This is a genomic window from Allomuricauda sp. CAU 1633 (genome assembly GCF_017313225.1).
Taxonomy (GTDB): domain Bacteria; phylum Bacteroidota; class Bacteroidia; order Flavobacteriales; family Flavobacteriaceae; genus Flagellimonas.
Window position 1 is genome coordinate 1 of record NZ_JAFLNE010000011.1, and the last position, 57671, is coordinate 57671.

At 42.3% G+C, this 57671-nt stretch carries 57 protein-coding genes (1 of these 57 running past the window's edge); 34 read left to right on the forward strand and 23 right to left on the reverse strand.

What is annotated here, in order from left to right; translation table 11 throughout:
• The 7 genes from J0X14_RS18045 to J0X14_RS18075 form a co-directional block, all read left to right on the forward strand.
• A partial coding sequence (locus J0X14_RS18045; RefSeq protein ID WP_207099228.1) for a beta strand repeat-containing protein occupies positions 1–6528 on the forward strand: 6528 nt, incomplete at its 5' end.
• Between the two features lie 83 nt (positions 6529–6611).
• A complete protein-coding gene (locus J0X14_RS18050; RefSeq protein ID WP_207099305.1) occupies positions 6612–8573 on the forward strand; it encodes a gliding motility-associated C-terminal domain-containing protein in 1962 nt (653 codons plus the stop codon).
• A gap of 4 nt (positions 8574–8577) precedes the next feature.
• Entirely contained in the window at positions 8578–9534 is a 957-nt protein-coding gene (locus tag J0X14_RS18055) for a type IX secretion system membrane protein PorP/SprF (protein WP_207099229.1), read from the forward strand.
• Positions 9535–9591: 57 nt separating this feature from the next.
• Positions 9592–10125 (forward strand): isopentenyl-diphosphate Delta-isomerase, encoded by a 534-nt coding sequence (gene idi / locus J0X14_RS18060; RefSeq protein WP_207099230.1) that lies wholly within the window; start codon positions 9592–9594, stop codon positions 10123–10125.
• A complete protein-coding gene (locus J0X14_RS18065; protein WP_207099231.1) occupies positions 10122–10529 on the forward strand; it encodes a 6-pyruvoyl trahydropterin synthase family protein in 408 nt (135 codons plus the stop codon). Before idi ends, J0X14_RS18065 begins: the two co-directional genes overlap by 4 nt.
• A complete protein-coding gene (locus J0X14_RS18070) occupies positions 10530–11498 on the forward strand; it encodes a type I phosphomannose isomerase catalytic subunit (RefSeq protein ID WP_207099232.1) in 969 nt (322 codons plus the stop codon).
• Between the two features lie 26 nt (positions 11499–11524).
• Complete coding sequence (locus tag J0X14_RS18075) at positions 11525–11797, forward strand: hypothetical protein (RefSeq protein WP_207099233.1); 273 nt, start codon at positions 11525–11527, stop codon at positions 11795–11797.
• Here the strand turns inward: J0X14_RS18075 and J0X14_RS18080 are convergent, their stop codons facing one another.
• From J0X14_RS18080 to J0X14_RS18090, 3 genes are read right to left on the reverse strand one after another with little or no spacing between them, the layout of a single operon-like run.
• The gene (locus tag J0X14_RS18080) at positions 11798–12499 is read right to left on the reverse strand and encodes a DUF4369 domain-containing protein (protein ID WP_207099234.1); all 702 of its coding nucleotides are present in this window, start codon (positions 12497–12499) and stop codon (positions 11798–11800) included.
• 41 nt (positions 12500–12540) lie between these two features.
• Positions 12541–13803, reverse strand: a complete 1263-nt coding sequence (locus tag J0X14_RS18085) for a DUF819 domain-containing protein (protein WP_207099235.1) — start codon at positions 13801–13803, stop codon at positions 12541–12543.
• Positions 13804–13861: 58 nt separating this feature from the next.
• Positions 13862–16060: a DUF5916 domain-containing protein gene (locus J0X14_RS18090; protein ID WP_207099236.1), complete on the reverse strand. Its 2199-nt coding sequence runs from the start codon at positions 16058–16060 to the stop codon at positions 13862–13864.
• A 166-nt stretch (positions 16061–16226) separates the two neighbouring features.
• Between J0X14_RS18090 and J0X14_RS18095 the strand changes: the two genes are divergently transcribed.
• Positions 16227–16994, forward strand: coding sequence for a S1/P1 nuclease (locus J0X14_RS18095; RefSeq protein WP_207099237.1), 768 nt, complete (start codon positions 16227–16229; stop codon positions 16992–16994).
• An 8-nt stretch (positions 16995–17002) separates the two neighbouring features.
• On the opposite strand, the gene J0X14_RS18100 is transcribed toward J0X14_RS18095, so the two are convergent.
• Positions 17003–17872, reverse strand: a complete 870-nt coding sequence (locus J0X14_RS18100; RefSeq protein ID WP_207099238.1) for an AraC family transcriptional regulator — start codon at positions 17870–17872, stop codon at positions 17003–17005.
• A 211-nt stretch (positions 17873–18083) separates the two neighbouring features.
• Between J0X14_RS18100 and J0X14_RS18105 the strand changes: the two genes are divergently transcribed.
• Positions 18084–18437, forward strand: a complete 354-nt coding sequence (locus tag J0X14_RS18105) for a hypothetical protein (protein WP_207099239.1) — start codon at positions 18084–18086, stop codon at positions 18435–18437.
• 50 nt (positions 18438–18487) lie between these two features.
• Here the strand turns inward: J0X14_RS18105 and J0X14_RS18110 are convergent, their stop codons facing one another.
• Positions 18488–19120 carry an MOSC domain-containing protein gene (locus J0X14_RS18110; protein WP_207099240.1) on the reverse strand — a complete coding sequence of 211 codons (633 nt, stop codon included), beginning with the start codon at positions 19118–19120 and terminating at the stop codon, positions 18488–18490.
• A 68-nt stretch (positions 19121–19188) separates the two neighbouring features.
• Positions 19189–19536, reverse strand: a complete 348-nt coding sequence (locus J0X14_RS18115; protein ID WP_207099241.1) for a DUF6249 domain-containing protein — start codon at positions 19534–19536, stop codon at positions 19189–19191.
• A 136-nt stretch (positions 19537–19672) separates the two neighbouring features.
• On the opposite strand from J0X14_RS18115, the gene J0X14_RS18120 reads away from it, so the two are divergent.
• Together J0X14_RS18120 and J0X14_RS18125 are read left to right on the forward strand one after the other, a co-directional pair.
• The gene (locus J0X14_RS18120) at positions 19673–20251 is read left to right on the forward strand and encodes an RNA polymerase sigma factor (protein ID WP_207099242.1); all 579 of its coding nucleotides are present in this window, start codon (positions 19673–19675) and stop codon (positions 20249–20251) included.
• Positions 20244–20645 carry a hypothetical protein gene (locus J0X14_RS18125; protein ID WP_207099243.1) on the forward strand — a complete coding sequence of 134 codons (402 nt, stop codon included), beginning with the start codon at positions 20244–20246 and terminating at the stop codon, positions 20643–20645. Before J0X14_RS18120 ends, J0X14_RS18125 begins: the two co-directional genes overlap by 8 nt.
• Here the strand turns inward: J0X14_RS18125 and J0X14_RS18130 are convergent.
• Complete coding sequence (locus tag J0X14_RS18130; RefSeq protein ID WP_207099244.1) at positions 20638–21000, reverse strand: MauE/DoxX family redox-associated membrane protein; 363 nt, start codon at positions 20998–21000, stop codon at positions 20638–20640. The two genes, J0X14_RS18125 and J0X14_RS18130, sit on opposite strands and share 8 nt — an antisense overlap.
• Positions 21001–21064: 64 nt before the next feature.
• Positions 21065–22951, reverse strand: coding sequence for a molecular chaperone HtpG (htpG, locus tag J0X14_RS18135; protein WP_207099245.1), 1887 nt, complete (start codon positions 22949–22951; stop codon positions 21065–21067).
• 403 nt (positions 22952–23354) lie between these two features.
• Here htpG and J0X14_RS18140 point away from each other — a divergent pair, with 403 nt between their 5' ends.
• The gene (locus J0X14_RS18140) at positions 23355–24368 is read left to right on the forward strand and encodes a 3-oxoacyl-ACP synthase III family protein (RefSeq protein ID WP_207099246.1); all 1014 of its coding nucleotides are present in this window, start codon (positions 23355–23357) and stop codon (positions 24366–24368) included.
• A gap of 112 nt (positions 24369–24480) precedes the next feature.
• Here J0X14_RS18140 and J0X14_RS18145 read toward each other — a convergent pair whose 3' ends face one another.
• Positions 24481–26931, reverse strand: coding sequence for an outer membrane beta-barrel family protein (locus tag J0X14_RS18145; RefSeq protein ID WP_207099247.1), 2451 nt, complete (start codon positions 26929–26931; stop codon positions 24481–24483).
• Between the two features lie 317 nt (positions 26932–27248).
• On the opposite strand from J0X14_RS18145, the gene J0X14_RS18150 reads away from it, so the two are divergent.
• Complete coding sequence (locus J0X14_RS18150) at positions 27249–27614, forward strand: CoA-binding protein (protein WP_207099248.1); 366 nt, start codon at positions 27249–27251, stop codon at positions 27612–27614.
• Here J0X14_RS18150 and J0X14_RS18155 read toward each other — a convergent pair.
• Positions 27592–29073 carry a sodium:solute symporter gene (locus J0X14_RS18155; RefSeq protein ID WP_207099249.1) on the reverse strand — a complete coding sequence of 494 codons (1482 nt, stop codon included), beginning with the start codon at positions 29071–29073 and terminating at the stop codon, positions 27592–27594. The genes J0X14_RS18150 and J0X14_RS18155 overlap by 23 nt on opposite strands.
• 76 nt (positions 29074–29149) lie before the next feature.
• Here J0X14_RS18155 and recR point away from each other — a divergent pair, with 76 nt between their 5' ends.
• The 10 genes from recR to ftsY all read left to right on the forward strand — a co-directional run bounded on the left by recR (position 29150) and on the right by ftsY (position 36105).
• Positions 29150–29770, forward strand: coding sequence for a recombination mediator RecR (gene recR, locus J0X14_RS18160; protein WP_207099250.1), 621 nt, complete (start codon positions 29150–29152; stop codon positions 29768–29770).
• A gap of 94 nt (positions 29771–29864) precedes the next feature.
• The gene (locus tag J0X14_RS18165; protein WP_207099251.1) at positions 29865–31226 is read left to right on the forward strand and encodes a dihydrolipoamide acetyltransferase family protein; all 1362 of its coding nucleotides are present in this window, start codon (positions 29865–29867) and stop codon (positions 31224–31226) included.
• Between the two features lie 74 nt (positions 31227–31300).
• Entirely contained in the window at positions 31301–32077 is a 777-nt protein-coding gene (locus J0X14_RS18170) for a 3'-5' exonuclease (RefSeq protein WP_207099252.1), read from the forward strand.
• A gap of 15 nt (positions 32078–32092) precedes the next feature.
• Entirely contained in the window at positions 32093–32704 is a 612-nt protein-coding gene (locus J0X14_RS18175; protein ID WP_207099253.1) for a fumarylacetoacetate hydrolase family protein, read from the forward strand.
• Positions 32704–33042, forward strand: a complete 339-nt coding sequence (locus J0X14_RS18180) for an Hpt domain-containing protein (RefSeq protein WP_207099254.1) — start codon at positions 32704–32706, stop codon at positions 33040–33042. The genes J0X14_RS18175 and J0X14_RS18180 overlap by 1 nt, the downstream gene beginning before the upstream one ends.
• Positions 33043–34290: a competence/damage-inducible protein A gene (locus J0X14_RS18185; RefSeq protein WP_207099255.1), complete on the forward strand. Its 1248-nt coding sequence runs from the start codon at positions 33043–33045 to the stop codon at positions 34288–34290. It abuts the gene before it with no gap.
• Positions 34291–34364: 74 nt separating this feature from the next.
• A complete protein-coding gene (gene rpmB / locus J0X14_RS18190; RefSeq protein WP_036383210.1) occupies positions 34365–34592 on the forward strand; it encodes a 50S ribosomal protein L28 in 228 nt (75 codons plus the stop codon).
• A gap of 27 nt (positions 34593–34619) precedes the next feature.
• On the forward strand, positions 34620–34802 hold the full coding sequence (rpmG, locus tag J0X14_RS18195) for a 50S ribosomal protein L33 (protein ID WP_207099256.1): 183 nt from the start codon (positions 34620–34622) through the stop codon (positions 34800–34802).
• A gap of 31 nt (positions 34803–34833) precedes the next feature.
• The gene (locus J0X14_RS18200; protein ID WP_072879696.1) at positions 34834–34986 is read left to right on the forward strand and encodes a DUF4295 domain-containing protein; all 153 of its coding nucleotides are present in this window, start codon (positions 34834–34836) and stop codon (positions 34984–34986) included.
• Positions 34987–35145: 159 nt separating this feature from the next.
• Positions 35146–36105, forward strand: coding sequence for a signal recognition particle-docking protein FtsY (gene ftsY / locus J0X14_RS18205; protein WP_207099257.1), 960 nt, complete (start codon positions 35146–35148; stop codon positions 36103–36105).
• A gap of 84 nt (positions 36106–36189) precedes the next feature.
• On the opposite strand, the gene J0X14_RS18210 is transcribed toward ftsY, so the two are convergent.
• The 4 genes from J0X14_RS18210 to J0X14_RS18225 form a co-directional block, all read right to left on the reverse strand.
• The gene (locus tag J0X14_RS18210) at positions 36190–36612 is read right to left on the reverse strand and encodes a DUF6196 family protein (protein ID WP_207099258.1); all 423 of its coding nucleotides are present in this window, start codon (positions 36610–36612) and stop codon (positions 36190–36192) included.
• The gene (locus J0X14_RS18215; RefSeq protein ID WP_207099259.1) at positions 36612–36923 is read right to left on the reverse strand and encodes a hypothetical protein; all 312 of its coding nucleotides are present in this window, start codon (positions 36921–36923) and stop codon (positions 36612–36614) included. Before J0X14_RS18215 ends, J0X14_RS18210 begins: the two co-directional genes overlap by 1 nt.
• A 101-nt stretch (positions 36924–37024) precedes the next feature.
• A complete protein-coding gene (locus J0X14_RS18220; protein ID WP_207099260.1) occupies positions 37025–37690 on the reverse strand; it encodes a hypothetical protein in 666 nt (221 codons plus the stop codon).
• A 165-nt stretch (positions 37691–37855) separates the two neighbouring features.
• A complete protein-coding gene (locus J0X14_RS18225; protein WP_207099261.1) occupies positions 37856–38356 on the reverse strand; it encodes a hypothetical protein in 501 nt (166 codons plus the stop codon).
• A gap of 81 nt (positions 38357–38437) precedes the next feature.
• Between J0X14_RS18225 and J0X14_RS18230 the strand changes: the two genes are divergently transcribed.
• The 5 genes from J0X14_RS18230 (at position 38438) to J0X14_RS18250 (ending at position 43808) form a co-directional block, all read left to right on the forward strand.
• Positions 38438–39283: a hypothetical protein gene (locus J0X14_RS18230; RefSeq protein WP_242528096.1), complete on the forward strand. Its 846-nt coding sequence runs from the start codon at positions 38438–38440 to the stop codon at positions 39281–39283.
• Positions 39284–40144, forward strand: a complete 861-nt coding sequence (locus J0X14_RS18235; protein WP_207099262.1) for a DUF2911 domain-containing protein — start codon at positions 39284–39286, stop codon at positions 40142–40144.
• A gap of 146 nt (positions 40145–40290) precedes the next feature.
• Positions 40291–41598: a 30S ribosomal protein S12 methylthiotransferase RimO gene (gene rimO, locus J0X14_RS18240; protein ID WP_207099263.1), complete on the forward strand. Its 1308-nt coding sequence runs from the start codon at positions 40291–40293 to the stop codon at positions 41596–41598.
• Positions 41599–41697: 99 nt separating this feature from the next.
• On the forward strand, positions 41698–42186 hold the full coding sequence (locus tag J0X14_RS18245; RefSeq protein ID WP_207099264.1) for a DoxX family membrane protein: 489 nt from the start codon (positions 41698–41700) through the stop codon (positions 42184–42186).
• Complete coding sequence (locus J0X14_RS18250; protein WP_207099265.1) at positions 42183–43808, forward strand: Gfo/Idh/MocA family protein; 1626 nt, start codon at positions 42183–42185, stop codon at positions 43806–43808. The genes J0X14_RS18245 and J0X14_RS18250 overlap by 4 nt, the downstream gene beginning before the upstream one ends.
• A gap of 61 nt (positions 43809–43869) precedes the next feature.
• Here J0X14_RS18250 and J0X14_RS18255 read toward each other — a convergent pair whose 3' ends face one another.
• From J0X14_RS18255 to J0X14_RS18275, 5 genes are read right to left on the reverse strand one after another with little or no spacing between them, the layout of a single operon-like run.
• Positions 43870–44775, reverse strand: a complete 906-nt coding sequence (locus J0X14_RS18255; protein WP_207099266.1) for a hypothetical protein — start codon at positions 44773–44775, stop codon at positions 43870–43872.
• Positions 44776–44790: 15 nt separating this feature from the next.
• Positions 44791–45300: an SRPBCC domain-containing protein gene (locus J0X14_RS18260; RefSeq protein WP_207099267.1), complete on the reverse strand. Its 510-nt coding sequence runs from the start codon at positions 45298–45300 to the stop codon at positions 44791–44793.
• Positions 45297–46403: a serine hydrolase gene (locus J0X14_RS18265; protein WP_242528097.1), complete on the reverse strand. Its 1107-nt coding sequence runs from the start codon at positions 46401–46403 to the stop codon at positions 45297–45299. The genes J0X14_RS18260 and J0X14_RS18265 overlap by 4 nt, the downstream gene beginning before the upstream one ends.
• Positions 46404–46448: 45 nt before the next feature.
• Positions 46449–46706 (reverse strand): hypothetical protein, encoded by a 258-nt coding sequence (locus J0X14_RS18270; protein ID WP_207099269.1) that lies wholly within the window; start codon positions 46704–46706, stop codon positions 46449–46451.
• A 4-nt stretch (positions 46707–46710) separates the two neighbouring features.
• On the reverse strand, positions 46711–47163 hold the full coding sequence (locus J0X14_RS18275; protein ID WP_207099270.1) for an SRPBCC family protein: 453 nt from the start codon (positions 47161–47163) through the stop codon (positions 46711–46713).
• A gap of 116 nt (positions 47164–47279) precedes the next feature.
• Here J0X14_RS18275 and J0X14_RS18280 point away from each other — a divergent pair, with 116 nt between their 5' ends.
• The 6 genes from J0X14_RS18280 (at position 47280) to J0X14_RS18305 (ending at position 54082) form a co-directional block, all read left to right on the forward strand.
• Entirely contained in the window at positions 47280–48161 is an 882-nt protein-coding gene (locus tag J0X14_RS18280; protein ID WP_242528098.1) for a peptidyl-prolyl cis-trans isomerase, read from the forward strand.
• The gene (locus J0X14_RS18285) at positions 48145–49548 is read left to right on the forward strand and encodes a peptidylprolyl isomerase (protein ID WP_242528099.1); all 1404 of its coding nucleotides are present in this window, start codon (positions 48145–48147) and stop codon (positions 49546–49548) included. The genes J0X14_RS18280 and J0X14_RS18285 overlap by 17 nt, the downstream gene beginning before the upstream one ends.
• Before the next feature lie 4 nt (positions 49549–49552).
• Positions 49553–50506 carry an AAA family ATPase gene (locus J0X14_RS18290; RefSeq protein WP_207099272.1) on the forward strand — a complete coding sequence of 318 codons (954 nt, stop codon included), beginning with the start codon at positions 49553–49555 and terminating at the stop codon, positions 50504–50506.
• A 101-nt stretch (positions 50507–50607) separates the two neighbouring features.
• Positions 50608–52875 carry an aconitate hydratase gene (locus J0X14_RS18295; RefSeq protein ID WP_207099273.1) on the forward strand — a complete coding sequence of 756 codons (2268 nt, stop codon included), beginning with the start codon at positions 50608–50610 and terminating at the stop codon, positions 52873–52875.
• An 80-nt stretch (positions 52876–52955) separates the two neighbouring features.
• Positions 52956–53516, forward strand: coding sequence for a TlpA family protein disulfide reductase (locus J0X14_RS18300; protein ID WP_207099274.1), 561 nt, complete (start codon positions 52956–52958; stop codon positions 53514–53516).
• 5 nt (positions 53517–53521) lie between these two features.
• Positions 53522–54082 carry a TlpA family protein disulfide reductase gene (locus J0X14_RS18305; protein ID WP_207099275.1) on the forward strand — a complete coding sequence of 187 codons (561 nt, stop codon included), beginning with the start codon at positions 53522–53524 and terminating at the stop codon, positions 54080–54082.
• Here J0X14_RS18305 and J0X14_RS18310 read toward each other — a convergent pair whose 3' ends face one another.
• The 4 genes in view from J0X14_RS18310 to J0X14_RS18325 are tightly spaced (at most 13 nt apart) and all read right to left on the reverse strand, a layout consistent with a single transcriptional unit that may run on beyond the window.
• Complete coding sequence (locus tag J0X14_RS18310) at positions 54083–54532, reverse strand: sterol desaturase family protein (protein ID WP_207099276.1); 450 nt, start codon at positions 54530–54532, stop codon at positions 54083–54085.
• The gene (locus tag J0X14_RS18315; protein ID WP_207099277.1) at positions 54529–55371 is read right to left on the reverse strand and encodes a phytoene/squalene synthase family protein; all 843 of its coding nucleotides are present in this window, start codon (positions 55369–55371) and stop codon (positions 54529–54531) included. Before J0X14_RS18315 ends, J0X14_RS18310 begins: the two co-directional genes overlap by 4 nt.
• The gene (locus tag J0X14_RS18320; RefSeq protein ID WP_207099278.1) at positions 55368–56828 is read right to left on the reverse strand and encodes a phytoene desaturase family protein; all 1461 of its coding nucleotides are present in this window, start codon (positions 56826–56828) and stop codon (positions 55368–55370) included. The genes J0X14_RS18315 and J0X14_RS18320 overlap by 4 nt, the downstream gene beginning before the upstream one ends.
• 13 nt (positions 56829–56841) lie before the next feature.
• A protein-coding gene (locus tag J0X14_RS18325) for a MerR family transcriptional regulator (RefSeq protein WP_207099279.1) crosses the window boundary here: on the reverse strand, positions 56842–57671 show its 3' portion. Its footprint extends 70 nt past the window's final position; 830 of the gene's 900 nt are visible here — the last part of the coding sequence; the start codon falls outside the window, past its right edge; it ends in the stop codon at positions 56842–56844.

Consider the following 57671-nt stretch of genomic DNA (forward strand, 5'->3'; position numbering starts at 1 on the left):
GCCACCAATACAAGTGATATTACCACCAACGCAACCAATATCGCCACAAATACAACTGATATAGCAACCAATGCAACAAACATCGCAACGAATGCTGCTGATATAGCTACAAACACAGCTGACATTGCAACGAATACTGCTGATATCGCAACCAATGCCACGGACATTGCGAACCACATCGCGGCCGATGGTGACACGGATGCGGGGAACGAGTTCAACACCTCTTTGGGCCTTAATGGTACGGTTCTGGAGCTTGTTGACGGCGGCGGACTTTTGAGCGACGACCTAGATGCGGTCTTCGCCACGGATGCGGAGCTGGCCGCTGCCAGTGACGACGACATCACGGGTGCCACCCTTGATGCACCGAGCAACGTGTTGACTATAAGCGAGGGCACCACGGATGTCACAGTTGACCTCAGTGACCTTGACGACAGCGCCGGTGTGGCCGCCAACGCTGCCAACATCACAACGAACACAAGTGACATCGCAACAAATACAGCAGATATCGCAACGAACGCGACCAATATCGCGACCAATACAGCTAATATTGCTACGAACACGTCAGATATTGCCACCAATGCTTCGGACATTGCAACAAATGCAACCGATATTGCAACGAATACTGCTGATATCGCCACCAATGCCACTGACATCGCGAACCACATCGCGGCCGATGGTGACACGGACGCTGGGAACGAGTACAATACGGGAAGTGGTATCACCGGGGGGAGTCTTGAGATCACTGATGGTGGCGGCACGGAGTCCGTCAACCTGATCAGTGGTGACGCCAACAACAACTTAACCGCTGGTTCCGATGGGGCACTGTACCTCAACGTGGCATCGGTATCGATAGCCGAGACCAACACCTCTTTGTCTTTTAATGGAGCAACGAGTGAGCTGACCTATACCAATGAGTTGGGGAATAATCCCGTTGTTGACATATCCAGCCTTGACGACAGTTCGGGTGTGGCCGCCAACGCTGCCAACATCGCAACCAATACAACTGATATAGCTACGAACACGTCAGATATTGCCACGAATGCAAGTGACATCGCAACAAATACAGCAGATATCGCAACGAACGCGACCAATATCGCGACCAATACAGCTAATATTGCTACGAACACGTCAGATATTGCCACCAACACGTCTGACATCGCAACCAACACGACCAATATAGCGACAAATACATCAGATATTGCGACCAATGCAACAAACATCGCCACAAATACGAGCGACATTGCAACAAACGCTGCAAATATCACCACGAACGTGACCAATATTGCAACCAACACAGCTGACATTGCCACAAATGCTTCGGACATTGCTACAAATAGCAGTAACATCGCAACAAACACAGCTGACATAGCCACCAATGCCACTGATATTGCAAACCACATAGCTGCGGATGGTGACACGGATGCTGGGAACGAGTTCAATACCTCTTTGGGCCTCAACGGCACGGTACTGGAGCTTGTTGACGGTGGTGGGCTGTTGAGCGACGACCTTGACGCCGTCTTTGCCACGGATGCGGAGCTGGCCGCTGCCAGTGACGACGACATCACGGGAGCCTCCCTGGATGCACCGAGCAACGTATTGACAATCAGCGAAGGCACCACGGATGTTACCGTTGACCTCAGCGATCTGGACGATAGCGCAGGTGTGACCGCCAACGCTGCCAATATCGCCACAAATACATCTGATATAGCCACCAATACAAGTGATATTACCACCAACGCAACCAATATCGCCACAAATACAACTGATATAGCAACCAATGCAACAAACATCGCAACGAATGCTGCTGATATAGCTACAAACACAGCTGACATTGCAACGAATACTGCTGATATAGCAACCAATGCCACGGACATTGCGAACCACATCGCGGCCGATGGTGACACGGATGCGGGGAACGAGTTCAACACCTCTTTGGGCCTTAATGGTACGGTTCTGGAGCTTGTTGACGGCGGCGGACTTTTGAGCGACGACCTAGATGAGGTCTTCGCCACGGATGCCGAGCTTGCCGCTGCAAGTGACGACGACATCACGGGGGCCTCTTTGGATGCGCCGAGCAACGTCTTGACGATAAGCGAGGGCACCACTGATGTCACGGTTGACCTGAGCGACCTGGACGACAGTGCGGGCGTGGCGGCCAACGCTGCCAACATCGCAACGAACACATCCGACATCGCCACAAATACTGCTGATATCGCTACCAATGCTACTGACATTGCAACGAATGCTTCGGATATTGCAACCAATACAGCTGACATCGCTACCAACACATCCGATATCGCAACAAACGCGACCAATATTGCCACCAATGCCACGGACATCGCGAACCACATAGCTGCGGATAGTGACACGGATGCCGGGAACGAGTTCAATACCTCTTTGGGCCTCAACGGTACGATACTGGAGCTTGTTGACGGTGGCGGACTTTTGAGCGATGACCTAGATGCGGTCTTTGCCACGGATGCAGAGCTGGCCGCTGCCAGTGACGACGACATCACGGGTGCCTCTCTGGATGCACCTAGCAACGTCTTGACGATAAGCGAGGGCACCACGGATGTGACCGTTGACCTTAGCGACCTGGATGACAGCGCCGGTGTGGCCGCCAACGCTGCCAACATCGCTACAAATACGTCTGATATAGCGACAAATGCTTCGGACATTGCTACAAATAGCAGTAACATTGCAACCAACGCTACCAATATAGCCACCAATACAGCAGACATTGCCACCAATGCCACTGATATCGCAAACCACATAGCTGCCGATGGTGACACGGATGCTGGGAACGAGTTCAACACCTCTTTGGGCCTCAACGGCACGGTACTGGAGCTTGTTGACGGTGGTGGGCTGTTGAGCGACGACCTTGACGCCGTCTTTGCCACGGATGCCGAGCTGGCCGCGGCCAGTGACGACGACATCACGGGAGCCTCTCTGGATGCACCGAGCAACGTTTTGACGATCAGCGAGGGCACCACCGATGTGACGGTTGACCTGAGCGATCTGGACGACAGTGCGGGAGTTGCGGCCAACGCTGCCAATATTGCAACGAATACAAGTGACATTACTTCGAATACATCAGATATTGCGACCAATGCAACAAACATCGCCACAAATACGAGCGACGTCGCAACAAATACAGCAGATATCGCCACAAATACTACTGATATCGCCACCAATGCCACTGACATCGCGAACCACATCGCCGCGGATGGTGACACGGATGCTGGGAACGAGTTCAATACCTCTTTGGGCCTCAACGGTACGGTACTGGAGCTTGTTGACGGTGGCGGACTCTTGAGCGACGACCTTGATGCGGTCTTCGCCACGGATGCGGAGCTGGCCGCTGCCAGTGACGACGATATCACGGGTGCCACCCTTGATGCACCGAGCAACGTGTTGACGATAAGCGAGGGGACCACGGATGTTACGGTTGACCTGAGCGATTTGGACGACAGTGCGGGTGTGGCCGCAAACGCTGCCAACATCGCCACAAATACAAGTGACATTGCAACGAACACAGGTGACATCGCAACGAATGCTGCTGATATCGCCACCAACACGTCAGATATAGCCACGAACGCTACAAATATTGCTACAAACACAAGTGACATTGCCACCAATGCCACGGACATTGCGAACCATATCGCGGCCGATGGCGACACGGACGCGGGGAACGAGTACAACACTGGAAGTGGTATCACCGGGGGGAGTCTTGAGATCACTGATGGTGGCGGCACGGAGTCCGTCAACCTGATCAGTGGTGATGCCAACAACAACTTAACCGCAGGTTCCGATGGGGCACTGTACCTGAACGTGGCATCGGTATCTATAGCCGAGACCAACACTTCTCTGTCCTTTAACGGTGCGACCAGCGAGCTGACCTACACCAATGAGTTGGGGAATAACCCGGTTGTGGATATTTCCAGCCTTGACGACAGTTCGGGTGTGGCCGCCAACGCTGCCAACATCGCCACAAATACGTCTGATATAGCGACAAATGCTTCGGACATTGCAACGAATGCTTCGGATATTGCAACCAATACAGCTGGCATTTCAACTAATGCAACGAACATCACCACCAACACATCCGATATCGCAACTAACGCGACCAATATTGCGACCAATGCCACTGACATCGCCAACCACATAGCTGCGGATGGTGACACGGATGCCGGCAACGAGTTCAACACCTCTTTGGGCCTCAACGGTACGGTACTGGAGCTTGTTGACGGGGGCGGACTTTTGAGCGATGACCTAGATGCGGTCTTCGCCACGGATGCCGAGCTGGCCGCGGCCAGTGATGACGACATCACGGGAGCCTCTCTGGATGCACCGAGCAACGTGTTGACGATAAGTGAGGGCACCACGGATGTCACGGTTGACCTTAGCGACCTTGACGACAGCGCAGGTGTGGCCGCCAACGCTGCCAATATTGCAACCAATGCTTCGGACATTGCCACGAACGCGACCAATATTGCAACAAACACAACCAATATTGCCACCAACACGTCTGACATCGCAACAAACACAAGCGATATCGCCACAAATGCAACAAACATCGCTACCAACGCTACCAATATTGCGACAAATACATCTGATATAGCCACCAATGCCACGGACATCGCCAACCACATAGCTGCGGATGGTGACACGGACGCTGGGAACGAGTTCAACACCTCTTTGGGCCTCAACGGTACGGTACTGGAGCTTGTTGACGGTGGCGGACTTTTGAGCGACGACCTTGATGCGGTCTTCGCCACGGATGCCGAGCTGGCCGCGGCCAGTGACGACGACATCACGGGAGCCTCTCTGGATGCACCGAGCAACGTTTTGACGATCAGCGAGGGCACCACCGATGTGACGGTTGACCTGAGCGACCTTGACGACAGCGCGGGTGTGGCCGCCAATGCTGCCAACATCGCCACGAACACAACTGATATAGCGACCAACGCAACGAATATTGCTACAAATGCAAGTGATATCGCCACAAACACAAGTGATATTGCAACTAATACAACAAACATTGCAACAAATACAGCAGATATCGCAACGAACGCGACCAATATTGCGACCAATGCCACTGATATCGCGAACCACATCGCAGCGGATGGTGACACGGATGCCGGCAACGAGTTCAACACCTCTTTGGGCCTCAATGGCACGGTACTGGAACTTGTCGACGGGGGCGGACTTTTGAGCGATGATCTTGACGCCGTCTTTGCCACGGATGCCGAGCTGGCCGCTGCGAGTGACGACGACATCACGGGCGCGACCCTCGATGCACCGAGCAACGTCTTGACGATAAGCGAGGGCACCACGGATGTTACCGTTGACCTTAGCGACCTTGACGACAGCGCAGGTGTGGCCGCCAATGCTGCCAACATCGCCACGAACACATCCGACATCGCAACCAACGCGACCAATATCGCCACCAATGCCACTGATATCGCGAACCACATCGCAGCGGATGGTGACACGGATGCCGGCAACGAGTTCAACACCTCTTTGGGCCTCAACGGTACGGTACTGGAGCTTGTTGACGGTGGCGGACTCTTGAGCGACGACCTTGATGCGGTCTTCGCCACGGATGCGGAACTGGCCGCAGCCAGTGACGACGACATCACGGGGGCCTCTTTGGATGCACCGAGCAACGTGTTGACGATAAGCGAGGGCACCACGGATGTCACCGTGGACCTGAGCGATCTTGACGACAGTGCGGGAGTGGCGGCCAACGCAGCCTACATCGCTACCAACGCTACCAATATTGCGACAAATACATCTGATATAGCGACCAATGCTTCTGACATTGCAACGAACACAAGTGATATCGCCACAAATGCAACAAACATCGCTACCAATACATCTGATATAGCAACGAATGCTTCGAACATCGCCACAAATACGGCTGATATAGCTACAAACACATCCGACATTGCCACCAATGCCACAAGCATCGCGAACCATATCGCGGCCGATGGTGACACGGACGCCGGAAATGAGTACAACACTAACTTTACGGTTACCGGTGGTAATCTTAGGATAACTGATGGGGGAGGGAACCTTGATGTGCCCTTAACTTCAATAGATACAGATGATCAAACTGCATCAGAAGTAAATTCAGACAGCCCTGTGGATGTTGACGGTGATGGAAATACAGAGTCAACGGTGGAAGATGTAATTCAAGATATTGCACCAATTACTTCCAAAGCGGCAAGAATATTTTATCCACCGTCCATAGCCATTGATGCTTCAACCAATGGTACGGGAAGAACTGTGGATTTGTATGCTCAATATGTTGCTCAATATGGAACCCCAACGGTTGCCAGTACAGGCGCGCCAGCAGCGATTCCAACCTACGCGGCCACTGACCTATATTACTATGTGACCTATGCAGACCCATCGGTTTTTGATAATATGAGTATTGATGCCAATGGTGAACTAACCTATGATATTGTTGGACAGCCTGCAGATTACAATGCTTTGATCAATGTGGTATTTGTCGTAAAATAGGAATGATATAAAGACTGAACGATTTGAAATCAAAAAACCAACATAAGTCTTTATTCATTGGATTGTTCGTCCTGTTTTTGGGGATGAACTTTGCGAATGCCCAGTTTCTGCTTCAAGCACCAAATACAGGGGATGAAACCAACTATCAATGGTTTGAAGCTTCAGATGTAGGAACTGTTCTAGGAACAAACTCCTTTTATGAAGCCACTCAACCTGGGGCATACTTCGCCACCTATGACGGTACACTCTGCGGATCAAATGCTACGGGCTATTTCATTTTAACCAACTGCAATGCTCCTGATAATGAAGTTATACTTGATATTTCGGCAAGTGTGCCATCTGGTACAACCGTGAGTTGGAATCCTGCATTATCTGGAGACCAAACCCGACCAATGGTCACTAGTACTCAAACGGTAATGCGTTACACGGCCACGATCACCAAAGCCGGAAATGCCAAAGCACTTCCACGATTTACGGTGGTGTGCATGAGCCAAGCTGCTAATTTGGTAGATGATTTAATTGTGGTGAATGAAGACGAATCCGTTGGAGTTCCCATTTTTGACAATGATTCAGATTTGCCAACTACGGGAACACTTACCACAACGAATCCATCCAACGGTTCGGTTAACATCAATAACAATGGTACGGCCAATGACCCATCGGATGATATGGTTACCTATACACCGAATCCAGATTACAATGGAAGTGATTCTTTTGATTATACCATCTGTAATTCGTTAGGGGATTGTAGTACGGCTACGGTAACTGTGAATGTGCTTCCCATTGTGGACACTAGTGATGATTCAGTTTCAACAGATGTTAACATGGATATTGTGGTTCTGTGGAGAGGTAATGATAATGATATCCCTACTTCAGGTTCCATTTCGGCTACAGATCCATCCAATGGAACCATCGTGCTAAATGATAATAGTACCCCAAATGATCCGTCTGATGATGATATCACCTATTTACCCAATCCAGACTTTATCGGAACGGATACGTTTGAGTATACGGTTTGCGACACCAATGGAAATTGTGATACTGCTACGATAACAATACTTGTCAATTCGCTCGGCATTGATTTGGATAGTGATGGGGACGGTATTGTGGACAGCTTTGAAGACCTTAATGCCGATAATGATAATGATCCATCCACCAATCCAACAGATACGGACGGGGATGGTTTCCCAGACTATTTGGATATTGATAGTGATGATGATGGTATTCCGGACAATATTGAAGCACAACCTGCACTGGGTTATATAGCCCCAAGTCTGGTAGATGCCAACGGTAACGGTTTGGATGATGCCTATGAAATGGATGGTAATATTGGTTTGATTCCAATGGATTCTGACAATGATGGTATTCCAGATTATGTTGATACTGATAGCGATGACGACAATGTGCCCGATGCCATTGAGGGTCATGATCTTGATCACGATGGAATTGCTGATGTAATCTTGATAGGTTCAGACAAGGACAATGACGGATTGGACGATGGCTACGAAGCGGATACTGTAATCGATATCGATGTCAATGATAAAATTGATAACCCAAGCTTAGACTTACCCGATACAGATTCTGATGGTATTCCAGATTTTAGGGATTCTGATGATGACGATGACGGTATTGAAACCATTGATGAAGATCTGGACCAAGATGGAAATTATGCCAATGATGATTCCAACGAAAATGGAATCCCCAACTATCTAGACCCAGATCTTGGAGAAACTACAGCGGAGACAGTCGATGTGATTAACGTAATCACACCCAATGGAGATGGAATCCATGATGTATTGACTATCAACGGACTTGAAAATTATCCGAACAACACGGTCAAAATTTATAACCGATGGGGTGTTATGGTCTATCAGACCAGAGCCTATGATACTGTTGGGAATGTCTTCGATGGCACTTCCCAAGGAAGGGTCACCGTAGATCAGGACAATAAACTTCCTGTAGGCACCTATTTCTATATCATAGACTACCAAGATGATACTGGGAATATGAAACAACTTTCAGGGTATATATACATAAACCGATAAGAAAATGGTCGCTTTGGAAAAAAAGGCTTTTAGAAATACAATTAAGGGGCTACTTACCGTGTTGCTGCTAGGGGTAATGGGAGCAGTTTATGCACAACAAGATGCACAGTACACGCAATACATGTACAACACGGTAAGTGTAAACCCTGCCTATGCCGGTTCTAGGGGACATTTGAGCATAGCCGCCCTGTATCGTAACCAATGGTTGGGATTGGATGGCGCACCCGAGACGCAGACCCTTAATATTCACACCCCAATGGGATACCGAGGGGTTGGTTTGGGGCTTTCTGTAGTAAATGATAAAATAGGCCCAACTTCAGAGACGTATTTTGATGTGGACTTTTCCTATACCATCTATACCTCTTTGGAGGGCAGGTTGAGTTTTGGTCTGAAGGCCAGTGCCCACATGCTCGATATTCGATATTCAGAACTGGATGAGTTTGAAATTGACCCGCAATTGCAATCACAGCAGGATATCCAAAATAAGTTTTCGCCCAACATAGGTGCCGGGGTGTATTATCATACCGACAGATTTTATGCTGGACTTTCTGCACCAAGAATACTGGAAACCACCCATTTTGATGAGTCTTCCGTGTCTACGGCCAAAGAACAGATAAATTTATACGCCATTACAGGCTATGTTTGGGATTTGAATCCTTTCTTAAAATTCAAGCCCACCCTTTTGACCAAGGTAGTGCAAGGAGCTCCATTGCAGGTTGACCTTTCCGCCAACTTCATGCTGAATGAACGGTTTATCGGGGGAGTGGCCTACCGATGGGATGCTGCTTTCAGTGGCTTGTTCGGCTTTATGGTCTCCGACCAATTTATGATCGGTCTCGCCTATGACCGTGAATTCACCGAATTGGGGGCCGCTACTTTCAATGATGGTTCTTTTGAGGTCATTCTTCGATATGATTTCATCAGAAACGTGGGCAATCTTAAATCGCCACGGTTCTTTTAAGGACAATTTAAAAGTCTTACTTCCGATAAATTCCGCCAAAGGTCATATTTTTACCGCATGGTAGAGGAACATGTGATATTGGTGAATGAGGCTGATGAGCCCATTGGATTAATGCCCAAAATGGAAGCCCATGAAAAAGCATTGCTACATCGGGCTTTTTCTGTTTTTATAATGAATGATAAGGGAGAGACCATGCTACAACAGCGTGCTAAGGATAAATACCATTCCCCTTTGTTGTGGACCAACACCTGTTGTAGCCATCAGAGAGAGGGGGAATCAAATATTGAAGCGGGTAAACGTCGGCTTATGGAAGAAATGGGCTTTAGCACAGAACTTACCGAGCTGTTTTCATTCATTTACAAAGCTCCTTTTGATAATGGCCTTACCGAGCATGAGTATGACCATGTAATGATTGGCACCTTCAATAAAATACCTAATATTAATCCTGATGAAGTAGCAGATTGGAAATGGATGCTGCCGAAAGACATTAAAACCGATATTTCCAATAATCCTGACCAATACACGGCTTGGTTCAAAATTATTTTTGAACGTTTTTACGATCATCTTATGAAAAACATTCCGGCACAATGAAGGTAAAAGTGAGTAGAAAGGCCACCTTTAACGCTGCACATAGATTACATCGGCCTGATTGGGATGAAGAGAAGAACAATGCTGTTTTTGGAAAATGCAACAATCCAAGGTACCACGGTCATAATTACGATCTTATTGTAAGCGTAACTGGTGAAATTGACCAGGAAACAGGTTTTGTGATGGATTTAAAGGTACTCAAGGATTTGGTTATGGAGCAGGTGGTGGAGGCATTGGATCACAAAAACCTCAATGCAGATGTACCCGAGTTTAAAAATCTGAATCCCACCGCAGAAAATATAGCTGTGGTCATCTGGAACAAACTACGACCTCATATAGACAGTGCCAAGGACTTGGAAGTTGTCCTATATGAAACCCCCCGAAATTTTGTAACTTACTCAGGATAAATGGACCTATACCCTTTAAAATTCAAACCAATCCTTAAAGAACGTCTTTGGGGAGGAACAAAACTTAAGGACGTACTCAACAAGCCCATAGAAAGTGATATCACAGGGGAAAGTTGGGAGCTTTCGGGCGTACAAGGCGATATTTCCGAGGTATCCAATGGAGCTTTGGCAGGGACATCCCTAAAAGAATTGCTTGTAATGCAAGGGGAGGAGTTGTTGGGAAAAAGTGTAGTGGAACGTTTTGGTACCGAATTCCCCATCCTTATTAAGTTTATAGATGCCAAGCAAGACCTTTCCATCCAATTACATCCCAATGATGATTTGGCACGGGAAAGACACAATTCCTTTGGAAAAACGGAGATGTGGTATATTATGGACGCCGACCCTGGAGCCAAACTCATTGTAGGCTTCAACAAGGATGTTGAAAAATCTGAATATATCCAAAGCCTTGAGGAAGGTAGTTTATTGGATTTAATGAATTACGAGAAAGTTACCGAAGGGGATACGTTCTTTATCAATACTGGAAAAATCCATGCCATTGGTGCCGGGGTTATGTTGGCCGAGATTCAACAAACATCGGATATTACCTACCGAGTCTACGATTTTGACCGCAAGGACAAGAATGGCAATCTTAGGGAATTACATACCGGTTTGGCCGTTGATGCCATCGACTATGAGCTGAAAGACGATTTTAAGGTGGATTATCTTCATGATAAGGATGCTGTGAATACCATGGTCGACTGTCCCTATTTTAAAACCAGTTTTTTGGATTTGGATAAAACCATGAAACAAGATGTATCCAATCGCGATTCCTTTACCATTTATATGTGTGTTGGCGGAGAGGGAACAATCACTAACGATTGGGGCAGTGCATCCATAAAAAGGGGTGAAACCGTTTTGGTTCCTGCTTGCAGCGGTGCTATTGAGATCAATACACATGGAACCAAACTTTTAGAAGTTACCATTTAGTAGTACATTTAAATAAAATACTAACCATGCCAAGTATTCGTGATTTAAAAAAAGATGTCAATTTTGTGCTGGGAGACATCATAGAAGCGGTGTATATCTGGGAAGCCGGTTCGGGCAACAAAGAGTCAGAAGAAGGAACCGTGATCATTGACAAGGCCATTGCCGTGTTCGATGAATTAATGGGTAAAATCCACCAGAAAGAGGTAAAAGACTCCAAGGCCCATTTCAAGGATATACGATCCCAATTGGAAGTAAAGGCTACAGAACTTGTGGAAGAACTGAACAATCTTGCCAGCTAGTTAATTCTGTTCCTTTAAAAATGCTGAAAGGGCTTTTCCATATTTGGATGAAGCCACTTCAGGAGAAAGTCCATTGTAAACAGAATCCAAATATTTGGGATTTGCCTCTCTGGCCTCTGTGACCATAATATATGGTGTGGCATAAGAATCGCCATTATTCAACCCAAAATTGAGGATGTATCGGTATCTATTGACCAAGTTTTGATCCGCCAATCTTTGAAGGGAATCCAAAGCTTCTTGATTTTCTTGGTATTCCGGTTGTGCAGCTGCCTGCATCAAGCTCAAATCTTTTAAGTTGAATTTGGATAGCATTTCGGAAAATTCGGATAATTTTTCATGTGATACTGACCCTGATATTTCAGGATTTTTATCAAAAGTGTTCCAGGACGTATTGATGACTATCTCACCAGCTTCCCCAAAGAACATGATTCTATCATTCACTTCGTTTTTGTCTTCTTTTTCCAAATAGAGGTAAAACACATCGGGATCTTCAACTTCTTCTGAAAAAGCAAAGTTCCCATCGCCCTCAATTTTAAGGGAATCCAATACCACTAGGGATGAATCGTTGAATTGTTGTAGAAAAAGGGTGCCTTTTTTTAACCCTTTGATGTTTCCGGAGACAGTCATGGTGTTTTCCGTGTTCTTTTCACAAGAGGCAACGATCAATGCTAATAGTGCTACAGTAAGGATTCTCTTCATCATTAAAATTTTGCTCGGCAAATATGCATAAACTTCTGAACTTTTTAAACTTTGGAGGCCACTTCCATCAACAAAGCACAAATATAAGCCCCTGCCGTACCCACAACATAACCAAAAACAGCCAGAAGAATGCCCACTGAAGTCAAGGAAGGATGAAATTCAGCTGCTACAACCGGTGCTGAGGCAGCACCTCCCACATTGGCCTGACTTCCAACCGCCAGAAAAAAGTAGGGTGCCTTGATGAGTTTGGCCACTAGAATCAAAAGTCCCGCGTGAATGGTAATCCAAACAAATCCTACAATTATCAAACCAGGGTTTTCAGCTATTCTACTTAAATCCATTTTCATCCCAACCGTAGCAACCAAAACATATACCAACATCCCTCCGATTTTGCTGGCACCAGCTCCTTCATAGTTTTTGGCTTTGGTAAATGACAACCCAATACCAATAATGGTCGCAAAGACTACCATCCATAAAAATGGAGAGCCTAGGGAAGAGAATATTTTTTCTTTGTCCCTGACAATTTCAAAATTGTTTACCAAAAATTCAGTGAAATATTGTCCTAGAAAGTGTGCTAAACCAACCCCTACAAAGGCGTAAAACAGTAGCATCATCAAATCTGATAAGGAAGTTACTCTTGCGATTTTTTGTGTATATGTCGATACCTTTTGTTTGAGTTGCTCGATGGAAGACGTATCTGCTTTAAGCCATGTGTCGATTCTTTTTGTCTTCCCAACACCAAATAATAAAAAGCCAAGCCAAAGATTAGCCATAATGATATCTACCAAAACCATTCCGGAGTATTTGGATTCATTGAATTCAAATATTTCAAGCATTGCGATTTGGTTGGCACTTCCCCCAATCCAACTTCCGGCGATGGTAGCCAAGCCTCGCCAAACAGCATCGATGCCAACTCCACCTACTGTGTCAGGGGAAAAAATGGAGACAATTAAAATGGCCAAAGGCCCCCCGATGATAATGCCCACAGTGCCAGTAAAAAACATAATCAAGGCTTTAGACCCCAAGTTTATTATGGCTTTTAAGTCAATGCTCAAAGTCATCAAAATTAAAGCGGCAGGAAGCAAAAAATTACTTGCAGTTTCATCCACGTTACTCTGTTCAGCTGATATTATCCCAAAAGATGCTAAGATTCCAGGTAATAAATAGCACATGAGCACTGTGGGTACCACGCCATAAAATTTAGTCCAAAAGCCGGTTTTGATGGATGAGGTATAAAAAACAAACCCCAAACAGAGGCAAAGCAATCCAAAGATGACCGTGTCATCGGTAAAAGGTAGTTGGTCCATGATATCTAAATAGTGATATCCCCAAATATAGGAAAATCAAAAAGTGTGGAAGCTAAGCCTAAATGTTCAACCAATAGGTGAGCTTTAAGTTGATGGACCTACTCCTGGGCATAATGGTGTTGACATAGTAATTGTCGTTGTACACCAAAAAGAGGTCGGAGAGTGGTGCAAAGCGCCACTGCAATCGAGAATTGAACCCGATATTGTCCAGTTGGTTGCTGTATTGCACCAAGGTGGACCAAAAAACAGACTTGTTGAAGGTGATATTTATGCGAGGGCTCACCAACCACAGATCTTCACTTTCGTAAGGGTCTGGTAGTTTAATACTGTTGTAATTAAATCCCAAAGATAGGAACACCGTAGGTTGGAGTCGAAGGCTCATATCCCCCTCAACGGCAAACTGGGTACCATTATAAAATTCTCCATAACCTGGTTCTAGAGAATAGGAAAACACCTTTCTTCGATCACTTTGAAACTCAACTTCAAAACTAGTGTAATAATATCCTTGATCGGCAGGAAGTTCGGTTCCACCATCGGTATTGGTGGGGTCAAAGGATTCCGTTAAATAGGTGAAGCGGTTGAACATACGGGCAGAAAGCTCTTCTTGGGTTTTGAATTGGGCCTGCCAGCCTGTGAAAATCATATAGTCCGTGTTCTGGTAATCCAAAGTGGGTCTCCAAAGCACATTGGGATTAAAACGAAACCCATGAAAGTTCATATTTCCTTTTTTGGGCCAGAAATTTACCTCAACAAAAGGCCTGGTGACAATAAAATCATCTCGTCGAATATAACCAAGATCGGACCGGAAGTCGTCTCCCACAAAGTTGCTACTAAGCCCAAAATTCAGATATCGGGAGTTGTATTGCAAATCTACCCCACCTGCGGCATCACGACTCCCAATGGCATGGGCAAAGGATTTATGGTAGAAAAACTTACCGGTCCATGTGTTATCTGCGGATGCCAAATTATAGTCCAGTCCCACCACGCGATTGTAACGGTCTTCTTCAGCCAAAAAATCATAATCGTCAAAGGTTTGGCGGTTTACAAAAATGAAGCTGAGGTTGGATCGGGAGAACATCTTTTTTTGAAGGGCAAAAACAGTGTTGTTGTTACTGGGAATTTCGTTGGCCTCATCTTCTTCTGTTTGAATATTGAGAAAGCCCAATCGCCAATCTTCATTGACTTTTCCGCTAAGACGAACACCTCCAATAATTCCATTTTCAATGGTTTCACCATCCAGATTTTCAGCAATACCTATTCTTCTTGAAAAGAAAGGGTTGGAATCCCGTTCATTACCAAAAGAGCCAAAAAGGTCACTGTTGTCAATAAAAAACTGCCTACGCTCCGGGAGGGAAATCTCAAATCGGGTAAGATTGGTGACCAAATTGTCCACTTCTACGTTGGAAAAATCAGGGTTCACCGTAATGTCCAGATTCATGCCATTGCCAATGGATATTTTAGCGTCACCTCCAAAATTCAACTTGCTCTTGTCCTCATTGGTCTCATAGTCCTTTCCAACAATAGCATTGGTGTAGGGGATGATAGCCATGGGTGTTCTGGATTTTCCCAAAGGTTTTTCAAAGACCATATCGCCCATAAAGGCCAAACTGTAGATCAATTGGTTTTGGGGAATTTCTATCCAAGTACTTTGTTCATTACTTTGCATATCGAACCGATAGCTGTTGAACCGCCATTTGGTTTCCCCTTGTTTAAATTTAAAAGAGGTGAGGGGGATGGCAATTTCACAGATATAGTACCCATCATAGAGTTTGGTCTCTCCCTGCCATTTTACATCCCATGATGTAGTAAAACCGCTTGGCCCGGAACCTCCATTGGAAATAAGGGCCTCTCTTCGAACCCCGTAGGGGTTCATTCCAAAAAGAAATGCGTTGGTGCCATCATTAAAGGTATCAAACAGCAGGCTTATATTATCATTGCCGCCAGCTCTGTAGTCCCTTTCCAGAGAAGGAATTACATAATTATCACCCTCAGTGTCCACTTTAATGCCAATGAAAAGGGTGGTGGCATTGTACAGCATTTTAATATCGGTTTGCTGCATGGCAGGCACAGAATCTGATGGGAAATATTGTTGAAAACCATGGGCGCTCTCCGCTATTTTCCATACTGGATCATCAAGAATCCCATCGATCATCAAGGGCTCTTCGGTATACTTTACAGTAAATTGCTTCGGGCTGGTTTGCGCAAAAAATAGGAATGGAAAGAGTAGTGCACTGAGTACAAAACGAAAATAAAACATTAGTTGAGTTAGTTGGTACTACAAATTTAAGAGTTAGGTTCGTTAAAAAAATCCCAAAGTTTGTTTCAAGGCATTGTCTTTCAAAAAAGATGATGAAAATTGGCAGTTATAAATATTAACAGTGATTTCATATCTTGTTCCCTTCTTTTTGAAGTAATCATCAATCATGAAAAAAATCATCCTCCTTTTTGTATTGGCCCCGGTTCTTGCCTTTGGTAATTTTTGGGGAAAAACCGGACATCGTGTCACGGGACACATTGCCCAAAATCATTTATCTGGAAAGGCCAAGCGAGCCTTAAACGATTTGTTGGAAGGACATAGCCTTGCTTTTGTCTCAACCTACGCCGATGAAATAAAGGCAGACCGGAAGTATTCCAAATATTCGGCTTGGCATTATGTGAATTACCCTTTGGGAATGCGTTATATAGATTCTGAGAAGAGTAAATATGGGGATATTATCACCGCCATTGAAGAGTGCAAACGGGTAGTGAAAGATAAAAACAGGAGTAGAGAAGACCGTGTTTTTCATCTTAAAATGTTGGTTCACCTTATTGGCGACCTACATCAGCCACTACATGCGAGTAGGGCAGAGGATAAAGGAGGGAACGATATCCAAGTACAGTGGTTTGGTGAAGGTAGTAACTTGCATCAGGTTTGGGATAAAAATTTAATTGTTTCCTATGGGATGACCTACACGGAACTGGCCAATGAGTTAGATCAGGTGTCGCGAAAAGAGCGCAAAAAGATTCAAGAAGGGACCATTTATGATTGGGTGGATGAATCCCATGAAATTTGCGCAACCTTATATGACTCCGCAGAAGTTGGGGAAAAGTTGGGGTACAGGTACACCTATGACTACAACGATATCCTATTCCAACAACTACAAAGGGGCGGATTGCGTTTGGCCAAAGTGCTTAACGACTTGTTTGCCTAATAGACCAATTATTGCAATACAGCCTTTAATTGGTTCCTGTATTCAGACGGGTTTTGCCCAGTAAATGCTTTAAAGGATTTATTGAAGTGCGAAAAGTTGTTGAAACCACTTTCGTAACACACTTGGGTAATGCTCATGGGCTGTTCCGCCAAAAGTTTTGAAGCGTGCACCAAGCGGTATTCATTTACGAACTGTGTAAAGGTCTTATTGGTGATTTTTTTGAAGTATCTACAGAACGAGGGCACGGTCATACTTACCATATCCGCAATTTCATCCAAGCTGATGTCTTCCTTAAAATTGGTCTTCACGTGATTAAAGACAATATTGATGCGATCATTGTCCTTCACCTCGGTCTCTATGGAAAAGCCTTCCCCGTTCAATACCTTGATTTCATCCGAAGTAGCCAGGATGTTCAATATATTAAGGATGGATAACAGCCGTTGAAAATCGGTCTGGTACTCCAAGATTTCCATTTTTTCGCCAACCTTTACCTTGGTCATGCCAGAAAAGGCGATACCTCCCTTGGCAACTTCAAACAGTTTATGAATGTTCTTCATTTCTGGAATATTGAAGAAATCACTCCCCAGAAAATCAGCTTTCATCTGAATAAGGGTCTCGCTTTTATTTCCAGTTAGTTTATCGGTAAAGCCGCAATGGGGTAGATTGGAACCAATAAGAATAAGGTCTCCGTTCCGAAAATAGGAAACATGGCTCCCTATTTGCCGTTTTCCTGATCCTCCGTTAACATAGACCAGTTCCAGTTCGGGGTGATAATGCCAGCCATTGTTCTTGTTCTCGTTGTTTTCGTTGAACTTTTGATACGTAAACGAGTGACCAAAACTAGGCGCAATTGCCTCAAAAGCAGGTTTTTGAATCATTTTTGCCATTTTAAATTTGGTAATGTAAAGTTACTGCCATGTTGTGTAGGGCATATCTACAAAATTAACTAAAATATATACTATTTTAACCTTAGCACAAAGTTAACACATTTACCATGTTAAAATTGCACATAAACTGGAAAAGATGGTGGTATTCCAGCCTTCTATTCCGCCATACATTTGTCCTGTAATCTTAAAAAAACGAAATGTTATGAAGTCAGTAGTAAATTATTTAGTAGCAGGAGCATTCCTATTAGTATCTACAGTAGGGTTTGCTAACGGACCAGCAAAGAGCGAAGTTGAAAAGAAATTGGTTAAAGTTGAACTTGATCCAGTTTTTGTTAAGAAAGGTGACAAGTTGATGATGAACCTTTTGAACATCTCCCAAGGAATGGTGATTCTTAAGGTATACGATAGCCAAGATAGATTGGTTTACAATGAGTCTATCGATGGAAAACTTATCGTAGAAAAAGCATTCAACTTTGAAAAAGCTTTTGAAGACGAATATACCATAGTTGTAGTTGATAAGTTTGGTACTTACAAAGAAACTATGGCAGTAAGATAGTTTGTTTAGTTAATTTTTATGTGCAAGGGGCCCTTTCGAGGGCCCTTTTTTTATAGCCATTTTTCAAGACGTTCCCTTTTTCCGGGAGGTAGGGCATCATTTGCAATGGCGAGTTTAAGATGTTCCTGGTTTTTTTCTTTGGAAAAGAGCAATCGATAAAATGCTTGGGTGGTCAATGAGCTTTTGGATTCTTCCACCAATTCCATTTTATCACCTGTACTGACTTGTCCCACTTCCAAAATGCGGATATAGGTTCCTGGAAAGCCATGCTCAATAAATTCCTTCAAGATTTCTTGGGATTCAAACCGAATTCCTAGCTTGAAACAGGGTTCCCTGGGCTGGGTGATCTGCACCAAGGCAGTTCCCAGTTTATAGATGCTGCCGATTTTTAATTGGGCTTCATCCAAACCTTCAATGGTTAGGTTTTCTCCAAACATGCCCCAGTTCCATTCCAAATGGGGATATTTTTCTTTCCAATACGGGTAATGGTCAGTTGAAAAAAGATAGCAGGCCTTAAAAATTCCACCATGTACCCTTCGGTCTGCAATGGTGTCCTTGGCCACGCTTTCTGCTTCCAAGAGCAATGGCTCTGTAATGGGGGATTTAAATATCCCTGTTGTGGTTTGTTTGCCGTTCCAAACTATTGGGGTGGGATGACCGATGTTGGTAGAGATGACTTTCATGGATTAAAAATAAAAAAACCATCGCAGATGAGACGATGGTTTCTTCATTGTTTTTTTGAAACTGAATGCTATTTTTCCAAACGCTTTGTCATTGTAAAGCCAACCAGCAATCCAATACCGGCCATAAGGAAAATAGTGCCAGGGTATGCTACTTCTTCTTCAACATTAAAATTGTTGGAAAGTATGGACGCCAAAAAAATTGCCGTACCAATGCTCATTAAGAGCACTGCAAAATTAATTAGGATGATTTTCCATCGTGGAATACTATCCTCGCCTTTTGCCTTAAAGAAGATGTTGGCATCCACTCCTTTTTCAATCAATGCCATCCGTTCTTTGTTACGGGTTGTAAAGTACAAGTAGGTAACCGCAAAAATTGCCAAGAAAAAACTGATGGGGATTATTATCGCCTCTGCCATTTTAATTGTTTTTTAATTGATTAATAAACTCCTTTTGCACAATATGACGACCTAATTTGTTGGTAGGTTACACCCCAATCTATTTTTTTTGATTTTTAATGTAACCTTATCTTGTTATACATCGTCTTATGTACAAATGGAGCAAACTGTTGACCAACCTAATATTGAGGCCATTATTGGTGGCGACTCCCAGGAGTTTGCCAAACTTGTGGATAAATATAAAGTGTTGGTCTTCACTATAGCCATGCGAATGTTGAAAAATAGGGAAGAGGCTGAAGAAGTTGCGCAAGACTCCTTTCTAAAGATATACAAGTCCTTAAAAAAGTTCAAAGGAGACGCAAAATTGTCCACATGGATTTATAGAATTGCCTATAATACCTGTTTGGACCGAATCAAAAAAAACAAAAAGGAGCTTAACAATAGATCAATTGATGAGGTTAGTGGCTACCAAGTTGCAGAATTGGGCAACGCATTGGAAGAAATGCTGCAAAAGGAAAAATCAGCATTGATAAAAAACAGCATTCAAAGTTTGTCACCGACTGATGCGGCCATACTTACCTTATATTATTTTGAAGAAAATAATTTAAACGAACTTGCTAAGACGTTGAAAATTAGTCCAAATACGGCAAAAATAAAGCTATATAGGGCCAGATTGAGATTGGCGGAGGTACTAAAAAAGCAGATGGAACCGAATAAAATTGAGAGTTATGAATGACAATGAGCATTTGGAAAAGTTGGTGAATGAACTGATGGAGGATGCATCCTATGAAAAACCATCGCACAATTTCACTGATACAGTGATGAAGAAAATAGAGGCGTTGGATAAGCCTTCTCCTATTTTTAAATCAGTAATGCCCAAATGGCCCATAGTGGTCTTTGTTTCCATTTTGGTGCTACTTGCCGCTTATGGCGTAGCCACGAATCCATCTGTCGAAGAAACTACACCATTTTATACCCAAGAAATAGATAAGGTAGGCCAATGGTTGTCTTATCTTTTTTCAAAGATTGTAATTTCCAAAAAAGCACTCTATACATTAAGTATGATAGGAATTGTAATTGGGCTTCAAACGCACATCCTAAAAAAGTACTTTAATAGTAGACTTACTTAAACTGCAGATACCAATACGCCCAATACATCAGTCCAAATTGCAAGGGAATTCGAAGCACAAGAATCCATTTGGGAATTCCAGCCGAGGCTTTTTCGCCCGAAAGCATGTAAAAATGGACTAACAGGAATACGATCAGCATTAAAATGATTCCGTAGATGCTAAGGTTCCTTGTTTCCTTAAAGCACAGTCCAACTCCCAAAACAATTTCTGCTACCCCGCTCAAAAAAACCAAAAGCTTATGATTGGGAAGGTAGCGGGGCATAATCCGCAAATACGCCTTCGGAAAAATAAAATGGGCCATGCCTGCAACCACGTACATGCCAGCCATCAGATACAAATGCCACGGAGTTTCCATAGCTTAAAAATAAGAAAGGCAGACCAAATTGGCCTACCTTTTCAATTCTATTTTCTTGTGACCCTTATTTGATCATATCATAACTACGGGCAATGAACTTGGTCAATTCCTCACCTTTCAATAATCCTTTTGACAAACGAGCCAAATCCAACGATTGATTGATCAAACGTTCCCTTTTTTTAGCCGTTTTGGTGTTCAATATCTCGCTTACCAATTCGTGATTGGTGTTTACAATAAGATTGTACATATCGGGCATATTGCCCATACCGAACATACCACCTCCACCGGTGCGTTGCATTTCCTTCATTCGGCGCATAAACTCTGGTTCAGTAATAATAAAAGGGGATGCGCTGCTTTCCATGGCTTCCATTTGAATGGTATAGCCCCGGTCTTTCACGACTTCCTCAATTTCACCCTTCAAGGTTTCTTTTTCCTCGTCAGAAAGTTTGGAAATGGCGGTATCTTCTTTCTTGATAAGATTATCAATATGGTCTGAATCTACCCGTACAAAAGAGAGGTTTTCTTTAGAGGTCTCCAATTTTTGAAGCAAGTGGGGCACAATGGGTGAATCCATCAATAAGATTTCATAGCCTTTGGCTTTGGCGGCTTCAATATAGCTGTGCTGCGCCTCTTGGTCCGAAGCGTACAACACCACCAATTTGTCATCCTTGTCAGTTTGGGTATCCTTGATTTTGGCCTCCAACTCTTCAAAAGTGAAGTATTTGTTGTCCACCGTTGGATAAAGGGCAAACTTATCAGCTTTTTCAAAGAACTTTTCTTCGGAAAGCATACCGTATTCAATCACCACTTTGATGTCGTTCCACTTTTGCTCAAAATCCTCTCTATTGTTTTTGAAAAGCGAATTCAACTTATCGGCGACCTTTCTGGTAATGTAGGATGAAATTTTCTTTACCGCACCATCAGCCTGAAGATATGACCGGGAAACATTCAAAGGAATGTCTGGTGAATCGATGACTCCACGTAACATGGTCAAGAATTCGGGAACAATACCTTCTACGTTATCGGTTACAAATACCTGGTTTTGGTACAGCTGTATTCTATCTTTTTGAATGTTGAGGTTGTTGGTCAACTTGGGGAAATACAGAATACCCGTTAAGTTGAAGGGATAGTCCACATTAAGATGAATGTGGAACAAGGGCTCTTCAAACTGCATTGGATAGAGTTCCCTATAAAATTGTTTGTAATCATCGTCCTCTAAATCAGCGGGTTGCTTGGTCCAAGCTGGGTTGGGATTGTTGATGATGTCATCCACCTCTTTGGTCGGAGCAGGGTCTTCCTCTTTGGCGCCCTCCGGTTTTGGCAAGGTTTCCGTTTTTGTACCAAATTTGATGGGAATGGGCATGAACTTGTTGTATTTGGTCAACAGTTCACGGATTTTGGAATCCTCCAAAAACTCCGTGGAGTCTTCCGCAACGTGAAGAATAATTTCGGTACCCCTGTCTTTTTTCTTGGCTTCTTTTAGGGTGAATTCTGGTGACCCGTCACAAATCCAGTGCACGGCTGGCTCATCCTTAAAACTTTTGGTAATGATTTCCACTTTTTCGGCCACCATAAAGGCTGAGTAGAAACCGAGACCAAAATGCCCAATGATTCCGGCATCTTTGCCAGCATCCTTGTATTTGTCCAAGAATTCCTCTGCACCGGAAAAGGCCACCTCATTGATGTACTTTTTTACCTCCTCTTCGGTCATCCCGATACCTTGGTCTGTAATATGGATGCGTTTTTTATTCGTATCCACCTTCACCTCAATAATAGGATTTCCATATTCAACTGTGGCCTCGCCAATGGAAGTTAGGTGCTTTAGTTTTAAGGTTGCATCTGTAGCATTTGATATCAATTCCCTTAAAAATATTTCATGATCACTGTACAAAAACTTCTTGATCAAGGGAAAAATGTTCTCTACGGAAACATTGATTTTACCTGTTGCCATGGTGTATATAGTTTTTTATACCCTTCACGACAAAAAAAATACCATAGTTACAAAGCTGACAAACTGACACAGCTTCCCACTTTTAACATCAAAATGCAAACTTTAACACAGTTTTGTTTATTCTTTTTTTCAAAATGATAAACAAAATTCGTATATTTATAGTGTTATAGGAGAAATTGCTATGAAATAGTTCAACACTATAACAGTTTGTTTATTTATTGGTTAGGTTGTTGAAAATGCACTTTCGCCTGAAAGTGCATTTTCTTTTTGTAATTGTATGCATCATGGGTAATGTAGAAAAAGTTTATTTTGTTAATAAATAGGCAGTTCTTTGGATATATTTTTTACTTTTCCCTTCAAAAACACTTTGTTTTTTCAATAATTAGTATTTAATCAGAAAGTAATGTACAATTCAAGAATATCGGGTTTAGGGTTTTATGTTCCTGACAATGTGGTCACCAATGATGACTTGTCCAAAGTAATGGACACCAATGATGAGTGGATTCAGGAGCGTACTGGAATCAAAGAGCGACGCCATGTGGTAAAGGGTACCGATACCACTACAAGCATGGGGGTAAAAGCGGCTCAAAAGGCCATTGAACGCGCGGGCATTGATAAAAATGATATTGACTTTATTGTCTTTGCCACACTAAGCCCTGACTACTATTTTCCGGGCCCTGGTGTTCTGGTACAACGCGATTTGGGACTTAAAACCGTAGGGGCGTTGGATATTCGCAACCAGTGTTCCGGTTTTGTGTATGGTATCTCCGTAGCCGACCAGTATATTAAAAGTGGTATGTACAAAAATGTACTTGTAATTGGGTCGGAGCTTCATTCCCACGGATTGGATATGACCACAAGGGGTAGAGGCGTATCGGTCATTTTTGGCGATGGCGCCGGTGCCGCTGTTGTAACGCGGGAGGAAGATACATCCAAAGGAATCTTATCAACCCATTTACATTCAGAAGGAGAGCATGCCGAAGAACTTTCCCTCATTGCTCCGGGAATGGGAAAAAGGTGGGTGACGGATATTATCGCAGATGCTGATTCAGGTACGGAGGATACTTCTTATTTTCCCTATATGAACGGACAATTTGTGTTTAAAAATGCTGTGGTTCGCTTTAGTGAGGTAATTATGGAAGGATTGCAGACCAATAATTTGGGTCCACAGGACATTGATATGTTGATTCCCCATCAAGCCAATTTGCGTATCTCCCAATTCATTCAGAAAAAATTTGGACTGTCTGATGACCAAGTGTTCAATAATATTATGAATTATGGCAATACCACGGCAGCATCCATCCCAATTGCACTGACTGAAGCCTGGGAGCAAGGAAAGATAAAAGAAGGAGATTTAGTGGTTCTTGCTGCTTTTGGTAGTGGTTTCACTTGGGGCAGTGCCATAATTAGGTGGTAATTCCTAAAAAGCAAAATAAACAAAGCCCCGACCTTTTTTAAGACCGGGGCTTTTCATTGTTACGCTTGCCAACTAACCAACCAACACTCGGGCAAAGCGCACCAATTCTTTATTATAATATTCCTCCACTGGATTGCTTGGTTCTGTCATCTCTTCGTTTACGTTGCTTGGCGCGATTCTTTCCACTTCCAAAGCGATAGGAAAGGCCTACATAGACATTATTGCTTTCCCAGTTGAATCCTCCCGCTTGCTCATACGGCTGATCTGCTTTGAAGGCAAAACGCATGGTGTTGAAAATGTCATTGTAATTAAAACTGATGGTTCCATTCCCTTCATCAAAGCTGTAGCGAGCTCCCATGTTTACAAAATACATAGGCTCAGCATTAAACTGTATGGTTCGGTTTTTTCCACGATAAAAACCGAATGCTTGAAGCGTTAACTTCTTGGTCACGGTAAAACTGTTGTTCATACGGAGATTCCATGCGGTGTTGTCCACTTGCACGCTTTCCTCAACAATGTCATCTTCAGTAGGGTTGGGTACATTCCCAGGGACACTTTCCGTGATACCTCGATTGGTTTGCGAGAACATATCAAAACTTCCGTTGATATTCCACCATTTTGTGGGGCGGTAATTGCTGGACAACTCAAAACCATAGGCAGAGGTCTTAGCAAAGTTGTCAAACGTCAATATAATCTTGTTGAAATCCAATCGGTCTATGTACACGGCTCGGTTGATTTCATCCTTGATACTTCGGTAAAAAACACCTGCTGTTATGCTTCCGTTTTTGATACGGCGTGTATAGTTAGCTTCATAGGAATTGGTAAACTGAGGCACCAAATTTGGATTTCCGAAGGAAGAAATCAGTGGGGTGGCAAATTCCCGGATAGGATTTACCTGTTCAAGCCCCGGTCTGTCCACCCTTCTACTATAGCTCACCTGCAATTGATCCTTTTCATTGGGGCTATAGGTCACAAATGCTGATGGGTACACTTCAGTATATTTATCGGTAAAAGACCTAATGTTGTTGGTATCCGCAGTAACCTCAACATCCTCTATACGGACTCCCATTTGATAGGACCATTTTTGATAGGATTGACTAAAAGTTGCATAGGCAGAGTAGATGTCCATGGCATATACAAAGTTGGTGTTGGGAGTAGGTACCAAGTTGCCCCCAGAATTGAAGGAAAATCCGGTGGACGAATAGTCAACATCAGTTTCAAAATTCCGGGATTCAATTCCAATTTCCAGTTTTGATATGCTGTCCAAGGGATTCACATAATCCAAATTGGCAATAGTCTGAGTGCGCTCCGTATCCACAAAGTCCATGTAATTGGGGTAGAGACTTGCGCCAACAGATCTAAAATCGGCATCTTGACCGCTTTCAAAACGATTGTGGTCCACTTCCAATTCTATGTTGTGCCCTTCTTTGTTGAAGTCCAGTTTGTAATCAAAATTGTATTGTTCGCTACGGTTGTCAGAGATGTCACCAAAGAATTGGGTCACATTTCTGGAAGCATCCGTATTGTAGGTAACTTGGGTTTCGCCAGTACCAGAACCATCAAAAATATTTTGGTTGGTAAAGAAAGAAATGGTGTTCTTATCATTTAGGTAAAAGTCCACCCCCAATTTGTAAAGATGTGATTTGTTGTTGTTGAAGAAATCGAACTCTTGGAGCGAGTTTTCATCAGTTCTAAATATGGTTCCATCATTCACATACTTCCCTATGTTATTGCCATAGTTTCCATAAAAATTGAATTTTCCATTGCGGTAATTCAAATCGATGGAACTGTTAAACTTGGCCTCAATGCCTTTGGTCAAACCCAGATTTACGTTTCCGTTAAAACCAATATTGGCATTTTTGTGCAATACTATATTGATGATGCCACTCATGCCCTCCGGATTGTATTTAGCGGAAGGATTGGTAATCAATTCAATGGATTTAATGGAGGTTGATGGAATCTGGCGTAGTAATTGGGCCACCGGAACATTGGATAGTTTTCCATCTACCATGACCCGCACATTGGAATTTCCGCGAAGGGTAATGTCCCCAGTTTGGGAATCCACGTTAACCGAAGGAATATTGTTCATAATATCGGAGGCGGTTGCCCCGGCCGTAGTGAGGTCCTTCCCTACGTTAATGACTTTGCGGTCCACGCGCTGTTCAATGGTGGTACGCTCGGCCACCACTTCAACTTCGTCCAGTTCCCGGGTTTCCTCTTCCAAGGTAATGGTTCCCAAATCTTGGTTTCTGTTGTTTTTATTGATGACCAATTCTTGGGAATAGGTCTTGTAGCCAATAAATTGAACTTCAAGAATAAAAGAACCATCGGGCAATTTTTTGATTTCAAAACTTCCATCGTCTTCTGTGATTCCACCTGTAATGGTTTCAGTACCATTTTCAGATTTGATGACAATGGCCGCATAAGCAACAGGTTGTTGCAAGGTGTTGTCTACAACGGTTCCAGAGATGGAGCCCAAGGCAGTTTCCGGTTCGTTGTTGTTTGCAAAATTTGATTGAATGCTGCACAAGAAGAGTGCAACAACTAAGAAAAGCTTCTTCATGAGTTGTTCGTTTTTGATTAGATTGATGATACCTACAAGACGTGCATCTATAAAAAATGTTACAGGCTAATCTGATTTTAACATTTGAAGGCTGTCCGGTAAGGTTATGGGTTTAAAACGAACCAATAGGGTGTAGGACGGAAAAAAGAAACCCTGGCATACAAGATACCAGGGTTTTACATTGATAAGCTATACTAAACACTAACCATTAACTATAAAAAATACAGTCTTACCAATGATAATATTTTACAGATAAAAGACGTCTTTTTTTTTAAATAGTTACAATCTTTATATCAGTTTAACACATAAATTAACAAATGAATACTACACTTGTTTTTGGGGCTTCTTCAAACCCGGGGAGATACAGTAATTTGGCAATTCGTAGATTGGTTGAAAACGACATTGCAACAGTCGCGTTCGGAGTAAGTGGGGGAACTGTATCTGGAGTGCAAATTAAAGACAACTTGGCTGAATTTCAAAATATTAACACCATAACCTTGTACCTAAACCCAAAAAATCAAAAAGAATACTACCAAAAGATAATCGACCTTAAACCCAAGAGGGTAATTTTTAATCCGGGCACAGAAAACCCTGAGTTTTACAAACTTCTTAAAAATGCAGGCATTCAGGTGGAAGTGGCCTGTACGTTGGTGCTTTTGGCTACTGGGCAGTATTTGATGTAGTCTTTCCCTTGCGTATCAACCATAGCCCTAAAAAGGTCAATAACCCATTTAAGGGCAGAAGTTCGTACCCCATAACATACCCACCCAGATAGGAAGAAGGGATGTTGGCCACAAGAACAATGATGCCTACAGAAAGCACCGATACCACCCAAACATAACGATCCCAGATTTGGTACTTGGTGAAAATACCAAAGGCGAACAATCCCAGTAAGGGGCCGTAGGTGTATCCTGCAACGGTCAGGAGGCTATCTATCACATTGCTGCTTAAAATGTATTTAAAGGCAATGATGACAATGACCAACATAATGCTCATGGCTACGTGGGTTTTTTTACGGATTTTCTTTTGTTCTTTCTCGCTTTTCTTTTCAACATTCAAGAAGTCCACACAAAAAGAAGTGGTCAATGAGGTCAGGGCACTATCCGCACTACTGTAGGCTGCTGCGATGAGCCCCAACATAAATGTAATGGCCAAAGTAAGCCCCAAGCCCCCGTTCAATGCAATTTCGGGAAAGAGTAAATCGGTTTTTGGTGTTCCATCCATCAGAGGAATGCCTATTCCGTTTCGTTTGGCATAAATGAAGAGCAATACACCCAACAACATAAACATAAAAGTGACTGCCACCAGTACAAAACTGAAAGAGACCATATTTTTTTGGGCATCTTTCAAGGATTTGCAAGTGAGGTTTTTTTGCATCATATCTTGGTCTAGTCCCGTCATACAAATGGTCACAAACATACCCCCCACAAAAGATTTAATAAAGTAGTTGCGATCCAAGAAGCTCTCCGTATTCAAAAAGGCATTGTAGTCTTTTAACTCATCCGAAGCTAAAAACTCCCCAAAACTCCAACCCAATTCTCGGTTGATCAATACGATCGAAAGAATCACTGCTACAATCATAAAAAGGGTCTGGAGTGTATCCGTCCAAACAATGGTTTTGATACCCCCACGGTTGGTATAGATCCAAATCAACAAAATGGAAATGACCACGGTAAACTCAAACCGAACCCCTAAGTCATCAAAGACAAACTGCTGCAATACAATGGCCACTAAATATAGCCGGAAGGCCGCCCCCAAAACCCTCGACAAGAAAAAGAAAAATGCCCCTGTCTTATGACTGGTACTGCCAAAACGTTCCAAGAGGTATTCATAAATAGAGGTAACGTTCAATCGATAATAAAGCGGTAACAACACAAAAGCCACAACCATATACCCAAAAAGGTAGCCAATAACTACCTGCATATAGTTAAATTGAGTGGCCTCTACCCAACCTGGAACCGATATAAATGTGACACCCGAAAGTGAAGCTCCAACCATACCAAAAGCGACCACGTACCAAGGCGATTGCTTGCCAGCTTTAAAAAAATCTATGTTGGAATCGTTTTTTCCCGTAAAATAGGAGATCAGGATCAGTACCAAGAAATAAGCACCAATGAGCAAGAGAATTTGCGTCGCCGACATATATGAAATTTGATTTGCAAAGTACGAAAGTAAATTGGTAAGTGTAAAATTGTAATTTTGTGGGAGAATAAAGGATATGGAATTTTCATCGAAGCTTTTGGAAAATGCAGTTTATGAAATGTCGCAATTGCCAGGGATTGGCAAACGTACGGCATTACGCTTGGTGCTGCACCTCTTGAAGCAACCCGAAGAAAGAACCCACTATCTATCCAATGCATTGATGAAGCTCAAGAGCGAGGTCAATTTTTGCAAAAGCTGCCATAATATTTCAGATACCGAAATTTGTGAAATATGCGGGAATCCAAAACGGGATGAAAGCCTGGTCTGTGTGGTGGAGGACATCCGGGATGTTATGGCCATTGAAAACACTTCGCAGTACAATGGATTGTACCATGTTTTGGGGGGTAAAATATCACCTATGGAAGGTGTGGGTCCACAAGATTTGAACATTGGCTCATTGGTGAATCGTGTAAAGGAAGGAACCGTAAAAGAACTGATTTTTGCCCTGAGTTCCACAATGGAAGGCGATACCACCAATTTTTATATCTATCGACAATTGGAAGGATTGGAAATTACCACTTCCACCATTGCCAGGGGAATTTCGGTGGGCGATGAGTTGGAATATGCCGATGAGGTGACTTTGGGTAGAAGTATTTTAAACCGAATTCCTTTTGAAAGTTCCATGAAGGCCAACTAATGGATGATTAATTAATGAACATAAATCAATAATAAGTCGATTTCTTTAGTATTTTTGCAAAACAGAAGTCAATATTATATTGTTAACTAAGAATATGTCAAAATTCGAATTGAAATTACCGCAAATGGGAGAAAGTGTCGCCGAAGCTACTTTGACCAGTTGGTTGAAGGAAGTGGGCGATACCATTGAGATGGATGAGGCCGTTTTTGAGATTGCCACAGACAAGGTAGATTCTGAAGTGCCCAGTGAAGTGGAAGGTGTATTGTTGGAAAAGCGATTTAATGTTGACGATGTTATCCAAGTAGGTGATGTGGTGGCCGTTATCCAAATTGAAGGTGAAGTTGAAAGTTCATCAAACGGAGCTGACTCCGTAGATGAGGTGGAAGATATAGTTGAAGAACCGGCCGTGGCCTTGGAAAGTCAAATGGCTCAGGTAAAGGAATCTGTATCCGCACCTACACCCAATTTTTCAAGTTCGGAGCGTTTTTATTCCCCATTGGTAAAAAATATTGCCAAGGAAGAGGGGGTTTCCATGGATGAATTGGAAGCCATAGTGGGGACTGGCCTGGAAGGCAGGGTGACCAAAAACGATATTATGGCATTTTTGGAGCATCGTTCCACTAATGGCAGTAAACCAGCGGAAACTACCAAGGCACCGGTTCAAGAAGTTCCAAAAGCAACTTCAGAACCCAAAGTGCAAAAAGAAACTACGGAGAAACCCAAGTCGGCCCCAATTCAAGTAGGAAAAGAAGATGAGATAATCCCATTGACCCGTATGGGGAAACTCATTGCCCACCACATGGTGGAAAGTATAGCCACATCGGCACATGTTCAAAGTTTTGTGGAGGTGGATGCAACCAACGTGGTCAATTGGCGAAACAATGTGAAGAACGCTTTTGAGGCTCGAGAAGGTGAAAAACTCACTTTTACCCCCATCTTTATGGAAGCCGTGGCCATGGCCTTGAAAAAATATCCTATGATGAACATTTCATTGGATGGGGACAAGGTCATTAAAAAGAAGCACATCAATTTGGGAATGGCGGCAGCCCTCCCTGATGGCAACCTGATTGTTCCAGTCATCAAAAATGCAGACCAATTGAACTTAGTGGGCATGGCAAAAACTGTGAATGATTTGGCCAGTAGGGCCAGAAACAATCAACTAAAACCTGAAGAGGTCAAAGATGGTACCTACACAGTGACCAATGTGGGGTCTTTTGGTAGTGTTTTTGGAACGCCCATCATCAATCAGCCCCAAGTGGGTATCCTGGCTCTCGGTGCTATTCGTAAAATACCTGCAGTCATAGAAACCGACCAAGGAGAGTATATTGGCATCCGAAGTAAAATGTTCCTTTCCCATAGCTATGACCACAGGGTGGTGAACGGTGCTTTGGGCGGAATGTTCGTAAAAGCCGTGGCCGATTATTTGGAAGCATGGGACCTAAACCGGGAAATCTAACAGAAAACAGGCATATTCCTTTTACAATCCTTAATTTAGACCGATGAAGCCTATTCATCGTTTAACATCCCCACATGCAATTACAACTAACAAAACCAATTTGTTTTTTTGATTTGGAGACCACGGGAACCAACGTGGTCAAAGATAGAATCGTTGAGATTTCCATATTAAAGGTGTATCCCAATGGCAATAAAGAAAGTCGAACATGGTTGGTAAATCCTGAAATGCCCATTCCACCAGAATCGGAAGCCATTCATGGTATATCCGATGAAAAAGTGGCTAACGAGCCCACGTTCAAGCAGTTGTCAAAAGAGATTTATAAAATGATCAAGGACAGCGATTTGGCTGGATTTAACTCAGATCGCTTCGATATTCCACTTTTGGTAGAGGAAATGTTGCGTGCTGATGTGGATTTTGATATGAAGAACATGGTGTCCGTAGATGTGCAGACCATCTTCCATAAAATGGAAAAGCGCACCTTGGAAGCTGCTTATCAGTTCTATTGTGAAAAGAGCTTGGAAGATGCCCACAGTGCAGAGGCCGATACCTTGGCGACTTATGAAGTGTTGTTGGCCCAGCTGGACAGATATCCGGAACTCGAAAACAACGTTAAAAAGCTATCTGAGTTCACCACAAGGAAACAATCGTTGGATTTTGCAGGATTTATTGGCATAGATGAAAATGATCAGCCTATTTTTGCCTTCGGAAAACACAAAGGGAAAACGGTGGATGAAATCATGGAAACAGAACCCGGTTATTTTGGCTGGATTTTAAATGCCGATTTTCCACTGTACACCAAAAAAGTGCTTACCCAGATTAAGTTGAGCAAGCTCAACAACAAGTTGTCCTAATTAATTTAGAACCCCATGAAGTTGATATGCATTGGCAGAAATTATGCCGCCCATATTGATGAGTTGAAAAACGAAAGGCCAGAAGAGCCCGTCGTTTTCATAAAGCCAGATTCAGCCGTTTTGCCCAAGGAACAGGATTTTTACATCCCTGAATTTTCCGATGATGTGCACTATGAAGTTGAGGTTTTGGTGAAAATAAAGAAAGTAGGAAAGCACATTGCAAAGCAATTTGCCCACAAGTATTATGATGAAATTGGTCTAGGCATCGATTTCACGGCTCGGGATCTTCAATCCAAACTCAAGGCAAAGGGCCTTCCCTGGGAAAAAGCAAAGGGTTTTGATGGAGCCGCGGTTATTGGCAAATGGGTTTCCAAGGACAAGTTTAAAAATATTGATGCTATAAATTTTTCACTATTTAAAAATGGAGAAAAGGTGCAAGATGGAAACACGTCCTTGATGTTGTGGAAGATAGATGAACTCATTGCACATGTTTCTACCTATTTTATGCTGAAAAAAGGTGATATACTCTTCACGGGTACACCAGCAGGTGTTGGTAAAGTAAGCCCAAATGACTACCTTTCAGGTATGCTTGAAGGAGAGCAGCTATTTGAAATTAATGTAAGATAATGATTTACAACCTCGATAAGATAAATGAAATGGCGGAAGGGGACGAGGATTTCGTAACCTCTGTAGTTTCGGTCTTTCTGGAAGAAGTTCCTGCGGACTTGGATGGTCTGGAAAAAGCCATTGCAGAAAGAGATTATGAAAATGTGTATAAGTTGGCACACAAAATCAAACCCAATGTAGATATTTTGGGGATGGAGCAAACCCGTGCCAGAGCTCTTGAAATTGAAACCATGGGTAAGAGCACGGCTAGCTTTGAAGAGATTGAGGAGAAATTCCCAATGCTCAAAAAAGATGTGCTCCAAGTGGTGGCCGAATTGAAAAAAGACTTCGATTTATAGATGCAGGCCGAAATCATCACCATTGGGGATGAAATCCTTATTGGGCAGATAGTGGATTCCAATTCCGCTTTTATCGCCAAAGAACTCAATAAAATTGGTGTTTCCGTGTACCAAATCACTTCGGTGCAAGATGACAGAAGCCATATTTTACAGGCATTGGAAGAGGCGGGCAAGCGTTCATCTGTAGTGATTATCACTGGTGGATTGGGACCAACCAAGGACGATGTTACCAAACATACGCTCTGCGAATTCTTTGAAGATGAGTTGATTCAGGATGAGCAAGTACTCAATCACATTGAAGAAATCTTTAAGAAATATATTAGCACTCCCATTTCAGGCTTAAATCGGCAACAAGCTTTGGTGCCTACCAAAGCTACGGTTTTGCCTAATGATTTTGGCACCGCACCGGGACTCTGGATGAAAAAGGGAGATACAGCCTATGTTTCGCTTCCAGGAGTGCCCTATGAGATGAAAAACCTCATGACCCGCTCGGTTTTGCCCAAAATCGTGGAAGAATTTGAGCGACCTTATATTTTGCATAAGACCATAATGACCTACGGACTTGGGGAAAGTTCCATTGCTAATAAGATTGAGGATTGGGAGAACAACCTCCCCAGTTTTATCAAGTTTGCCTATTTGCCCAATTTGGGGCGGGTACGGCTTCGACTTTCTGCCAAAGGAACGAATAGGGATTTTTTGATGGCTGCTATAACCGATGAGGTGAAAAAATTGTATCCCATCATTGGAGACATCATTGTTGGTGAAGAAGAGGATGAATCCATAGAATATCAGATAGGCAAGTTGCTTACGGATAAACAATTGACCTTATCCACAGCGGAGAGCTTTACCGGAGGCACAATTGCGGAGCGTATTACTTCCATTTCTGGTGCTTCCCAGTATTTTAAAGGGAGTGTGGTCAGCTATGCCACGGAAATGAAGGTGAAATTGCTAAATGTTCCTGCTGAACTTATTCAAAAACACTCCGTGGTCAGTGAAGAAGTGGCGATTGCCATGGCCCAAAATGTAAAAAGTATCATGAATACCGACTTTGCCATTGCCACTACGGGCAATGCAGGGCCCACAAAAGGGGATTCCAATGCCGATGTGGGAACGGTCTTTATTGCCATTAGCACGCCAGAACGTACATTTGCACAGAAATTTACGATGGGAAACCTTCGGGAAAGGGTAGTGGAGAAGTCTGTGAACAAGGCATTTGAGCTACTATGGAAAGAAATTTTAAAATTCTGAAAAAGAATTTTGTACGTCCCACCAAAATGGTATAAATTTGCAGCCTCAATAAAATCACTCAAATAGTTAGGGAGATGTCTAAAGTTTGTGAAGTTACAGGAAAAAAGGTGATGTTTGGAAACAACGTTTCCTTTTCCATCAATAAAACCAAGAGAAGGTTCGATGCGAACATTTCCAAAAAGAGATTTTACGTTCCTGAAGAGGATCGTTGGGTGACCTTGAACGTTTCAACCCGTGGATTGAAGATCATCAATAAAAAAGGAATCTCTGCTGTATTGAAGGAAATCAATTCCAAAAAGTAAGTAGTCTAAGCGTTTAAGTACAATACAATGGCAAAGAAAGGAAATAGGATTCAGGTAATTTTGGAGTGCACAGAGCACAAAGAATCTGGTCAACCGGGTACTTCCAGGTACATTACCACCAAGAATAAAAAGAACACGCCAGATAGGATGGAAATCAAAAAATACAATCCTATCCTTAAGCGTATGACCGTTCATAAAGAAATTAAGTAATAGGTTTATAGAACCGATAAAAAGATAAGCCATGGCAAAGAAAACAGTAGCAACACTTCAATCCTCTTCCAAAAGATTGACCAAGGCCATTAAAATGGTAAAATCTCCAAAAACTGGAGCTTACACTTTTGTGGAATCCGTTATGGCACCTGAAATGGTCAACGATTGGTTGAACAAACAATAAGGATTGACCCATAGAAAAGATTGAAAGCCACTTTTTAAGTGGCTTTTTTTATGGCCGACTTTGGGTACGTTGTGAGGGAAGTGGCCTGTGCGCCAGTGATTTTATGTTAAAAAAACTCCCCGTACTTTCCTATCTTTGAACATTCACTAGCTAAACAAAATGAGTTTATTCAAGAATATATTTTCAAAGGACAAAAAAGAGACTTTGGACAAGGGATTGGAAAAATCCAAGAGCAGCTTTTTTGGCAAGTTGGGAAAGGCTGTAGCTGGAAAGTCCAAAGTGGATGATGAAGTTTTGGACAACCTCGAAGAGGTTTTGGTCACTTCCGATGTTGGCGTAAACACCACCCTAAAGATCATCGATAGAATTGAGGAACGGGTTTCCCGCGATAAATATATGGGAACCGATGAACTCAATACCATTTTGCGCGAAGAAATCGCTGGACTCCTTTCGGAAACCCATGTGGGTGAGGAAACCGAATTTACTGTTCCAAAGGATAAAAAACCCTATGTGATTATGGTGGTTGGTGTAAATGGGGTGGGAAAGACCACGACCATTGGAAAACTGGCAAGCCAATTCAAGAAAAAGGGGCTAAAAGTGGTTTTGGGTGCTGCGGATACCTTTCGGGCGGCAGCCATTGACCAATTGCAGGTTTGGGCAGATAGAGTAGATGTTCCCATTATCAAACAAAAAATGGGAAGCGACCCGGCTTCTGTGGCCTTTGATACCTTAAATTCCGCGGTAGCGGAAAATGCCGATGTGGTTTTGGTGGATACCGCAGGCCGACTGCACAACAAAGTCAATCTGATGAACGAACTTTCCAAGGTAAAGCGGGTGATGCAAAAGGTAGTACCCGATGCACCCCACGATGTGCTATTGGTTTTGGATGGCTCCACGGGACAAAATGCCTTTGAACAGGCCAAACAATTCACCAAAGCCACTGAAGTCACCAGTTTGGCCGTGACCAAATTAGATGGAACTGCCAAAGGCGGTGTGGTCATTGGCATCTCGGACCAATTTCAGATTCCCGTAAAATATATTGGCGTAGGTGAGGGCATTGATGACCTTCAGGTGTTTAATAAATACGAGTTTGTGGATTCGTTTTTTAATCTGAATTAGATTAAGAAAAGGCCTTTTAGTTGAATTTTGGTGACGTTTAGGATAAAAAGTATGTAGGAGCTTTTATATATGGGGTATAAGCGTTTAACTTTTTAGTTTGTTTATAAAACCCAGTACTTCATCAGCAATTTCAATAGGACAACCCCAATAGTCGAAAATTCCACCTTTCTTGGAGTTTTGACCACAAACTACAAATAGTCCTGAGCCCAATTCTTCCTTAATACTACTCGCTAACCAACCTACAAACCCACTATTGTCCAAACCATCTTTGAAGTGGAAGCTAAAGATTTTAAAATTTTCGTTTTGTGGGCTTTCCATAGGGATTAAATAGCTCCAAACTTCTTCATCTTTTACCATTGCCAAAGCTTCTGGGTCAAAATAAAAGTCATCAACCGAAGTTTCTTTAAAGTAATAAGGAGTTTCGTAGATTCTAAGCGTAGATGTCTTTAAAACCTCAATCAGTCTTTTCTTAGTTTGTTCTTTTGTTTCGTTGCTGATATCCATCATTAAATCTCTTTAAAAATGTTTGTACCCTTTTCTATGGTATCTTTTGAATTCATTTCAAATTTTTCTTCAAGGGTTATCTTGCCGTTATCCGATGAAACTATACAATCTGATTTCCCATTATCCAGTTGCCCATCGGTCCGTATTTGGCAATAACTGAAATGTAGCATTCCATTATTTAATTGGCCTACTAAATAACCGCGTCTAATTGGCCCTCCGGAATAATTGGCGGACACAAAATTTCCTTCTTGGGAGAAATGAAAAATTGTCAATTCATTTACCACGCCATTTTTTGCGGTTTGTACAACATTCATTTTTATGTTATCCAACATGTGTCAATTCAGTTTTCTTAAAAGTAGGAAAATTAGTTTAGGGGAGGAGGGAACAATGAATTGTGCCAGTGTTACTTGTAGTTTTAATTATTTATTTCCTCAAATACAAACTTATGCACTTTAGGGCCATAATATGTAACGAATACTTTATCAGCTGTAATTGAATCGATAAGTGTAGCTGTTGGTTCTAAATAGGTAATTATTAAGAAAGAATAACCATCCAAGCTTGTCAATTCCCAATCTCTTATATTAGTTTTTGATATTTTACTGTGTTCAACTAAAGTGGTGTCTGTATTAAAGTCCATTACTATGGTTTCTGACTTCCAGTTTTTAAATTTATATGATTTGCCAACAGGCAACCAATCCATTTTTTTATATTTCTTTGGTAATTTTTTATAAATCATCTTATACTTTAAACTGCTTGTGTGTCTAGATGGTGTTAGTAGAAGACTATCTCCTTTGATTGAGTCTAGGTTTAATTTATAAGTATCTCCAAGATTTAGTACACTTCCTTTTTTCTCAATTCTGTGAGTGTTGTTTTGGTCTTCAAATTCATACTTTTTATTGCCTACAATTAACTCAACAACTGAATCTTGGTAAAAGGCTAAAATACTAATGGGATTTGGAGAATAATGGATACTTCCATCACTAAATAGATCATAACTATAAATCCATGAGCCTTCAATTGATTCTTCACTGTTACAGGAAAAAAGACAATAAAGCAATATTAATACGGAGAGATATTTCATTAAATAATAGGTAACGGTCTTGTACAACCGTCAGTTACGGGTTTTAATACTGTTTTCGGTTTAGACTGGCATTAGCAATTCTAAGCGGTTTAGGACAGCTTGTCGGTCTTTGGCAGATAGTCGAATCTGCCATAATTACGGTTATACATTGTTGTAGTACGTTTTTTATTCTCCAAGAGCTATTAAAATTCTATAAAATTCTTCTCCATTTTTGAAATTAAAGTAGCCATCTTGTCCACCAAGTTTATCCATAATGAATGTGTATTTAATTCTTTCTACTTTTTCTCTGTTTCTCTTGTCAATTATTTCGGCTTTTCCAGCTTTTAATAATTCCAAAAACTTTAATTCATATTCGGTAAATTCTAATTTTCCTTTCCATTCATTTTCAGGAAAAATTAAGTCCGATTTTAATGAATTCAATTCGTTAATTTTATTTTGAACGCGTTGGTCATAAAAATCGGCTAAATCATTTTGGAAAAGAATAACCAATTCATTCTTGTCAAATAGAATAAGTGCTTTTTCGTTTTCCGTTCCAACTTTTATAGATTTTTCATCTATTTCTTTCAGCTTTATGTTTTTATTTTTCGTTCGAGCGATAAATGAACTGGAACAGCTTGTTAATCCAAAAATTAAAGTCAATAGTAAAGTTCCAATTTTTCTATTCATTTCATTTTCCTCAAATGCTACACAACTTATTTATATGGATATAAAATACAACTATATACCCCCAAAATTGGGAGGTAATGAATGCAAAAGATACTCTTTTCAAAGAAACAATCTGACGGAGAAATCTTAAATTTATCAGGTAAGACGCACGCCATGGGACGCATACATCTATTCGAATTTGAAGATCAACAATGGTTTCCCAATTTTTTACGGGATTACGGTACCGATTTCCTGCAATTTCTTTCCAACAAGACGAAACTATACAAACCTGCCATCCCCATTTTGGAAAAGGGGTTAAAGGCTAGCAACACAAATCAGATTGTGGATTTGGCTTCTGGAGGGGGAGGCGGATTGCTATGGTTAAACCAAGAATTGCTAAAAACCCATCCAGACCTAAAGATTGTTCTGACGGATTACTACCCAAACCTTTCAGCTTTTGAACATACCAAGAAACAAGCACCCAATTTTGAGTTTATCAACACATCCATAGATGCCAGAAAGGTGCCCGAGAGTTTGAAAGGATTCCGGACCCAATTTTTGTCCTTGCATCATTTTCGGCCCGATGATGCCGTTCAAATTTTACAAAATGCAGTCGATTCCAATACAGGTATCGGAATTTTTGAGGCCCAGGAACGCAGTTTTCCAAGTATTTTGGCGATGTTGTTTTCCCCAATTTCCGTTTTGTTGACCACACCCTTCATCAGGCCATTTAAAATAGGACGGTTAATTTTCACTTACTTGATTCCACTTGTTCCCTTGTTCGTGCTTTGGGATGGAGTGGTTTCCAGTCTTCGGACCTATTCCGTAACAGAAATGGAAGATTTGGTGAGCAAGGTGAAAAACAACGAAACCTATCATTGGGAAATTGGAAGGGAAAAGTCTGGTCCGGGCGTAATGCTGTATCTTTTGGGTACCAAAAAGAAATAAATGCTCAAAAAAATAGCAATCATACTGTGCTTGGCACTGCATATTCATGCTTTTGGACAAATACAACACCCCAAAGCGAGCCCTTTTTCCATAGTGGAACAAGAGGTTGGTTTGGCAAGTCTGCGAGTGGAATATTCACGTCCTTCTACCAATGGCCGGGAGATTTTTGGCAATTTGGTTCCTTATGATCGTATTTGGCGGGTGGGCGCCAATATATCTACCAAGATTACGGTAAGTTCAACCATGGAGGTTATGGGGAATGTTTTGCCTAAGGGCACCTACGCGTTGTATGCCTTTCCAGAAGCCGAAGCGTGGGAAGTTGTTTTCCATACCAATACCAGCCATTGGGGAGATGGCCGTAATGATTATGATCCGCAGGAGGATTTGTTTCGAATAAAGGTACAACCGGAATCCATCCCATACTATCAAGAGAATTTTTTGATAGCCTTTGACTCTATTACCCATAATTCGGTCAATATGCAGTTGATTTGGGCCAATACCCAGGTGGTTGTTCCATTTTCGGTGGATACCCATGCCCAAATGAAAGCTGAAATCGAAAATCAGATTGCCAAAAGCCCCACCGCACAGACCTATTACGAAGCCGCCCGTTATCTTCAGGAGCAAGGAAAAGACTATGAAAAGGCGTTGGCGTATCTCAATAAAGCCCTGGAATTGGGCGGAGACACCTATTATTTTCACAGAGTGAAATCCTTGGTTGAGGCGGCTATGGGAGATTACAACTCAGCGATACAATCTGCAGAAAAATCCTTGAAAATCTCAAAAGACTTGGAAAAGGATGAGTTTGTTCGGATGAATGAAGCCAAAATCCAAAAATGGAAAGCAATTTTGGAAAAAGAGTAGCGGCTTTATTACACTCTTACTGCACGGGCTTCACATATTACCGAGTTGTAGGTAATTAGGTCCAAAACCACCATCAGGAAAAATATGTACTGAAATCGATGTAATGCCTTGTGTTGTTGTATTTTTGCAGACCATTTATAGCAACTATGCGGACAAAATCCCTGAAGAAGAACAAAATTAATGTGGTTACCTTGGGTTGTAGCAAAAATGTCTACGATTCTGAAGTGTTGATGGGCCAGTTGCGCGCCAACAACAAAGAGGTGGTTCACGAGGAGGAAGGCAATGTGGTGGTGATCAATACCTGTGGTTTTATTGCCAATGCCAAGGAGGAGAGTGTCAATACCATTTTGGAATATGTTCAAAAGAAGGAAGCCGGGGAAGTGGACAAGGTTTTTGTGACCGGATGCCTCAGTGAGCGGTATAAACCCGATTTACAGCAAGAAATACCCAATGTAGATGAATATTTTGGGACCAGCGATCTGCCCAATCTCCTAAAAGCCTTGGGTGCCGATTACAAACACGAATTGTTGGGTGAACGTTTAACAACCACACCCAAAAACTATGCGTATTTAAAAATTGCTGAAGGCTGTGACCGTCCTTGCTCGTTTTGTGCCATTCCGTTGATGCGGGGAAAACACAAAAGCAAACCCATTGAGGAGTTGGTATCAGAATCCGAAAAATTGGCTGCAAAAGGGGTCAAGGAATTGATTTTAATCGCCCAAGACCTTACCTATTATGGTCTGGACCTCTACAAAAAGCGAAATTTGGCCGAATTGCTCCAAAAATTGGTTAAGGTGGATGGTATAGAATGGATTCGTTTGCATTATGCGTTCCCTACGGGATTTCCCATGGATGTTTTGGACGTGATGCGCAACGAACCCAAAGTCTGCAATTATATCGATATTCCTTTACAGCATATTGCCGACCCAATTCTAAAGAGTATGCGAAGAGGAACAACGCAGGCCAAGACCACCAAATTACTTCAGGATTTTAGGGCAGCCGTTCCGGAGATGACCATTCGTACCACTCTGATTGTGGGGTATCCTGGGGAGACTGAGGAAGATTTCCAAACCTTAAAAAATTGGGTGACCAAAATGCGTTTTGAACGTTTGGGCTGTTTTACCTACAGTCATGAGGAGAATACCCATGCCTATTCTTTGGAGGATGATGTGCCTGAAGACGTAAAACAACAGCGCGCCAACGAGATTATGGAGATTCAGTCGCAGATTTCTTGGGAGCTCAATCAAAAGAAAATTGGGAAGACATTCCGTTGCGTCATTGATAGAAAAGAAGGGAATTATTTTGTAGGCCGAACCGAACACGATTCCCCCGATGTGGACAACGAGGTGCTCATTGATGCAGCCAAACACTACGTGAAAATTGGCGATTTTACCCAAATAGAAATTACAGAAGCTTCCGATTTTGACCTTTACGGAGTGCCTGTTACTGCTTAGATGACAGCAAGTTATAACGATTAAACTGACAATTGTCATAGTCCATATTGGCTTTAGCTTGTAGATTTGATGCTATTGTAACCATTAAATCGCATTGCTATGGTCAACTCCCGCAACACTGGAAAAGTGAACCTTGCTGTTACCTTTCTCCGAATTTTAATCGGTTGGCATTTCTTGTATGAAGGTGTCATTAAACTGTATAACCCAGAGTGGACTTCCTTTGGGTATTTGGCCACGGCCCAAGGCCCATTAAAACCATTCTTTTCAATTTTGATAGGAGAATCTGTCATTGGGTGGGTGGATACATTAAATATTATTGCCCTTCTAGTGGTAGGTGCAACCTTCCTCTTAGGATTTTGGGAGCGTTTTGGTGCCATTGTGGGGATAGGGTTATTGGCGCTCTACTATTTGGCCCATCCACCATTCCCTTGGCTCCAACAACTCAAGGTAGAGGGAAACTATTGGTTTGTGAACAAGAACCTCATTGAACTAATCGGCTGTATTTTGATTTTTTACCATCCAACGGGTCATTTCTTTGGATTGGGGCACTTAAAAAAGGGAGAACACCTCAAAATTGAACAATCATGAAATGGACTAGAAGAGATTTATTAAAAGGTTTGGGAGGACTTCCCATTTTAGGTGCAGTTTGGTGGGCTGGAGCCATTAGTGCTACTTCAAACAAAAAAGAGCGATTGGAAATTCTGGAGCAATTGAACATCCGGCCATCATTACCGCCAACGGTTCCCGAAATTGGAGGTGAACCTGTGCGAGTGGGCATTATTGGGTTTGGTATTCGAGGGGAACAACTCTGCAGGTCATTGGGGTTTGCCACCCCAGCTTGGATGGAAGAGATGAAACTTGCTACGGAAGAAGATCCCAACAATCACCAATTGGAAGATTTTTTAAAGCAGGACAAACTCAACGTGAAATTGGTGGGCATCTGTGATGTGTTCGATGTTAGGGCGGAGAATTTTATAGATGCTTTTACTACACCAGAGAATCCCATCAAAAGATACAACACCTACAAAGAAATGATTCAAAGTGGTGAGGTAGATGCGGTGGTGATTGCCACCCCGGACCATTGGCATGCCCCCATGTCCATTGAGGCCCTTAACCACAATGTACATGTGTATGTGGAAAAACCCATGACCCATACCGTTCAGGAAACTTATAGATTGCGCACTGCAGCTGAAAATTCCAAAGCAATATTCGCTGTGGGACATCAACATAGGCAAACCTTGAGCTTCAGTACCGCCCGGGATATTGTGGAAAAGGGAACCTTGGGGCATGTGTCCCTCATCCAGACCAATACCAATAGAAATGATGATAATGGGGCATGGAATTATGACATTCATGAAAAAGCTAGTCCAGAGACCATAGACTGGGAACAATTCTTGGGTTCGGCCCCTGCTGTTCCGTTTAACAAAAACCATTTTTTTAGATGGCGAAAATGGTGGGCCTATGGTTCTGGACTTTCAGGTGATCTATTGACCCATGATTATGACCGGCTTAATTGCGTTTTGAATATGGGGATTCCCACATCTGTCAGTGCCTCTGGCGGTATTTATACTCATAACGATGGCAGAAATGTACCCGATGTGATTCAAGTAAACATGGAATTCCCCAATTTTAGCACCGGAAGCAGTCAGACCAAAGGCAAAGAAAAGGGAATGACTTTCTGCTACAGTGCTACCTTGGGCAATGGCTTTAATAGGCCTACCATACTTATGGGACATGATGCTACCATGGAATTGGGTAATAAACTTTCGGTTTGGCCCGATGGAGCATCTACCCGTTATGCGGATATGATGGAAAATGAAAAGATGCGCCCAGGTGTTCCCATTTATCAATACGACCCAGCTGCCAATGTGCCTGATGCCATTTCATCGGCCACTTCACAATATTTTGCAGATAAGGGATTGATGTGGACCTATATTGATGGGGTACGGGTAGACTCTACCTTTTTGCACATGCGTGAATGGTTAAGTGTGATTAAAAATGGAGGAAAAGTAAGTTGTGGTATCAACGAAGGGTTTGATGAAGCCATTTCTGCCCACATGGCCGGCTTATCATGGAAATTGGGCCGTAAAATTGAGTGGGATGCCGAGACCGAGACGTTGAAACCTATTGAAGGTATCGATTTTGACCAGGTGTTATTAGGTAATGAAAACTGGGAAATGACCAACAAGGATGTTGTGATTGGTTTATAATTTTGGTTAGTATAGGGAAGATTCGTGGTACCGTTCGATGGAATTGTTGAAATATATTTCTTTAGTATTTCAATAGTGGTCGGGATTCAATAAAAAAGGTATCGGCAGCTTGATTTCCTCGGGCAATCACCAATCTTTTTTTATGGGCGACAAGGTCCAAATCACCGCAATAATTGCTGTCCGATGCAATTTTTATGGCCTTGCCACTCTCATCAATATGCCATATTGCACTATTTTCAACCGTGGTTGCAAATAAACCACCATTACCATCCAAAACAAGGCCATCAATGTCAACCACTTGGGGTGTTGTAATCAGTTGGACCATTTTTGCTGATGTGGTATTGAGTTTTATAAGATGCATTCCCCCGATAATTAAATCTTCTCCTGAGGATGCAATGCCGTTTGCCCATTTTAGTTTTTCATCATCTTTGGCAAGAATCAATAGGGAATCACCCTGTACTTTAAAAACAGAATGGACAAAGGAACCAGTTACAAATACATCTCCTTTTTCATTGATAGCTACATCGTTCAACCCAGAATTCTGGGATGACTCTGGAATATTTTTCACAACCTTGGCAGTTGCAATTTCTATTACCAAAAGCCGGTTGATATCTGCCACGAATAACTTCCCATCATGAATGGCCATTCCTGTAGGGCGGTTAAGATTTGTTATCCAATTCTGTTCTAAAAGATTCCCTGTTGAGGATAATTTTGAAATAAACCCTTCATTTCCAATTTTATATGATTTTCCACAAGATGCATAGTAAACGTCGTTGTCAGAATCGTATATCACGCTTTCCACGTTTTGGAGCTGCCTCCCGATAGCCCATCTTTGCACCAAAGAATCAGGTTGTATTTTCTTTGCGTCTACCGTTGGATTTGTTTTCTGTGTTACCGATTTTTTAGAATCCGTTTTACAAGAGATTGTAACCAGCAATAGAAATAGGATGAATGGAATCGCTTTCATAAGTAATGAATGCTTTTACATATTCACAAATTCAAATCCGGACAATGGGATATTTCTCAGGTCGAACTCGGTTTCGTTGAGCAATATCCCATGTTCCAAATAGGCTTTTAGGTTGGCAAGCCAAAACGTCCAGCCATTGCTGCATCCATGATGGATATTGAGCTTGCTGTCCTCATCCGTTGGAATTTCATGCTGTTTTAAAATAAGGAGCACGGCATTGCCATGGTCTTCCAGCGAGATGGAAACCTTGCTGTTGGTAAAGGTGATTTCCAAAAAATCCGTTCCATTGGCCTCAAGTACCTTTCCGGTTTCATGGCCATCCCAATTGTGCCACTTCCATATGTAGTCATCGCCCGCTTGAATGTTTTCATTGGGTTCCCGCTGTTTTCCGTTGTAAGTATAAATGGCCTCGCTCAAAAACCAAGAGGCAATCCCTTCCGAAGTACCCCAACACCAATAGAGTTTTTCTTGGGGTGCCTTAATGAAAATTTTTTTGGTAAACTGGTCAAAAGTCAACTTGCTCATCGTTTTCGTTTTAATTCGTACTCATATAATTCGCGTCCCAATTGCGCCAAAAAGGGAATGCCCACTTCATCATAATTATAGTCGTCATCATTGAAAATTTCATTACTGTTCACCAAAATAGTGGCATTAATGATAAAATCGATATTGTTTTTGGTGTCCCGGATATAGGCACAATCGGTTAGGGTGCCGTAGGCATACCCTACCTTATTATATATTTTGATGTGCTCTGGCATTGGGTCATAGTTGTCCCCAAACATGAAAAATTTTACATAACTATCGTAATATTCCTCTGGGTCGTATCCCAATTTCGCAGGAAGGGTGTGCATGGCTTCCAACAAAAAGCTACGCTGTTCAACACTTAGGTCAAATTGCTGTGCTTTGGGAAAAGCTTCTGGAAAAATGATGCGTTTTAACAGGGCATTTTGGGATTGGATGGGAAAGTAGTTTTTCAGGGAGAAATCAAAAGGTTCTTTCTGAAGCAAATCATCTTCATAATACGCTTTTCCTTTTTTTATTTTTCGCAATTTCAGGGGTTGTGCAGGTGTGTTGAGAATAGGTTTGCTTAGCACCGTGGTGGTATCATTTAAATAAATGACCAAGGGCTTGGTGGTGACATCATCCCCATTTGGAGCGGATAATCTATGCGCAATCCGGATGGGTTGCACACCTCTGTTCCGTATGCGTTGGTTGAGGTCATCTTGCCCCAAAAATTCAATCAAACGGTTGTTGGCAGCATTGTCCGAAACCGCAAAGATTTCTGAAATGGCCTTGGCAAAAGTGGTTTCCACAGAATCCCCTTCCACATAGAACCGGGTGTGCATGGAAAGGGAGTCAATTTCGTTTAGTTTTTCGAGTGCTGCCACAGCAGCGGGAAATTTGGCGGTACTGGCCGGATAAAAATAGTTGTCTTGGTTTACCTGAAAATCAAAATCGGTAAAAAGGATGCTGTCGTTCCTTCGGTCTATTTGGGTGTACCGTATTTGGAGCTCATGCGCCTTTAGGTTGTCCATCACCCGTGTGATCAAAGGACTTTCTGAACTGAGCGCCTTCTCCAATGGGTCTTCGTAGTTGACACTACTGCAGCCCTCCGTGAATATGATCAATCCCAAAAATATAAACCTACTCCACATGATGAATTATGGAATCTTTCAGTGTTCGTCTACATAAATTTCGCCCCTATGCGGCTTTAAAAGTTCCTTTACCTCTTTCAACTCAAACTCGGCAACTACCAAAAAGGCAATACTGTGTGTTGAGCTAAAGTGTTCAAATCCAGTAATGTCAAATTTCAACTCCTCGATCATTACAAACTCTTCAAGATGTTTCTGATAGTGTTCCGCAATATTGGCCGCACCGGGACTTCTAAAATCCCAGATTAACTTTATTTTTCTATCCAAAGCTTTTTCCATAGGATTAGAGGTCTTGTACCGAGGTGCCTTTTTCGGCAAACGCCTTAAAATCTTCCATGTATTTTTTTGACTGTTTTTTGAATGCGCCCGGCATCAAAAAACCCATCAGTTTCATACCAAAACCAGAAAATTGGAATTCACTTTCCGAAATCCAACGGGTTTTTCCATCCTCTTCCTTAAAATAGTTTTTTTGGATGTTGTGTACACCTTTGGTATCATAGGTGGTATGCATTTCTTCGGGAAGATTTCGCTTAATGATGGTCTCTACCATATCCATTTTACGATTGCCCATGGTATAGCTCAAGGCCATCTGGGCGCCTTCCTGGCCTGGGTTTTTTGAAAGTTGTTCATAGCCAACGAGCCCCCGCTGCCAGTGTTTCATGTTCTCCGGGTCATCCAGTTTCTTGGTAAACTCATCTCGGGGGAGTTCAACAAGAATTTCTGTGGTGTATTTCATTTTCTGATTGGTTTTGCACTAATGTAATGATTTCTTTGAAGGAACGGTCTACTAAAAATCTGTTAATGAGAAAGGAACCTACTTGTATGGGATTTTGTAATTGTTATTTTTGCGGAATGCTTACGCTCCAAAAAAATAGTCTTATCCTACTTTGCATAACAGGTGTTCTTTTTATTTCATCCTGTGAAGGCCTTTTTAATAAGGAAGAAGAGCAGGAACCATTGGCCAGGGTTGGCGATACCTACTTGTATAAGGAAGATATTGCATCCTTTATCCGTGATGATATGTCTGCCGAGGATAGCACCTTGTTTGTTACAGATTATATCAACAACTGGGCATCCAAACAATTGTTGTTGTCCAAATCCAAAATTAACCTCCCTGAGGAAAAATTGGCAGAATTTGATCGTTTGGTCTCCAATTACCGATCGGATTTGTACACCAGGGCCTATATTGAGGCGTTGGTACTCCAAGCTCAGGATACTTCAGTGACCAATTCCCAACTTCAACAATACTATGAGCGGGAGAAGGAAAATTTTAAACTCAACGAAAAGTTGGTGCAGCTTCGATTTGTGGGCATGTCTGAACAATTTTTGGATAAAGACCAAGTAAAGGCACGCATCAGGGATTGGAAGCAGAGTGATAAAACGTATTTGGATTCCATTGCGGTACAATTCAAGAAAATGCATTTTAATGATTCCATTTGGGTAAGTGCCTCCAGGGTGATTGAAGAAATACCACCTTTAACCCCTGTGAATGAGGTGACCTACTTAAAAAAATCACAATTTTTTGAGTTACAAGATTCGTTAGAGGTATATTTGGGAATGGTGACCAATGTATTGGAAGTCAACGACACGGCTCCGTTTGAGTACATCGCTCCGGATATACGGCAATTGATTTTGAACCGACGAAGATTGGACTACGTAAAAAAACTAGAAACCGAAATTATAGATGAAGCCATTAAGAAGAATGAATTTGAGGTTTATGATAAAGAAAAATAAAATTGTTACAACTACGGCAATTTTTGCAGCCATGGGTATGCTACAAGCGCAAGATTTGGATGAGTCCATTGCAATCAATGATAGCACCAGTACGTCCAATAAAATAAAATTGGATGGTATAGCAGCGGTTATTGGGGATTATGTGATTTTGGAATCGGATATTGACAAAACTTTGATTGACTTAAAAAGTCAAGGTGCATCAACCCAGGATATAACCCGTTGCAGCTTGTTGGGAAAATTGATGGAAGACCGATTGTATGCCCACCAAGCAGTACAGGATAGTTTGTTGGTTTCAGACGATCAGGTAAATGCCACAAGTGATGGGCAGATTCAGCAGCTCACCCAGCAGATTGGAAGCGTGGAAAAAATGCTGAAGTATTACAACAAACCCGATATGGAAAGCTTTAGACAAGAGCTTTTTGAAATCAATAAGCTGCGAATGCTCTCCGAAAAAATGCAAAGCAAGATTGTTGAGGAAATTGAGGTGACCCCGGAGGAAGTACGTCAGTTTTTCAATAAGATTCCAGAGGATGAAAGACCAGTTTTTGGCGCGGAATTGGAGATAGCACAGATTGTAAAGCAACCGGAAGCCACTGATGAAGAACGCCAAAAGGTCATCAATCAATTAAAGGAGATTAGACAAGACGTATTGGAAAATGAGGCCAGTTTCAATGTTAAGGCAATTCTCTATTCCCAAGACCCTGGGTCAAAATCCAAGGGGGGATTTTACAGCATGACCCGTGAAACTCCTTTCGTAAAGGAATTCAAGGATGTCGCCTTTAGTTTGCAAGAAGGTGAAATTTCTGAACCCTTTAAGACAGATTTCGGATACCACATCATCTATATTGAGAAAATTAGAGGTCAAGAAGTAGACCTTAGGCATATTTTGTTGATTCCAGAAATTCCTAAAGAATCCATTGAAAAGGCAGTGCAGGAATTGGATACCATCCGCCAACAGGTTTTGGACGGGAAATACACTTTTGCCGATGCCGCTTTGAATTTTTCGGATGAAAAAGAAACCAAATTTGATGGTGGTCTTTTGAGAAACCCTATCAATTTTGACTCCCGTTTTGAATTGACCAAAATGGACCCCACGCTGTATAACCAAGTGAGGAACATAAAGGATGGTGAAATATCAAAACCCATCCGTGAGGATGATCCAAGGGGAGGTGCGCCCAAGTTCAAAATCATGAAAATCTCCAACAGATATGACGAGCACAAGGCGGATTTTGCAAAAGATTATCTAAAAATTCAAGAACTGGCGCTCAGGGAAAAGCAGTTTAAAGCCATCAAGGAATGGATGGATGAACATATAGAGGACACCTATATCCACGTAAACACCGAAAATAAGGAGTGCGATTTTGCAAACAACTGGGTAAAGGAATAAATACATGTCAGACGTTACAGCCGTTGAAAATCTTGTAAAAAAACATGAAGCCCTAAAAAAAGAGATTGCCAAGGCCATTGTAGGCCAAGAAAAGGTGATTGAGCAGATTTTACTTTCCATTTATACGGGGGGTCACTCCCTTCTAATAGGAGTTCCGGGTTTGGCAAAAACGCTAATGGTCAATACTATAGCACAGACCTTGGGGCTCGATTTCAAAAGAATTCAGTTTACCCCGGATTTAATGCCCAGTGATATTCTAGGGAGCGAAGTTTTGGACCAAAATCGGAATTTCAAGTTTATTATGGGACCCGTTTTTGGAAACATCATCTTGGCCGATGAAATCAATAGGACACCGCCAAAAACCCAAGCGGCACTTTTGGAAGCCATGCAGGAACGAGCTGTGACCATTGCGGGAAAACAGTATAAACTCAACCGCCCTTATTTTGTATTGGCCACCCAAAACCCTATTGAGCAGGAAGGAACCTATCCCTTGCCGGAAGCACAATTGGACCGTTTTATGTTTGCTATTGAGCTGACATATCCATCTATTGAAGAAGAAATCCAAGTAGTGAAATCAACTACTACGGATGACGAGGTCGAAATCAATACCTTGTTCACTGCAGATGAAATCATTGAAGTGCAACATTTGGTACGAAGAATTCCTGTGCCGGACAATGTGGTGGATTACACTGTGAGATTGGTCAATAAGACACGACCCGGTTTGGAGGGAGCATCCGATTTTGTGAACAATTATGTGGATTGGGGTGCGGGACCAAGAGCCTCGCAGAACCTCGTACTTGCCGCTAAGGCCCATGCTGCTGTTCATGGAAAATTCTCTCCTGACATTGAAGATGTAAAAGCAGTGTCCTTGGGAATACTTCGCCATAGAATCCTAAAAAACTACAAGGCGGAAGCCGAAGGAATTTCTGAGGAAAGGATTATCTCCGAATTGTTGTAAATATCAAATCTTCTGCACTATTTAGGGGAATTCTAATTCCGAAATCGTAGGTATTTTAGTAAATTTACCAAATTACTAAAATCTTAAAACTCGATTATAGAATGGCATTTGATATTGACATGATTAAGGGCGTCTACGCTTCCATGGGGGAACGTGTGGACAAAGCCCGGGAGTTGGTGGGAAAACCCCTTACCCTTGCTGAAAAAATATTGTATTCACATTTATGGGATGGAATGCCCACCAAGGAATTTATCAGAGGAAAGGATTATGTTGATTTTGCCCCAGATAGAATAGCCTGTCAAGATGCAACGGCCCAGATGGCTTTGTTGCAATTTATGCAGGCCGGTAAAGATAAAGTGGCTGTACCTACCACCGTGCATTGTGATCACCTGATTCAGGCTAAGGATGGCGCTGCTACGGATTTAAGACATGCCAACGAGACCAGCAAGGAAGTATTTGATTTCCTTGGGTCGGTATCCAACAAATATGGAATTGGGTTCTGGAAGCCCGGAGCCGGTATTATTCACCAAGTGGTATTGGAAAACTACGCGTTCCCAGGGGGAATGATGATTGGAACCGATTCACACACGGTTAATGCAGGTGGATTGGGCATGGTGGCCATTGGTGTTGGTGGAGCTGATGCAGTGGATGTTATGGCCGGAATGGCTTGGGAATTGAAGTTTCCGAAGTTGATTGGGGTTAAATTGACAGGAAAACTATCCGGATGGACTGCTCCCAAGGATGTAATTTTAAAAGTGGCTGAGATTCTTACTGTAAAAGGGGGAACCGGAGCTATTGTGGAATATTTTGGCCCTGGAGCCACTTCAATGTCCTGTACCGGTAAAGGAACCATCTGTAACATGGGTGCAGAAATCGGAGCGACCACTTCAACCTTTGGTTATGATGAATCTATGGAGCGTTACCTAAGAGCTACCGATAGGGAAGATGTAGCTGATGAGGCCAATAAAGTAAAAGAGCATTTAACGGCAGACCCGGAGGTATACGCCAACCCTGAGAACTATTTTGATCAGGTCATTGAAATCAACTTAACGGAATTGAAACCGTTGTTGAACGGACCTTTTACGCCAGATTTGGCTACTGAAGTAGGAACCATGACCGATAAGGCCACGGAAAACGGATGGCCGTTGGCTGTGGAATGGGGATTGATAGGTTCTTGTACCAACTCTTCTTATGAAGATTTGTCGAGAGCATCCTCCATTGCCCAACAAGCTTTGGACAAAAAATTGAAAACAAAAGCTGAATTTGGAATCAACCCGGGTTCCGAACAGGTAAGATATACTACCGAACGTGATGGGATTCTTCAAATCTTTGAAAAATTGGATGCCAAGATTTTTACCAACGCTTGTGGACCTTGTATAGGCCAGTGGGCACGGTATAAGGATCCAAAGAATGCGCCTAAGAACAGTATTGTGCATTCCTTCAACCGAAACTTTGCCAAGCGTGCGGACGGAAACCCTAACACACATGCTTTCGTTGCTTCGCCAGAAATGACTGCAGCCATTGCTATTGCAGGCCGATTGGATTTCAATCCATTGACCGACAAATTGATCAATGAGGATGGAGAAGAGGTGATGTTGGATGAGCCGACAGGATGGGAGTTGCCTCCAAAAGGATTTGAAGTCAAAGAAAATGGCTATGTAGATCCTCTTGAAGATGGTAGCGGGGTTGATGTGATTGTTGCTCCTGACTCTGAGCGCCTACAATTGTTGGAACCTTTTGAACCTATGACACCTGCTAGTCTGCAGGGTATGAAACTATTGATCAAAGCCTTTGGAAAATGTACTACCGACCACATTTCCATGGCTGGTCCTTGGTTGCGCTTTAGAGGGCATTTGGACAACATTGCCAATAACACATTGATTGGAGCGGTGAATGCCTTCAATCAAAAGACCAACTTTGTGAAAAATCAGTTGACTGGCGAATATGAGGGTGTTCCTGATGCACAAAGAGCCTATAAAAAAGCAGGTATCAAAACGATTGTTGTAGGTGACCACAACTATGGTGAAGGATCTTCCAGAGAGCATGCAGCCATGCAGCCCAGACATTTGGGTGTTGCTGCCGTGTTGGTAAAATCGTTTGCAAGGATTCACGAGACCAACCTGAAGAAACAGGGGATGTTGGCCTTGACTTTTGCCAATGAAAGCGATTATGATCTTATTCAAGAAGACGATACCTTCAATTTCTTGGATATTGATGCCTTTGCTCCTGACAAGCCTTTGACCATTGAGATTGTTCATGCTGATGGTAGTAAGGACAGCATTAAAGTGAATCATTCGTACAATAATGCACAAATCAAATGGTTCAATGAAGGTTCAGCCTTGAACCTGATCAAAAAAGAGAATGCTTAAATTTTTTTAAGATTATTCAATAAAACTCCTGATATTGGCAAAATATCAGGAGTTTTTAATTTTAATACAGCCCCCAAAGCATGAAAATCAGTAAAAAGACCGTACTCAATATTGTATTGATTCTTTTTATACTCTCTTTTTTTGTAACCCCCCTTGGATATTACGGCAAGATTTTTTTAAACCGATTGTTCGCTTTTTCACCACCTGTGATTGAAGAATCACAACGAGAAAAAATCACCGACTACGATTGGCAATTGAAAGATGAGAATTGGGACTTTTTCAATTTTGAAAGATCGAAAGGAAATGTGGTATTCATTAATTTGTGGGCATCTTGGCGTTTACCCAGTGAAGCTGAACTGTCAAGTGTTCAGGAGCTTTACGACAAATACAAAGGCAAGGTGGATTTCTACATCATTACTAATGAAGAAAGACAACCTGTTGAAGCTTTTATGGAAGAGCACGAATTTACATTTCCGGTCACCTATTTGATCATTGGCGAGAAAATGCCTATTGACTCTAGTAAGGTACCCGCTTCCTACCTTATTGATAAATCTGGGAATATCATTGTCCATAAAGAAGGTATTGCCGATTGGAGCAATCGTAAATTCTATAAATTGTTGGATAAATTGATTGCAGAATAATCACTATGAAGTTTTCCAGGGAACAGATTAGCAATGGCATTTGGATTTTGGCCATTATTCTGATTGTCTTTACCCCAATTGGGTTCCATCTTCGGGTGTTGGTCAGCAAAGTTATAGCTACTAGCGCTGATGTAGTTGAGGTTAATGAACAAAATACGCTGAAAAACTACCATTGGAATTTGGTTGATGCTGAAGGTCAGCACATGGATTTTACATCCCAACAAGGAGAAGTGGTATTGGTCAATTTTTGGGCCACGTGGTGTCCACCTTGTATTGCTGAGTTACCAAGTTTGGTGGAACTCCATAAAGATTACACTAACAAGGTGGTTTTTGCCTTTGTGGCCAGTGATGAACGTGACAAAGTCACTGCGTTCCTTGAAAGGAAGGGATACCAACTCCCGGTCTATTTTGAGGCTTCTCAAACGCCCGATGCGTTGTACTCGAAAAGTATTCCTGCAACATATATTATCAGTAAATCAGGCAAAATTGTGGTGGATGAAAAAGGGGCTGCCAATTGGAATTCTGAAAGCACAAGGGCCTTGTTGGACAGCCTTCTTTTGGAGTAGTTATTTTTTAAAGTATTTAAAGGGAACAAAGAGCATCCCAAAACACTCTCCATCTTCCTTGCCCAAATGTTTATGGTGCATTTTATGGGCGCGTCGTACCCCTCGGGCATACCAATTGTTGGCATTTCTAAATAGCTTAAACCGTTGGTGGATAAAAATATCGTGCACCAAAAAATAGGCAATGCCATAGGCCAAAATACCAAAGCCCAAAGGCCATCCGTACCAAAATGAGGTATAACTGCCCAAAAAGAACAAGGTCATACTAACCACTGCGTAGAACAAGAAAAAAGCGTCGTTTCGTTCAAACCAAGAATCGTGGTCCTTTTTATGATGGTCTCTGTGGAGGCTCCATAAAAATCCATGCATTACATATTTATGGGTAAACCATGCCATGAATTCCATAAAACAGAAGGTTGCCAAAAAAATTCCTATCCAGAGCGCTATTTTCATTGTACTAATTGTAGTTTGTAATTTAGATAAGATTGGGCTAAAAGTCCAAATTTTTGGTAGTTGGGTACACGGATTCTGGCATTTTTTATTTCAAGTGGAGCTGTGCCCTGTAGTTTTTGGAGCAACTTTTTGTAATAACGATACGCCGTATAGACCCCAAATTTAGCCTGCTCCGGTAGTTTTGTAATACCAGAGTATCCTATTGCAAAATCTGCTTTGATTTCATTCACAATCCGTTTTTTGGAATCTTCATCCAATTCCATTAGGTTGGTATTGGGGAAGTAGGTGCGGTTGAGGTCTTCGTAATCCGCTTTCAGGTCCCTGAGGAAGTTCACTTTTTGGAACGCAGAGCCCAAGGCCATAGCCGATTCCTTCAGTTCCTCATACTTTTCTTTGTTTCCGTTAACAAAGACACAAAGGCACATCAACCCAACCACATCCGCTGAACCATAGATGTACTCTCGATATTCATCAAAAGTTTTATAATTCTTTTTGGTCAAATCCATACGCATACTTTTCATAAAAGATTCCACCAAGTGGTGTGGGATGTCATATTTGTGATAGGTATGTTGAAAGGAATTTAAAATGGGATTCAAGCTAATTTTGTTGGTAATGGCTTGTTCCATATCACTTTCAAAATCGTTAAAAAGCTGTGCTTTGTTATAGTCGTGGAATGTATCCACAATTTCATCGGCAAAGCGAACAAACCCATAAATGTTGTAAATATCGGCACGGATAGAAGGGGCGAGCATTTTAGTGGCCAAGGCAAAGGAGGTACTGTAGGACTGGGTAACAATCTTGCTACAGTGGTATGATACATCGTCAAAAATAGTTTTCATTCTTTTTGGTTTTTAATGATTAAATCAGATACCAGTTTCCCTGAAATGAGTGCTGGTGGTACCCCAGGGCCGGGAACGGTAAGCTGACCGGTAAAGAACAGGTTCTTCACCTTTCTACTTTTGAGGTTAGGTCTTAAAAAAGCGGTTTGCCGAAGTGTATTGGCCAAACCGTAGGCATTTCCTTTGTAGGAATTATATTGTTCAACAAAATCGTTTACACAAAAACTTTCCTTAAATATAATGGAATCTTTGATATGTTGATGGGTTCTTTTCTCAAATCGGGCCATTATAAGGTCAAAATATTGTTCCCGCAATTGCGGGGTGTCCTCCAATGCAGGGGCAATGGGAACCAGAAAAAAACCGGTTTCACAACCTTTTGGAGCCATGGAGGCATCGGTCACCGATGGAAAATTGGCATAGAACAAAGGTTCGCTGGGCCATTGGGGTTCGTCATAAATTTCTTGGGCATGTTTTTCAAAATCGGTATCAAAAAAGAGGTTGTGATGTTCTATATTTTGCAATTTTTTGTCAAACCCAAGGTAAAAGAGTAAGGAAGAAGGTGCATAGGTCCTCTTTTCCCAATATGCTTCGGAATATTGTCTGTATTTGGCATCCAACAATGTTTCTGAATGATGGTAATCCGCACCACTCACTACATAATCGGCCAAATAATTTTGCCCAGCACTTCTAATGCCCAGCACTTCCTTGTCTGATACTATAATTTTATCTACTGGACTGTCCACATGAATTTTTACGCCCAGTTCTTCGGCCACACTTTTCATGGCCTTTATGATTTCATACATACCGCCTCTGGGGTGCCAGGTGCCCAATCCGAAATCGGCAAAATTCATAAAGTTGTAAAATGAGGGGGTATTACTGGGTTTTGCTCCCAAAAAAAGTACAGGGAACTCCAAAGTGGAGATCAGTTTTGGATTTTTAAAGCGTTTACGTACCTCTTGACTGATGGTTTTGAAGAATTGATCAACCCGAAGCACGGTTTCCTTGGTCACTAATTCCAAAGGGGATAGACCAGGGCGCAATACTACCTTGTTAATCGCAATGTCATAGTTTTCCTGGGCTTGGCCAATAAACCGTTTTAAATGGTCTCCGCTCCCGGATTCCAGTCGGTCAAACTCCTCACATATTTTGTCCAAGCAATCCCCAATGGTGACCACATCATCTTCAAAGAAAACTTTGTAGGCTGGGTCCAGCTTGTCCAGTTGGTAGTAGTCTGAAGTTTTTTTGCCAAAATCAGCAAAAAATTTGTCAAAAATATCAGGCATCCAATACCAACTTGGGCCAATATCAAAAGTAAAACCATCCTTGACCAATTGTCTTGCCCTTCCCCCAACGGTGCTGTTTTTTTCAAAGATTTCAACTTCAAAGCCGGCCTTTGCCAAATAGCAAGCAGTGGAAAGGGAGGAAAAACCAGAACCAACAACAATGACGTTTTTCATCTTAAATGGGCCATTAAAGGGATTCCAATAGTTGTTCAATGGAATTGAACGCTTTTACCGTGTCAGGGAAAGTATCCGCTGTAGCATGTCGTATTTGGTGTCCCAGAACATAAAGTCTGGAATCTGGCGAAGTCTCCAATATAGTAGAGAAACGCTCCATGTAGGTCTTCAGTTCATTTGGGGTTGGGGCAACTGTAAAATAAGAGACGAAATGAATGTTGTTGTAATACTTGAGTAAATCCGAAAGATTTTCCATAGGCATGGTCTGACCCAAATAAATGGATTTGTATCCTCGTAACGTTATCTCATAGTTGATATACAACAGCCCCAACTCGTGGATTTCATTTTCAGGCAGGAAAAGGACAAAAACCTTATCTTTTTTTGAGGGTTCTTCAAATTGCAGCTTTTCCGTTTGAATGTATATTTTCTGTTTTATAAGGTTGGAAATAAAGTGCTCATGTGCCGGACTGATGGTATCAGTCTGCCAAAGCAACCCCAGTTCATTGAGTAATGGGATAAACACTTCGTAGAAAACATCCCTGAAGGACCTTTCTACCAATAGACTGTTGTAGGTTTTAAGGAAGAGGGATTGATCAAAATTGAGCATGGCCAGTTTAAAGGCATTAAGGGCATGGCTCTTTTTACTGTTTTGGGCCACAATTTCCTTTACCATCATTGGAATTTGGGACTCATCCAATTTGGCAATCTTTGAAATCTTGTAACCACTGTTGTATAGCAACGTAATGTTCAACAGCTTTTGCAAACTCCCAATGGAATAGGTTCTGATGTTGGTGCTAGTCCTTTCAGGACTGAAGAGATTGTAGCGTTTTTCCCAGATTCGGA

Coding starts and splice junctions, on each gene's coding strand:
- J0X14_RS18050 (WP_207099305.1), top strand. CDS start 6,612: ATGAACTTTGCGAATGCCCAGTTTCTGCTTCAAGCACCAAATACAGGG.
- J0X14_RS18055 (WP_207099229.1), top strand. CDS start 8,578: ATGGTCGCTTTGGAAAAAAAGGCTTTTAGAAATACAATTAAGGGGCTA.
- idi (WP_207099230.1), top strand. CDS start 9,592: ATGGTAGAGGAACATGTGATATTGGTGAATGAGGCTGATGAGCCCATT.
- J0X14_RS18065 (WP_207099231.1), top strand. CDS start 10,122: ATGAAGGTAAAAGTGAGTAGAAAGGCCACCTTTAACGCTGCACATAGA.
- J0X14_RS18070 (WP_207099232.1), top strand. CDS start 10,530: ATGGACCTATACCCTTTAAAATTCAAACCAATCCTTAAAGAACGTCTT.
- J0X14_RS18075 (WP_207099233.1), top strand. CDS start 11,525: ATGCCAAGTATTCGTGATTTAAAAAAAGATGTCAATTTTGTGCTGGGA.
- J0X14_RS18080 (WP_207099234.1), bottom strand. CDS start 12,499: ATGATGAAGAGAATCCTTACTGTAGCACTATTAGCATTGATCGTTGCC.
- J0X14_RS18085 (WP_207099235.1), bottom strand. CDS start 13,803: ATGGACCAACTACCTTTTACCGATGACACGGTCATCTTTGGATTGCTT.
- J0X14_RS18090 (WP_207099236.1), bottom strand. CDS start 16,060: ATGTTTTATTTTCGTTTTGTACTCAGTGCACTACTCTTTCCATTCCTA.
- J0X14_RS18095 (WP_207099237.1), top strand. CDS start 16,227: ATGAAAAAAATCATCCTCCTTTTTGTATTGGCCCCGGTTCTTGCCTTT.
- J0X14_RS18100 (WP_207099238.1), bottom strand. CDS start 17,872: ATGATTCAAAAACCTGCTTTTGAGGCAATTGCGCCTAGTTTTGGTCAC.
- J0X14_RS18105 (WP_207099239.1), top strand. CDS start 18,084: ATGAAGTCAGTAGTAAATTATTTAGTAGCAGGAGCATTCCTATTAGTA.
- J0X14_RS18110 (WP_207099240.1), bottom strand. CDS start 19,120: ATGAAAGTCATCTCTACCAACATCGGTCATCCCACCCCAATAGTTTGG.
- J0X14_RS18115 (WP_207099241.1), bottom strand. CDS start 19,536: ATGGCAGAGGCGATAATAATCCCCATCAGTTTTTTCTTGGCAATTTTT.
- J0X14_RS18120 (WP_207099242.1), top strand. CDS start 19,673: ATGGAGCAAACTGTTGACCAACCTAATATTGAGGCCATTATTGGTGGC.
- J0X14_RS18125 (WP_207099243.1), top strand. CDS start 20,244: ATGAATGACAATGAGCATTTGGAAAAGTTGGTGAATGAACTGATGGAG.
- J0X14_RS18130 (WP_207099244.1), bottom strand. CDS start 21,000: ATGGAAACTCCGTGGCATTTGTATCTGATGGCTGGCATGTACGTGGTT.
- htpG (WP_207099245.1), bottom strand. CDS start 22,951: ATGGCAACAGGTAAAATCAATGTTTCCGTAGAGAACATTTTTCCCTTG.
- J0X14_RS18140 (WP_207099246.1), top strand. CDS start 23,355: ATGTACAATTCAAGAATATCGGGTTTAGGGTTTTATGTTCCTGACAAT.
- J0X14_RS18145 (WP_207099247.1), bottom strand. CDS start 26,931: ATGAAGAAGCTTTTCTTAGTTGTTGCACTCTTCTTGTGCAGCATTCAA.
- J0X14_RS18150 (WP_207099248.1), top strand. CDS start 27,249: ATGAATACTACACTTGTTTTTGGGGCTTCTTCAAACCCGGGGAGATAC.
- J0X14_RS18155 (WP_207099249.1), bottom strand. CDS start 29,073: ATGTCGGCGACGCAAATTCTCTTGCTCATTGGTGCTTATTTCTTGGTA.
- recR (WP_207099250.1), top strand. CDS start 29,150: ATGGAATTTTCATCGAAGCTTTTGGAAAATGCAGTTTATGAAATGTCG.
- J0X14_RS18165 (WP_207099251.1), top strand. CDS start 29,865: ATGTCAAAATTCGAATTGAAATTACCGCAAATGGGAGAAAGTGTCGCC.
- J0X14_RS18170 (WP_207099252.1), top strand. CDS start 31,301: ATGCAATTACAACTAACAAAACCAATTTGTTTTTTTGATTTGGAGACC.
- J0X14_RS18175 (WP_207099253.1), top strand. CDS start 32,093: ATGAAGTTGATATGCATTGGCAGAAATTATGCCGCCCATATTGATGAG.
- J0X14_RS18180 (WP_207099254.1), top strand. CDS start 32,704: ATGATTTACAACCTCGATAAGATAAATGAAATGGCGGAAGGGGACGAG.
- J0X14_RS18185 (WP_207099255.1), top strand. CDS start 33,043: ATGCAGGCCGAAATCATCACCATTGGGGATGAAATCCTTATTGGGCAG.
- rpmB (WP_036383210.1), top strand. CDS start 34,365: ATGTCTAAAGTTTGTGAAGTTACAGGAAAAAAGGTGATGTTTGGAAAC.
- rpmG (WP_207099256.1), top strand. CDS start 34,620: ATGGCAAAGAAAGGAAATAGGATTCAGGTAATTTTGGAGTGCACAGAG.
- J0X14_RS18200 (WP_072879696.1), top strand. CDS start 34,834: ATGGCAAAGAAAACAGTAGCAACACTTCAATCCTCTTCCAAAAGATTG.
- ftsY (WP_207099257.1), top strand. CDS start 35,146: ATGAGTTTATTCAAGAATATATTTTCAAAGGACAAAAAAGAGACTTTG.
- J0X14_RS18210 (WP_207099258.1), bottom strand. CDS start 36,612: ATGATGGATATCAGCAACGAAACAAAAGAACAAACTAAGAAAAGACTG.
- J0X14_RS18215 (WP_207099259.1), bottom strand. CDS start 36,923: ATGAATGTTGTACAAACCGCAAAAAATGGCGTGGTAAATGAATTGACA.
- J0X14_RS18220 (WP_207099260.1), bottom strand. CDS start 37,690: ATGAAATATCTCTCCGTATTAATATTGCTTTATTGTCTTTTTTCCTGT.
- J0X14_RS18225 (WP_207099261.1), bottom strand. CDS start 38,356: ATGAATAGAAAAATTGGAACTTTACTATTGACTTTAATTTTTGGATTA.
- J0X14_RS18230 (WP_242528096.1), top strand. CDS start 38,438: ATGCAAAAGATACTCTTTTCAAAGAAACAATCTGACGGAGAAATCTTA.
- J0X14_RS18235 (WP_207099262.1), top strand. CDS start 39,284: ATGCTCAAAAAAATAGCAATCATACTGTGCTTGGCACTGCATATTCAT.
- rimO (WP_207099263.1), top strand. CDS start 40,291: ATGCGGACAAAATCCCTGAAGAAGAACAAAATTAATGTGGTTACCTTG.
- J0X14_RS18245 (WP_207099264.1), top strand. CDS start 41,698: ATGGTCAACTCCCGCAACACTGGAAAAGTGAACCTTGCTGTTACCTTT.
- J0X14_RS18250 (WP_207099265.1), top strand. CDS start 42,183: ATGAAATGGACTAGAAGAGATTTATTAAAAGGTTTGGGAGGACTTCCC.
- J0X14_RS18255 (WP_207099266.1), bottom strand. CDS start 44,775: ATGAAAGCGATTCCATTCATCCTATTTCTATTGCTGGTTACAATCTCT.
- J0X14_RS18260 (WP_207099267.1), bottom strand. CDS start 45,300: ATGAGCAAGTTGACTTTTGACCAGTTTACCAAAAAAATTTTCATTAAG.
- J0X14_RS18270 (WP_207099269.1), bottom strand. CDS start 46,706: ATGGAAAAAGCTTTGGATAGAAAAATAAAGTTAATCTGGGATTTTAGA.
- J0X14_RS18275 (WP_207099270.1), bottom strand. CDS start 47,163: ATGAAATACACCACAGAAATTCTTGTTGAACTCCCCCGAGATGAGTTT.
- J0X14_RS18280 (WP_242528098.1), top strand. CDS start 47,280: ATGCTTACGCTCCAAAAAAATAGTCTTATCCTACTTTGCATAACAGGT.
- J0X14_RS18285 (WP_242528099.1), top strand. CDS start 48,145: ATGATAAAGAAAAATAAAATTGTTACAACTACGGCAATTTTTGCAGCC.
- J0X14_RS18290 (WP_207099272.1), top strand. CDS start 49,553: ATGTCAGACGTTACAGCCGTTGAAAATCTTGTAAAAAAACATGAAGCC.
- J0X14_RS18295 (WP_207099273.1), top strand. CDS start 50,608: ATGGCATTTGATATTGACATGATTAAGGGCGTCTACGCTTCCATGGGG.
- J0X14_RS18300 (WP_207099274.1), top strand. CDS start 52,956: ATGAAAATCAGTAAAAAGACCGTACTCAATATTGTATTGATTCTTTTT.
- J0X14_RS18305 (WP_207099275.1), top strand. CDS start 53,522: ATGAAGTTTTCCAGGGAACAGATTAGCAATGGCATTTGGATTTTGGCC.
- J0X14_RS18310 (WP_207099276.1), bottom strand. CDS start 54,532: ATGAAAATAGCGCTCTGGATAGGAATTTTTTTGGCAACCTTCTGTTTT.
- J0X14_RS18315 (WP_207099277.1), bottom strand. CDS start 55,371: ATGAAAACTATTTTTGACGATGTATCATACCACTGTAGCAAGATTGTT.
- J0X14_RS18320 (WP_207099278.1), bottom strand. CDS start 56,828: ATGAAAAACGTCATTGTTGTTGGTTCTGGTTTTTCCTCCCTTTCCACT.